General features: G+C 62.3%; 52 protein-coding genes and 1 tRNA gene (1 of these 53 cut by a window edge). 36 read left to right on the top strand and 17 right to left on the bottom strand.

Annotated elements, in window-relative coordinates:
• The 4 genes in view from BLP10_RS20515 to BLP10_RS20500 are tightly spaced (at most 44 nt apart) and all read left to right on the top strand, a layout consistent with a single transcriptional unit that may run on beyond the window.
• Positions 1-242 carry the 3' portion of an ABC transporter permease gene (locus tag BLP10_RS20515; RefSeq protein ID WP_091138915.1) on the top strand. 691 nt of this gene lie to the left of the window's left edge, so the window shows 242 of its 933 coding nt (coding positions 692-933); its start codon lies off the left edge, out of view; its stop codon occupies positions 240-242.
• Entirely contained in the window at positions 239-1075 is an 837-nt protein-coding gene (locus BLP10_RS20510; RefSeq protein ID WP_091138913.1) for an ABC transporter ATP-binding protein, read from the top strand. Before BLP10_RS20515 ends, BLP10_RS20510 begins: the two co-directional genes overlap by 4 nt.
• Before the next feature lie 2 nt (positions 1076-1077).
• Positions 1078-1845, top strand: a complete 768-nt coding sequence (locus tag BLP10_RS20505) for an ABC transporter ATP-binding protein (protein WP_091138910.1) — start codon at positions 1078-1080, stop codon at positions 1843-1845.
• Positions 1846-1889: 44 nt separating this feature from the next.
• Positions 1890-2957 (top strand): dipeptidase, encoded by a 1068-nt coding sequence (locus BLP10_RS20500; protein WP_091138908.1) that lies wholly within the window; start codon positions 1890-1892, stop codon positions 2955-2957.
• 362 nt (positions 2958-3319) lie between these two features.
• On the opposite strand, the gene BLP10_RS20490 is transcribed toward BLP10_RS20500, so the two are convergent.
• From BLP10_RS20490 to BLP10_RS20475, 4 genes are all read right to left on the bottom strand, one after another.
• Positions 3320-4159: an ABC transporter permease gene (locus tag BLP10_RS20490; protein ID WP_091138904.1), complete on the bottom strand. Its 840-nt coding sequence runs from the start codon at positions 4157-4159 to the stop codon at positions 3320-3322.
• Positions 4160-4163: 4 nt separating this feature from the next.
• Complete coding sequence (locus BLP10_RS20485) at positions 4164-5033, bottom strand: ABC transporter permease (protein WP_091138901.1); 870 nt, start codon at positions 5031-5033, stop codon at positions 4164-4166.
• Positions 5030-6115: an ABC transporter ATP-binding protein gene (locus tag BLP10_RS20480; protein WP_091138898.1), complete on the bottom strand. Its 1086-nt coding sequence runs from the start codon at positions 6113-6115 to the stop codon at positions 5030-5032. Before BLP10_RS20480 ends, BLP10_RS20485 begins: the two co-directional genes overlap by 4 nt.
• Before the next feature lie 66 nt (positions 6116-6181).
• Positions 6182-7255 (bottom strand): extracellular solute-binding protein, encoded by a 1074-nt coding sequence (locus BLP10_RS20475; RefSeq protein WP_091138896.1) that lies wholly within the window; start codon positions 7253-7255, stop codon positions 6182-6184.
• A gap of 167 nt (positions 7256-7422) precedes the next feature.
• On the opposite strand from BLP10_RS20475, the gene pip reads away from it, so the two are divergent.
• Complete coding sequence (gene pip, locus BLP10_RS20470) at positions 7423-8367, top strand: prolyl aminopeptidase (RefSeq protein ID WP_091138893.1); 945 nt, start codon at positions 7423-7425, stop codon at positions 8365-8367.
• A 51-nt stretch (positions 8368-8418) separates the two neighbouring features.
• Here the strand turns inward: pip and BLP10_RS20465 are convergent, their stop codons facing one another.
• Positions 8419-9204, bottom strand: a complete 786-nt coding sequence (locus BLP10_RS20465) for a 3-hydroxybutyrate dehydrogenase (protein WP_175493988.1) — start codon at positions 9202-9204, stop codon at positions 8419-8421.
• A 220-nt stretch (positions 9205-9424) separates the two neighbouring features.
• On the opposite strand from BLP10_RS20465, the gene pxpB reads away from it, so the two are divergent.
• Both pxpB and BLP10_RS20455 read left to right on the top strand, forming a co-directional pair.
• Complete coding sequence (gene pxpB, locus BLP10_RS20460; RefSeq protein ID WP_091138888.1) at positions 9425-10147, top strand: 5-oxoprolinase subunit PxpB; 723 nt, start codon at positions 9425-9427, stop codon at positions 10145-10147.
• On the top strand, positions 10144-11178 hold the full coding sequence (locus BLP10_RS20455; protein ID WP_091138885.1) for a 5-oxoprolinase subunit C family protein: 1035 nt from the start codon (positions 10144-10146) through the stop codon (positions 11176-11178). Before pxpB ends, BLP10_RS20455 begins: the two co-directional genes overlap by 4 nt.
• A 38-nt stretch (positions 11179-11216) precedes the next feature.
• On the opposite strand, the gene BLP10_RS20450 is transcribed toward BLP10_RS20455, so the two are convergent.
• The 3 genes from BLP10_RS20450 to BLP10_RS20440 form a co-directional block, all read right to left on the bottom strand.
• On the bottom strand, positions 11217-13418 hold the full coding sequence (locus tag BLP10_RS20450) for a malate synthase G (protein ID WP_091138883.1): 2202 nt from the start codon (positions 13416-13418) through the stop codon (positions 11217-11219).
• 160 nt (positions 13419-13578) lie between these two features.
• Positions 13579-13654: transfer RNA gene (locus tag BLP10_RS20445), tRNA-Ala, on the bottom strand.
• Between the two features lie 60 nt (positions 13655-13714).
• Complete coding sequence (locus BLP10_RS20440) at positions 13715-14095, bottom strand: TIGR02300 family protein (protein ID WP_091138881.1); 381 nt, start codon at positions 14093-14095, stop codon at positions 13715-13717.
• Positions 14096-14269: 174 nt separating this feature from the next.
• Here BLP10_RS20440 and aroA point away from each other — a divergent pair, with 174 nt between their 5' ends.
• The 4 genes from aroA (at position 14270) to BLP10_RS20420 (ending at position 17523) form a co-directional block, all read left to right on the top strand.
• Complete coding sequence (aroA, locus tag BLP10_RS20435; protein ID WP_091138879.1) at positions 14270-15616, top strand: 3-phosphoshikimate 1-carboxyvinyltransferase; 1347 nt, start codon at positions 14270-14272, stop codon at positions 15614-15616.
• An 8-nt stretch (positions 15617-15624) separates the two neighbouring features.
• Positions 15625-16254 carry a (d)CMP kinase gene (cmk, locus tag BLP10_RS20430; RefSeq protein ID WP_091138877.1) on the top strand — a complete coding sequence of 210 codons (630 nt, stop codon included), beginning with the start codon at positions 15625-15627 and terminating at the stop codon, positions 16252-16254.
• A 73-nt stretch (positions 16255-16327) separates the two neighbouring features.
• Complete coding sequence (locus tag BLP10_RS20425) at positions 16328-17134, top strand: DUF1194 domain-containing protein (protein WP_091138874.1); 807 nt, start codon at positions 16328-16330, stop codon at positions 17132-17134.
• Between the two features lie 11 nt (positions 17135-17145).
• A complete protein-coding gene (locus BLP10_RS20420; protein ID WP_091138872.1) occupies positions 17146-17523 on the top strand; it encodes a methylglyoxal synthase in 378 nt (125 codons plus the stop codon).
• 77 nt (positions 17524-17600) lie between these two features.
• Here BLP10_RS20420 and BLP10_RS20415 read toward each other — a convergent pair whose 3' ends face one another.
• Entirely contained in the window at positions 17601-19025 is a 1425-nt protein-coding gene (locus BLP10_RS20415) for an FAD-dependent oxidoreductase (protein WP_091138869.1), read from the bottom strand.
• 147 nt (positions 19026-19172) lie between these two features.
• On the opposite strand from BLP10_RS20415, the gene leuC reads away from it, so the two are divergent.
• From leuC to BLP10_RS20320, 19 genes are all read left to right on the top strand, one after another.
• On the top strand, positions 19173-20594 hold the full coding sequence (gene leuC / locus BLP10_RS20410; RefSeq protein WP_091138868.1) for a 3-isopropylmalate dehydratase large subunit: 1422 nt from the start codon (positions 19173-19175) through the stop codon (positions 20592-20594).
• Complete coding sequence (gene leuD, locus BLP10_RS20405) at positions 20594-21208, top strand: 3-isopropylmalate dehydratase small subunit (RefSeq protein WP_091138865.1); 615 nt, start codon at positions 20594-20596, stop codon at positions 21206-21208. The genes leuC and leuD overlap by 1 nt, the downstream gene beginning before the upstream one ends.
• Positions 21209-21217: 9 nt before the next feature.
• The gene (locus BLP10_RS20400) at positions 21218-22189 is read left to right on the top strand and encodes an oxidoreductase (RefSeq protein ID WP_091138863.1); all 972 of its coding nucleotides are present in this window, start codon (positions 21218-21220) and stop codon (positions 22187-22189) included.
• A 95-nt stretch (positions 22190-22284) separates the two neighbouring features.
• The gene (locus tag BLP10_RS20395) at positions 22285-23160 is read left to right on the top strand and encodes a GntR family transcriptional regulator (protein WP_091138861.1); all 876 of its coding nucleotides are present in this window, start codon (positions 22285-22287) and stop codon (positions 23158-23160) included.
• Entirely contained in the window at positions 23157-24380 is a 1224-nt protein-coding gene (locus tag BLP10_RS20390) for an ABC transporter substrate-binding protein (protein ID WP_091138859.1), read from the top strand. Before BLP10_RS20395 ends, BLP10_RS20390 begins: the two co-directional genes overlap by 4 nt.
• Positions 24381-24452: 72 nt before the next feature.
• Positions 24453-25325: a branched-chain amino acid ABC transporter permease gene (locus BLP10_RS20385; protein WP_091138856.1), complete on the top strand. Its 873-nt coding sequence runs from the start codon at positions 24453-24455 to the stop codon at positions 25323-25325.
• Positions 25322-26317: a branched-chain amino acid ABC transporter permease gene (locus BLP10_RS20380; protein ID WP_091138854.1), complete on the top strand. Its 996-nt coding sequence runs from the start codon at positions 25322-25324 to the stop codon at positions 26315-26317. The genes BLP10_RS20385 and BLP10_RS20380 overlap by 4 nt, the downstream gene beginning before the upstream one ends.
• Positions 26317-27063: an ABC transporter ATP-binding protein gene (locus tag BLP10_RS20375; protein ID WP_091138851.1), complete on the top strand. Its 747-nt coding sequence runs from the start codon at positions 26317-26319 to the stop codon at positions 27061-27063. The genes BLP10_RS20380 and BLP10_RS20375 overlap by 1 nt, the downstream gene beginning before the upstream one ends.
• Positions 27056-27757 carry an ABC transporter ATP-binding protein gene (locus BLP10_RS20370; protein ID WP_091138848.1) on the top strand — a complete coding sequence of 234 codons (702 nt, stop codon included), beginning with the start codon at positions 27056-27058 and terminating at the stop codon, positions 27755-27757. Before BLP10_RS20375 ends, BLP10_RS20370 begins: the two co-directional genes overlap by 8 nt.
• A gap of 10 nt (positions 27758-27767) precedes the next feature.
• Positions 27768-29183, top strand: a complete 1416-nt coding sequence (locus tag BLP10_RS20365) for an MmgE/PrpD family protein (RefSeq protein WP_091138845.1) — start codon at positions 27768-27770, stop codon at positions 29181-29183.
• A gap of 1 nt (position 29184) precedes the next feature.
• Positions 29185-30093: an isocitrate lyase/PEP mutase family protein gene (locus BLP10_RS20360; protein ID WP_091138843.1), complete on the top strand. Its 909-nt coding sequence runs from the start codon at positions 29185-29187 to the stop codon at positions 30091-30093.
• Complete coding sequence (locus BLP10_RS20355; protein ID WP_091138841.1) at positions 30090-31823, top strand: hydantoinase B/oxoprolinase family protein; 1734 nt, start codon at positions 30090-30092, stop codon at positions 31821-31823. The genes BLP10_RS20360 and BLP10_RS20355 overlap by 4 nt, the downstream gene beginning before the upstream one ends.
• Positions 31820-33880, top strand: a complete 2061-nt coding sequence (locus tag BLP10_RS20350; RefSeq protein WP_091138839.1) for a hydantoinase/oxoprolinase family protein — start codon at positions 31820-31822, stop codon at positions 33878-33880. Before BLP10_RS20355 ends, BLP10_RS20350 begins: the two co-directional genes overlap by 4 nt.
• The gene (locus tag BLP10_RS20345; RefSeq protein WP_091138837.1) at positions 33877-34497 is read left to right on the top strand and encodes a cysteine hydrolase family protein; all 621 of its coding nucleotides are present in this window, start codon (positions 33877-33879) and stop codon (positions 34495-34497) included. Before BLP10_RS20350 ends, BLP10_RS20345 begins: the two co-directional genes overlap by 4 nt.
• A gap of 34 nt (positions 34498-34531) precedes the next feature.
• Positions 34532-35062: a nuclear transport factor 2 family protein gene (locus BLP10_RS20340; protein ID WP_091138835.1), complete on the top strand. Its 531-nt coding sequence runs from the start codon at positions 34532-34534 to the stop codon at positions 35060-35062.
• A gap of 13 nt (positions 35063-35075) precedes the next feature.
• The gene (locus tag BLP10_RS20335) at positions 35076-36470 is read left to right on the top strand and encodes an FAD-dependent oxidoreductase (protein ID WP_091138832.1); all 1395 of its coding nucleotides are present in this window, start codon (positions 35076-35078) and stop codon (positions 36468-36470) included.
• Positions 36471-36499: 29 nt separating this feature from the next.
• Positions 36500-37258 carry an aspartate/glutamate racemase family protein gene (locus BLP10_RS20330; protein ID WP_091138830.1) on the top strand — a complete coding sequence of 253 codons (759 nt, stop codon included), beginning with the start codon at positions 36500-36502 and terminating at the stop codon, positions 37256-37258.
• Positions 37259-37270: 12 nt separating this feature from the next.
• Positions 37271-37978 (top strand): aspartate/glutamate racemase family protein, encoded by a 708-nt coding sequence (locus BLP10_RS20325; RefSeq protein WP_091138827.1) that lies wholly within the window; start codon positions 37271-37273, stop codon positions 37976-37978.
• Between the two features lie 27 nt (positions 37979-38005).
• Complete coding sequence (locus tag BLP10_RS20320; RefSeq protein WP_091138825.1) at positions 38006-39379, top strand: MmgE/PrpD family protein; 1374 nt, start codon at positions 38006-38008, stop codon at positions 39377-39379.
• Here the strand turns inward: BLP10_RS20320 and hrpB are convergent.
• The 3 genes from hrpB to BLP10_RS20305 all read right to left on the bottom strand — a co-directional run bounded on the left by hrpB (position 39376) and on the right by BLP10_RS20305 (position 45060).
• Positions 39376-41841, bottom strand: a complete 2466-nt coding sequence (hrpB, locus tag BLP10_RS20315) for an ATP-dependent helicase HrpB (protein ID WP_091138823.1) — start codon at positions 41839-41841, stop codon at positions 39376-39378. The two genes, BLP10_RS20320 and hrpB, sit on opposite strands and share 4 nt — an antisense overlap.
• Positions 41842-41883: 42 nt before the next feature.
• Entirely contained in the window at positions 41884-42504 is a 621-nt protein-coding gene (locus tag BLP10_RS20310) for an HAD family hydrolase (protein ID WP_210183647.1), read from the bottom strand.
• Between the two features lie 264 nt (positions 42505-42768).
• Positions 42769-45060, bottom strand: coding sequence for an NADP-dependent malic enzyme (locus BLP10_RS20305; protein WP_091139025.1), 2292 nt, complete (start codon positions 45058-45060; stop codon positions 42769-42771).
• A 149-nt stretch (positions 45061-45209) separates the two neighbouring features.
• Here BLP10_RS20305 and mutS point away from each other — a divergent pair, with 149 nt between their 5' ends.
• Positions 45210-47939 (top strand): DNA mismatch repair protein MutS, encoded by a 2730-nt coding sequence (gene mutS, locus BLP10_RS20300; RefSeq protein WP_091138821.1) that lies wholly within the window; start codon positions 45210-45212, stop codon positions 47937-47939.
• A gap of 48 nt (positions 47940-47987) precedes the next feature.
• Here mutS and BLP10_RS20295 read toward each other — a convergent pair whose 3' ends face one another.
• On the bottom strand, positions 47988-48467 hold the full coding sequence (locus BLP10_RS20295) for a response regulator (RefSeq protein WP_091138819.1): 480 nt from the start codon (positions 48465-48467) through the stop codon (positions 47988-47990).
• A gap of 473 nt (positions 48468-48940) precedes the next feature.
• On the opposite strand from BLP10_RS20295, the gene BLP10_RS20290 reads away from it, so the two are divergent.
• Together BLP10_RS20290 and olsB are read left to right on the top strand one after the other, a co-directional pair.
• Entirely contained in the window at positions 48941-50476 is a 1536-nt protein-coding gene (locus BLP10_RS20290; protein ID WP_091138817.1) for a YifB family Mg chelatase-like AAA ATPase, read from the top strand.
• A gap of 145 nt (positions 50477-50621) precedes the next feature.
• Positions 50622-51545 carry a l-ornithine N(alpha)-acyltransferase gene (olsB, locus tag BLP10_RS20285; RefSeq protein WP_175493987.1) on the top strand — a complete coding sequence of 308 codons (924 nt, stop codon included), beginning with the start codon at positions 50622-50624 and terminating at the stop codon, positions 51543-51545.
• On the opposite strand, the gene BLP10_RS20280 is transcribed toward olsB, so the two are convergent.
• From BLP10_RS20280 to BLP10_RS20270, 3 genes are read right to left on the bottom strand one after another with little or no spacing between them, the layout of a single operon-like run.
• A complete protein-coding gene (locus BLP10_RS20280; protein WP_091138812.1) occupies positions 51533-52399 on the bottom strand; it encodes an SDR family oxidoreductase in 867 nt (288 codons plus the stop codon). The genes olsB and BLP10_RS20280 overlap by 13 nt on opposite strands.
• Positions 52396-53640 carry a tRNA epoxyqueuosine(34) reductase QueG gene (gene queG, locus BLP10_RS20275; protein ID WP_244510731.1) on the bottom strand — a complete coding sequence of 415 codons (1245 nt, stop codon included), beginning with the start codon at positions 53638-53640 and terminating at the stop codon, positions 52396-52398. The genes BLP10_RS20280 and queG overlap by 4 nt, the downstream gene beginning before the upstream one ends.
• Positions 53538-54230, bottom strand: coding sequence for a glutathione S-transferase family protein (locus BLP10_RS20270; RefSeq protein ID WP_091138810.1), 693 nt, complete (start codon positions 54228-54230; stop codon positions 53538-53540). Before BLP10_RS20270 ends, queG begins: the two co-directional genes overlap by 103 nt.
• 178 nt (positions 54231-54408) lie before the next feature.
• Here BLP10_RS20270 and BLP10_RS20265 point away from each other — a divergent pair, with 178 nt between their 5' ends.
• Both BLP10_RS20265 and BLP10_RS20260 read left to right on the top strand, forming a co-directional pair.
• Positions 54409-55206: an undecaprenyl-diphosphate phosphatase gene (locus BLP10_RS20265; protein ID WP_091138807.1), complete on the top strand. Its 798-nt coding sequence runs from the start codon at positions 54409-54411 to the stop codon at positions 55204-55206.
• 4 nt (positions 55207-55210) lie between these two features.
• On the top strand, positions 55211-55453 hold the full coding sequence (locus tag BLP10_RS20260) for a hypothetical protein (protein ID WP_091138804.1): 243 nt from the start codon (positions 55211-55213) through the stop codon (positions 55451-55453).
• Here BLP10_RS20260 and nth read toward each other — a convergent pair.
• Entirely contained in the window at positions 55450-56193 is a 744-nt protein-coding gene (gene nth / locus BLP10_RS20255) for an endonuclease III (RefSeq protein ID WP_091138801.1), read from the bottom strand. The two genes, BLP10_RS20260 and nth, sit on opposite strands and share 4 nt — an antisense overlap.
• Positions 56194-56213: 20 nt before the next feature.
• Between nth and BLP10_RS20250 the strand changes: the two genes are divergently transcribed.
• The gene (locus BLP10_RS20250; protein WP_091138798.1) at positions 56214-56726 is read left to right on the top strand and encodes a DUF2244 domain-containing protein; all 513 of its coding nucleotides are present in this window, start codon (positions 56214-56216) and stop codon (positions 56724-56726) included.
• The last annotated feature ends 101 nt before the right edge of the window (positions 56727-56827 follow it).

The raw sequence follows: 56827 nt of genomic DNA, 5'->3' as shown, positions 1-56827 counted from the left end.
TTCGCGTGACGCTCGACATGGCAGGCATCATCCTCACCGCCGCAGGCCTCGGCTTCCTCGGCCTCGGTGCGCAGCCGCCCTCCCCCGAATGGGGCGCCATGGTGGCGACGGGCCGCAACTACCTCATCGATCAGTGGTGGGTCGCCGCCATGCCCGGCATCGCCATCTTCGTGGTGAGCCTCGGCTTCAATCTTCTGGGCGACGGCCTGCGCGACGTTCTCGATCCGAAGGCAGCAAAATGACAAAGCCGCTTCTCGAAGTCGAAGACCTTCGCGTCCGCTTTCACCTGCGCACGGGCACCGTCGAGGCGGTGCGCGGCGTGTCGTTCCATCTCGGCCGCGAGCGGCTCGGCATCGTCGGCGAATCCGGTTCTGGCAAGTCGCAAACGGGCCGCGCCATTCTTGGCCTGACGCCGCCTCCCGGCGACGTCACCGCCAAGCGACTGAGCTTCGATGGCATAGACCTGCAAACCGCCTCGAAGCGTACGCTGCGCCAGTTGCGCGGGGGGCGCATCAGCATGGTGATGCAGGACCCAAAATACTCGCTGAACCCGGTCATGACCATCGGCGAGCAGATCATCGAGGCGTATCAGGCGCATAAGAAAGCGAGCAACGCGGAAGCCCGCGACAAGGCGCTCGCCATGCTCGAAGCCGTGAAGATGCGCGATCCGCAACGCGTATTCTCGCTCTATCCGCACGAGGTTTCGGGCGGCATGGGCCAGCGCGCGATGATCGCCATGATGCTCGTGACCGATCCCGATCTCCTCATCGCCGACGAGCCGACCTCGGCTCTCGACGTAACGGTGTCGATGGAGGTGCTGCGCATTCTCGATGAGCTCGTCTCCGAGCGCGGCATGGGCCTCATCTTCATCTCGCACGATCTGAAACTCGTCTCCTCCTTCTGCGACCGTGTGCTCGTCATGTATGCGGGCCGCGTGGTGGAGGAGCTGGAGGCGAAGAATCTGCGCGAGGCCAAGCACCCCTACACGCAAGGTCTGATGCGGTGCCTGCCGACGCTGAAAGACGACGTCCGCCCGCTTCCCACCCTGAACCGCGATCCTTCCTGGGCGCTCTGACCATGCTCGATATTCAGAACCTCAACGTCGTTTTCGGCACGGGCCGCCTCAGGGTCGAGGCCGTCAAGAACGTGAGCTTCACCGTGAAGCAGGGCGAGGCTTACGGCCTCGTCGGTGAATCCGGTTCCGGCAAGTCGACAGTGCTGCGCGCCATCTGCGGTCTTGCGCCGATCACCAGCGGACGCGTGATCGTGGACGGCAAGGAAGTGACCACGCCGCGGACCAAGGACTTCTACCGCACGGCGCAGATGGTCTTCCAGGATCCTTACGCCTCCCTGCATCCGCGCCACACGGTGGACCGTACGCTCTCGGAGCCGCTCGCGATCCATGGCGTAAAGGATGCGGAAGCGCGCATCCTGCAGGCGCTGAAGGAAGTCGGCCTCGGCCCCTCCTTCCGTTTCCGCTATCCGCACCAGCTCTCGGGCGGCCAGCGTCAGCGCATCGCCATCGCCCGCGCACTGATTCTGCGCCCGAAGGTTTTGCTGCTCGATGAGCCGACCTCGGCGCTCGATGCTTCCGTGCAGGCGGAAATCCTCAACCTCCTCGACGATCTGCGCCGCCAGCTGGGACTGACCTACATTCTGGTGAGCCACGATCTTGCCGTGGTGGCGCATCTCTGCGAGCGCCTGCTCGTCATGCGCCACGGCGAGGCGGTGGAGGAAACCCCATCCGACGCGCTGCGATCCGGCCTGGCGACGAACGAATATACTCAATCCCTGATTCAGGCGAGCCAGGGCTTCACCCGCAACTCCTCGTCCGCTGCAGCGTAAGGCTGCGGCTGACATTCCTGCTCTATTGAACTGGCTGAAAAACCATGTCGCGCTCTTCTCCGATGCCTGTTTTCGACGGACACAATGACGTTCTGCTGCGCCTCATGCGCGGAAAGATCCAGCCGGAGAAAGCCTTTCTCGAAGGCGACAATATCGGCCATCTCGATTGGCCCCGCATGAAGCAAGGCGGCATGTTCGGTGGATTCTTCGCCGTCTACGTGTCCTCGGAGGAAATGGGCATCGATATCGATGCGCTCATGGCCCGCCCGGAATACGACGTGCCGCTTCCGCCTATGCTGGATCTTGCACCAAGCCAGAAGGTGACGGTGCATATGGCTTCGATCCTCATCCGCATCGAGCGCGCCTCGAACGGCGAGGTGAAGATCTGCCGTTCGGCATCCGACATCCGTCACTGCCTGGACCACGGCAAGCTCGCAGCCATCCTTCACATCGAAGGGGCGGAAGGCATCGATCCCGATCTTCACATGCTGGACGTGCTCTACGAGAGCGGCCTGCGTTCCATCGGTCCCGTCTGGAGCCGTCCCAACATCTTCGGCCACGGCGTGCCCTTCCGCTATCCCTCGACACCGGATACGGGCCCCGGCCTCACCGACCGTGGGCGCGAGTTGGTGAAGACCTGCAACCGCCTGAAGATCATGGTCGACCTTTCGCACCTGAACGAGAAGGGCTTCTGGGACGTCGCCAAGCTGACGGATGCGCCTCTCGTCGCAACCCACTCCAACGCCCATGTGGTGTGCCCGCATTCGCGCAACCTGACCGACAAGCAGCTTGCCGCCATCCGCGAAAGCCGTGGCATGGTGGGCGTGAACTTCGCCACCTCGTTCATCCGCCCCGATGGGATGCGAAGCGACGACACGCCCCTGGAAGAGATGATCCGCCACATGGACCACCTGATCGAGCATGTGGGTGTGGACGGTGTGGGCTTCGGCTCAGACTTCGACGGCGCCACCATTCCCGCCGAGATCGGCGACGCGCGCGGCCTGCCGCGCCTCGTGGATGCCATGCGCAGACATGGCTACGATGAGGCGACCCTGCGCAAGCTCTGCTACGAGAACTGGATCAACGTTCTCGAGAGGACGTGGGGACGCTGAGGACATACGAGGCTCATGGGCAACGTAACTCCCCTCCTAAGCCGGCATCCTTTGGTTGGCCGATGGCGCACGGAAGAAGATGATGGGCGCTCAGAATACACAGTCTCTGTGGTCCCTAGCGGGTTGAGTGTAAAAGGCTGCGATTTCCTTGACGGCGAAGAGTTTCTGATCTGGGACGTCAAATGGACCGAGAACAGCGTCGAGTTCAAAACGAATATGCCATCGACAGGACGCAGAGGGCATATCGTTTTGACGTTTGTACAGTCGCTTCAAACCGTCACGATGACTTACACGTTTACGGATACGTGCGTGGCCTATAAGGCCGACGAGCGCTAAAATCTCACTGAGAGTTTCCGCGCTCGTTAACGCTCCGCCTTAGACGTCAGCGCGAAGACGCTCGCGATCCCGCCCACACCCAGCATCAGCAGCAGGCTCACCGCATTAATCGCCGGTGATGCGCCCTCGCGCATCTGGCCATACATGGTGATCGGCAGCGGCGCCTCGGAGCCCACGAGCATCAGGGTCGTGTTGAAATTCTCGAACGACATCAGCAACGCCACGAGGCCAGCGCCAATGAGCGCGGGCCTCAAAAAGGGCAGCGTGATCGTGCGCAGCACCCGCACGCGGCTGGCGCCGAGATCGAAGGCAGCCTCTTCCAGCGACCGGTCGAATTTGCGCAGGCGCGCGGCGATGATGAGCGTGGAGATCGTCAGGATGAACGAGAGCTGGCCGAGCACCACGAGGGACAATCCGGGACGCAGGAAATCGAGATCGGTCTGAAGCCACTCCTCCAGTCCGTTCGCCACGCGCGAGAAAAAGGCGAGGATCGAGATGCCGAGCACCACGCCCGGAATGACGAGCGGCCAGAGCATCATCATGGACAGGAATGTCTTGCCGGGAAATTCGGCGCGCTCCAGCACCCAGGCATTCACCGTGCCGATGAGCACCGCAAGCAGCGCCACTGGGATCGCCACCTTGAAGCTGTTGGCGATGGTGTCGAGCCAGATCGGATCCACCAATACGCCGGGCTTACCCACCGCCGTGCCAGTGCCAGTGAACCATTCGAGCGTAAACCCGCGCCACGGGGGCGATGGGAACGGGCTCGCGTTGAAAGCGAAGATCGCAACGACCAGGAGCGGCGCGAACAGGAAGATATAGAACGCCGCGATATAGAGCTTCCAGGAGAGAGACGGGCGGTTCATGGCGTCAGGCCTGCTTCAAGGTGGTGCCGAGGCTCTGTCCGGTGAGGCGCAGGCCCGCCCAGACGATAGCGGAGGACAGCATGAGAAGGAGCATGCCGAAGGCTGCTCCCTGGGGCCAGTTGAAGCGCGTGATGAACTGCGCGTAGATCTGCTCCGTGAACCACAATCCATTCTTGCCGCCGAGCAGTACCGGCGTCGCGAAGTTGCCGACGGTGAGCATGAACACGATGATCGATCCGGCAACGATGCCGGGCATCGCATGAGGAATGACGATGCGGCGCAGAACCGTCCAGCGGCTGCCGCCGAGATCGAACCCTGCCTCCACCACCGAGGGCTCAAGGCTCTCCAACGCATTGGCGAGCGGCACGATCATGAAGAGCAGGCCGCCATAGACGAGGCCCAGGATCACTGCGCCATCGTTGTAGAGCAGTTCCACCGGCTGATCGGCGAGGCCGATGGCGCGCAACGTGTAAGAGATGATGCCGGTTTCGCGCAGCAGGATCATCCAGCCCAGCGTGCGGACGAGCTCCGACACCCAGAACGGGAGCAGGCAAAGCAGCAGCAGCATCGCTTTCAGGCGACCTTGCGCCACACGAGCGATGTAGAGCGCGATGGGAAAGGCAAGAACGAGGGTAAGCGCGGTTACGATGATCGACATGATCGCCGTGCGCGCGAAAGTGCGCCAATAGAGCGGCTCAGTGAAGAACTCGAGATAATTGCCGAACCCGAACGCATAGACGCGCGGGGCCACGCGCTCGCTGAAGGAGAGGACGAGAATCTCCACATGAGGCAGCACGATGAGAAGGCCCAGCCACAGGACGGCCGGCGCCAGGAGAAGGAAGAGCGTGAGGCTCCGGGCCGGTTTCTGGCTCATGCGGCGAACACCTTCATGGCATCCGCCGTCCAGCCCACATGGATCGGCGCGCCAACCTGGATGCCGGCGAGCGGCCCCGCTTGCGGCAGCACCGCGCGGACGGGCTGATCGAAACCCGCAGTGTCGATCAGCAGGCTCGAATTCGCACCATCGAACAGAACCGCCGAGACGCGGCCCTCGAAACGGTTCGGCAGGCTGCTCAGCACCGAGGCGTCCTGCGCCAAAGCAACGGCCTCCGGACGCACGAAAGCGAGTGAGGCTTTGTCCGCGACCTTGCCCTGCCCTTGCACCACCGTGCCAGAGGGCAAACGCACGGAAATGGCGCCGTTGGCCGCTGCAGCCGCTTCGCCCTGCCACTTGTTCGTCTCTCCGACGAAGCTCGCGACAAAAGGCGTTGCAGGGTTGTGATAAAGCTCGCGGGGGCTGCCCACCTGCTCGAATTTGCCCTGGTTCATCACCGCGATGCGGTCGGACATGACGAGCGCTTCCGACTGGTCGTGCGTGATGTAGGCGAATGTCGTGTTGAAGGTGGATTGCAGCTGCTTCAGCTCGATCTTCATATGCTCGCGCAATTTGAGGTCGAGCGCGCCGAGCGGCTCATCCAGGAGCACGAGCGTCGGCTCGAGAACAAGGCATCGTGCAATCGCCACGCGCTGGCGCTGGCCGCCGGAGAGGGCCGTCACGCGCCGCTCGCCGAAACCTTTGAGACCCACGCGCTCCAGCATGCGGCTGGCACGTTCTTCTGCTTCCGCGCGAGACACGTCGCGGCAGGTGAGACCGTAAGCGACATTCTCGCCCACGCTCATCATGGGAAAGAGCGCAAGGCTCTGGAACACCATGTTCACCGGACGCTTGTTGGCCGGAACGCCGATCATCGACTTCCCGCGGATGCGGATGTCGCCGGAGGTTGGGTTCTCGAAACCCGCGATCATGCGCATCAATGTGGTCTTGCCGCAGCCGGATGGTCCGAGAATGGAGAAGAACTCGCCGGGAGCGACGCTGAAGCTCACATCGTTGACGGCTGCATGGGAGCCGAAACGCTTGATGACGTTGACGAGATCGAGATCGGTGGAATGTGCCATGGACGTGCGCCAGAAATAGCCATCCCCCGGACAAGCCGGGGGATGGTCGTCAAACAGAGTGGATGATTACGAACCGGCCTTCAGGCGGTCGAGAACCTTGCCCTCGATTTCTTCGAGGCCAGCGGGCACGGCCGGATACCACTTGATGTTGTCGATGGCGGCTTTCGGGAAGCTCTCGGCGAACTGGTCCTTCAGCTTGCCCTGCATGAGCTTGTCGGCGCCGTTGGAAGCCGTGAAGTTGCCGGCAGCGGCGGCGACCTTCGCAGCGATCTCGGGACGCATGTTGAAGTTGATCCACTTGTAGGCGGCGTCGTCGTTGCGGCCCTTGGCGGGGATCGCGAAGGTGTCGACCCAGCCTAGAGCGCCCGACTTCGGCGCGATGAACTTCATGTCGGCATTCTCGGCATTGAGCTTCCAGCCGCCCGTATCCCATGCCATGGCGGCGACGATCTCACCCGAGCGCACGGCGTTGAGAAGCTGGTCAGACCCTTCCCAGAAGAACTTCACGTTCTTCTTGCACTCCGCGAGCTTGGCGCCGACCTTCTCCATCAGGGCGGCATAAGCCTTCGCATCACCATAGGCGGCGAAGGGGTCCATGCCGTTGGCGAAGGCGAACGCGATCAACGCGGGACGCTTGGCGCGGAAGCTGGTCTTGCCCGCGAGCGACGGATCGCAGAGATCGTTGTAATCAGCGACCTTGGGAGCAGCCTTCGTGTTCACCACAAGACCGTCTGTGCCCCAGATGTGGGGAACGCCGTAGACCTTGCCGTCGACACTGGTGTTCTTCTTGGTCGCTTCCAGCATGGAGGCGATGAACTGGTCGGATTTGATCTTGGAGAGATCGAGCGGCTTGTAGATGCCGAACTCCGTCTGCGGGCCTGCGATGCGGTCCTGGCTCGGCTGCACGATATCGAAGCCTGCGCCCTGCGTCGCGCGCAGCTTGGAGATGATCTCCTCATTGTTGGAGGTCGTGACCTCCACCTCGATGCCGGTTTCCTTCTTGAACTGCTCGATCACGTCTGCCGGTGCATAACCCGACCAGGTCAGGAGCCGGAGCTTCTCGGCGGCATGAGCCGATCCAGCGATCATCAGAGCGGCGAAAGCCGTAGCCAGCTTCAGGCTGGCGCGCTTGGTCAACATTTCTTCCTCCATGTGGACGGGCTATTACCCTGTTCCCCAGTTGCAAAGTTATATGACAGTGCAACGACACGCTAGGGGGTCTTAAAACTGGCCCATGAACCCTTCGGAGGTGACAGGGTTCGACCCTGCCGGTAAGGATAAGCTCCGTTATTCCGGAGCTTCCCGCCATGCGCACCTTCTATCCCGAAATCGAACCCTACGATCATGGCATGCTCGATGTGGGGGATGGACACCGGGTCTATTGGGAATTGTGCGGCAATCCCGATGGCAAGCCCGTAGTGTTTCTCCATGGGGGCCCCGGCGGCGGCTGCTCACCGACGCAGCGGAGGCTGTTCGACCCGAAGAAGTACAGGATCCTGCTCTTCGATCAGCGCGGCTGCGGGCGCTCGACGCCCTATGCAAGCCTCGATAACAACACGACCTGGCATCTCGTGGCCGATATCGAGCGCCTGCGCGAGATGCTCGGTGTCGACAAGTGGATGGTGTTCGGCGGCTCCTGGGGCTCGACGCTCGCTCTCGCCTATGCGGAGACCCACCCGGAACGCGTGACCGAGTTGGTGCTGCGCGGAATATTCACCCTGCGCCGGGCAGAACTGCTCTGGTATTATCAGGAAGGCGCGTCCTGGATCTTTCCCGACAAATGGGAGCGCTATCTCGCCCCCATCCCGGAGAATGAGCGCGGCGATCTGATGGCCGCCTACCGCAAGCGCCTGACCCACCCGGACCCTGCCGTCCAACGAGAGGCCGCAAAGGCCTGGAGCCTGTGGGAGGGCGAGACCATCACTCTGCTGCACAACCAGGATTTCAGCGACCAATTCGGCGACGAGCACTACGCCATCGCATTCGCGCGGATCGAGAACCATTACTTCGTCAACGAGGGATGGTTCGAGGAAGGTCAGTTGATCCGGGATGCCCATAAGCTGAAAGGCATTCCGGGCGTGATCATCCAGGGCCGTTACGACGTCGCCACTCCGGCGAAGACGGCATGGGACCTGCACAGAGCCTGGCCCGAGGCGCAGTTCATCATGGTGCCGGATGCGGGCCACGCGGTGACGGAACCCGGCATCCTGCATCACCTCATCGAAGCAACGGATTCGTTCGCGGATCGCTAGTCTTCATCCCGGATCTGCGCTTCGCTTCGTCCGGGATGACGCTCACCCACGTTACTTCGCGACCCAGCCTCCATCCATGGAGAGGTTCGTGCCGGTCATCTGGCTTGCCGCATCGGAGCAGAGGAACACCGCCAGCGCCGCCACCTGATCCACGGTCACGAATTGCTTGGTGGGCTGCGCCTCCAGCAGAACGTCGTTGATCACCTGCTCCTTGGAGAGGCCGCGGGCCTTCATGGTGTCGGGGATCTGGTTCTCGACCAGCGGCGTCCAGACATAGCCGGGGCTGATGCAGTTCACCGTGACGCCATGTGTCGCCACTTCCAGCGCCACGGTCTTGGTGAGGCCTGCGATACCGTGCTTGGCGGCCACGTAGGCCGATTTGAACGGCGAGGCCACAAGGGAGTGCGCGGAGGCCGTGTTGATGATGCGGCCCCATTTGCGGGCCTTCATGCCAGGAACCGCAGTGCGAATGGCGTGGAAGGCCGAGGAGAGATTGATCGCGATGATCTGATCCCACTTCTCGACCGGAAACTCTTCCACCGGAGAGACGAACTGAATGCCGGCGTTGTTGACGAGAATATCGACGCTGCCGAGCGACTTCTCGGCCTCATGGATCATGTCGGCAATCTCATCGCCCTTCAGCATGTTGGCCGGCGAATAAATTGCTTTTACGCCGAATTCGCTTTCGATGGCGGCGCGGGTCTTCTCGATCTCGGCCGCATCGCCGAGGCCGTTGATGACCACGTTCGCGCCTTCCTTGGCAAGCGCCCGGGCGATGGCGAGGCCGATTCCGCTGGTGGAGCCGGTGATGACGGCGTTCTTGGATTTCAAGGTCATGATCTACTCCGCACGGGCCGCTCGGACCCCAGGGCTCTCAAGGAAAGTCTGACATAGCACAAAGGGGAAAGCCGGGTTGAGCCTAGCAAAAAGGAGAATGCCGGAACTCCCGGCGGGAGCTACCCTCACCTGCTCCCTGCGCATGACTTTAGGGCAGTTCTTGCCATTGTCGCCCCCTTGCCAATGTGAGACAGATCGGCAGCAACGATTGAATGGGTGAATGGTGCAGACACCACGCTTCCTTCCCTGCGGAGACAGCGCCTTGACCGTCGAGTTCGGGAGCACGATCGCGCCCGAGCTGAACGGCAAGGTGCTGGCGCTCGATGCCCTGCTGCGGGACAACCCGCCTGCAGGCCTCATCGAAACGGTTCCCACCTACCGCTCGCTGACCCTGCAATTCGATCCCACCGTGCTGGATTACGAGGCTCTCATCCGCCGGCTCGAAGAAGCGACGCGTGATCTTCAGCCGCAAAGCGCAACCGGCACACGCTGGCGCGTGCCTGTGGTCTATGGCGGTGAATATGGAATCGACCTGGAAGATGTGGCGCAGCTCCATGGCTTGACGCCCTCTCAGCTCATCGAGATCCATACGAGTGCCGTCTACAGGATCTATATGATCGGCTTCCTGCCGGGCTTCGCTTATCTCGGCGGCCTCGATCCACGCATTGCCACATCGCGGCGCACGCAGCCGCGCCTGAAGGTTCCAAGCGGATCGATCATGATCGGCGGTGAGCAGGCAGGCATCGTGCCCATGGAGATGCCGAGCGGCTGGCATCTTCTGGGGCGTACGCCGGTCCTGAGCTATGCGCCGGAGCGTGAGCCCGCCTTCCTGTTCGCCGCCGGAGACGAGATCGTGTTCGAGCCCATGGACGCCTCCCGATGGGATGATCTCGAGATGGCCGCCCTTGCCGGTGCGCCCGTTGCGGAGCGGGTGAGCGCATGACCAACCTTGTGGTGCAAAGCTGCGGCCCGATGACGAGCCTGCAGGATTGGGGCCGCATCGGCTATCAGGGCTTCGGCGTATCGCCATCGGGCGCCATGGATCGTCGATGCCTCGCCATGGCCAATGCACTCGTCGGCAATGCGCCGGAAACGGCTGCCATCGAGTTCATGAATCTCGGGGGCAGCTTCACCTGCAATGACGGCGAAATCAGTGTGGCTCTCGCCGGGGCAGGCTGCACGGCCAGCATCAACGATGCGCCCGTCGAGCCGAATACGACCATGGTGCTGCGGGAAGGCGATGTGCTGAAGGTCGGGCACGCGCGCGCCGGCACCTTCGCCTATCTCGCGGTCGCGGGCGGTTTCCTGATCGAGCCGCAACTGGGCAGCCTCTCATATCATCCGCGCTCGCGTCTCGGTGGACTGAAAGGCGCTCCGGTGAAGGCCGGCGATCGTCTCCCCTGCGGGCCGGGTGCACAGCAGGTTGCGCCGATGCATCTGCCGCTCGACCCTCTCGAAGAAAACGGCCCCATCCGTGTGATCATGGGGCCGCAGGACGATTACTTCACGCAAGACGCAATCTGCACGTTCCTGAACGCTGAATTCACTATCAGCCCCCAGGCCGACCGCATGGGCTTTCAGCTCAACGGCCCTCAGCTCGAACATGCGAAAGGCTTCAACATCGTGTCCGACGGCATCGTTGACGGCCACATCCAGGTTCCGGGCAGCGGCCTCCCCATCGTGCTCATGCGTGACCGGCAGACGGCGGGCGGCTACCCGAAGATCGCGACGATCATCAGCGCCGATCTCGCGCGCTTCGCGCAGATGCGTCCCGGCACGGCTTTGCGCTTCAGAGCCGTGTCTCGCGATGAAGCGGTGGCGGCCGCGCGTCAGATGAAGGATTGGATCGACGCGCTTCCGTCAGCCCTCGTGCCGCTGCGCTTCGATCTTACGACCGAACATCTGTTAAGCACCAACCTGATCGGCGGCATGGTGGATGCGCTGTCACCCAAAGCCTCCGACCACACACCTTGAGATAATTCGGGGCGCTGAAACCAGCGCCCCGTTCCTTTTTATTTGGTTTTGACGCCGCTTTCATCCGAGCGATCCGCTGCGCCTGCGGCCTTCGCCTCGCGACGGCGCTCGTGCAGCACGTATTCAGTGTAGCCATTGGGCTGCGCCGCCCCTTTGAAAATGAGGTCGCAGGCTGCCTGGAAGGCGGGGCCGTTGAAGCCCGGTGCCATCGGCCTGTAGAGCGGGTCACCGGCATTCTGCCGATCCACGACCTCCGCCATGCGGCGCAGGGTCTGCATCACCTGATCCTCGCTGACGATGCCATGGCGCAGCCAGTTCGCGAGATGCTGGCTGGAGATGCGCAAGGTCGCGCGGTCTTCCATCAATCCGACATCGTGAATGTCGGGCACCTTCGAGCAGCCGACGCCCTGATCGATCCAGCGCACCACGTAACCCAGAATGCCCTGGCAATTGTTGTCGAGCTCCTGCTGCACCGCATCGGGCGCCCAGTTCGATTGCGACACGGGAATGGTCAGAATATCCGAGAGCTTGGCGCGCGAACGTGACTTCAGCTCGGCCTGGTGGCCATGCACGCTCATCTGATGATAATGCAGCGCATGCAACGTCGCGGCCGTCGGGGACGGCACCCAGGCGGTGTTCGCGCCTGCCTGCGGATGACCGATCTTCTGCGCCATCATGTCGGCCATCTTGTCGGGCGCAGCCCACATGCCCTTGCCGATCTGCGCATGCCCCGGCAATCCGCAGAGCAGGCCGACATCCACGTTGTTGTCCTCGTAGGCTTTGATCCACGCGGTCGACTTCATGTCGTTCTTGCGGATCATCGGGCCTGCTTCCATCGAGGTGTGGATCTCGTCGCCTGTGCGGTCGAGGAACCCCGTGTTGATGAAGAAGATGCGGTCGGCTGCCGCACGGATGCAGGCCTTGAGGTTGACCGTGGTGCGGCGCTCCTCGTCCATGATGCCCATCTTCAGCGTGTTGCGGTCCAACCCTAGCATGTCCTCCACCGCGGAGAAAAGATCGCTGGCGAAAGCCACCTCGTCCGGCCCATGCATCTTGGGCTTCACGATGTAGATCGAACCCGTACGGCTGTTGCGGAATGCGCTGCCGCCCTTCAGGTCGTGTATCGCGATCAACGCGGTCACCGCCGCGTCGAGGATGGTTTCCGGGATTTCCTTGCCTGCATCATCCAGCACCGCATCGGTGAACATGTGGTGGCCCACATTGCGCACCAGCATGAGGCTGCGGCCGTGGAGGCGGACCTCGCCGCCATTGGGCGCGGTGTAGATGCGATCAGGATTCAGCTTGCGCTCGACAATGCGGCCGCCCTTCTCGAAGCTCTCGACGAGATCGCCCTTCATGAGGCCGAGCCAGGTGCGGTAGACGTCGACCTTGTCGTCTGCATCCACCGCCGCCACCGAATCTTCCAAGTCCATGATGGTGGAAATGGCCGATTCGACGATGAGATCGGCCACACCTGCCGGATCGTCGGCCCCGATGGGGTTCGAGGGGTCGATCTTGATCTCGATATGCAGGTTGTTGTGGCGCAGCAGAATGGCCGAAGGATTCGCCGCATCGCCCTGGAAGCCAGCCAGCTGCCCGGCATCCCGCAGCCCGGTTTCGGTGCCGTCGCGCAATTTCACCGCAAGGGCTCCGCCATGGAGGGCATAAGCCGACGCATCCTTGTGGCTGCCCTTGGCGAGCGGCGCGGCCTGGTCGAGCAATTCGCGGGCGCGGTCCACCACCTTGGCGCCGCGCACCTTGTTGTAGCCGCCGGAGCGGTTCGCGCCATTCTCCTCGGAGATCGCATCCGTGCCGTACAGGGCATCGTAGAGGCTGCCCCAGCGGGCATTGGCGGCGTTCAGCGCATAGCGGGCATTGGAAACCGGCACCACGAGCTGAGGCCCGGCGATGTGGGCGATTTCGTCGTCCACATTCTGAGTTCCAACCGAGAAATCCTCCGGCTCGGGCAGCACATAGCCGATGTCACGCAGGAAGCGCTCGTATTCGGCCTGATCGATGGGACGTCCGGCCCGGGCGCGATGATAATCGTCGATCTGGGCCTGGAGCTTGTCGCGAACGGCGAGAAGCTCGCGGTCGCGGGGAGCGAAATCCCGTACGAGGCCGGCCAGCCCCGTCCAGAAGGCTTCCGCCGATACGCCCGTGCCGCTGAGGGCCTCCTTTTCGATGAAGTCGTGGAGGACCGGTGCAATCTGGAGGCCGTTCGTCTGGACGCGCGTCATTGTTCCCGCTTTCGTGGAGTGAACATTCCAAGCCTTAGCTTAAGGCGCAGCGACTAAAAATGAAGATGGCCGCCCTTTCCATGAGACAAAGGGCTGATGCACCGCACAAAACGAAGCGGACAACAAAAAAGCCGCCCGGAGGCGGCTGTTTTTGGGGATTTGGTGGAGCCAGGCGGGATCGAACCGCCGACCTCTTGCATGCCATGCAAGCGCTCTCCCAGCTGAGCTATGGCCCCTTTGAAATCCGCGGCGTTTGGGGCGCCGCGGCGTCTCTATAATCGGCTCTCGCCTGAGGTTCAAGCCTCTTCGTCGTCTTCGAGATCGCTGTCGATCAGATCGGACACGTCATCGTCGCCCTCTTCCTCGTCCTCGAGGAAAGTGTCGTCGGTGTCGTCGTCGCCCACGTCGATGTCGTCATCGACCGAGACGTCCTTCTCGTTCTCGCCAGCCTCGACCTCATCGAGGGAGACCATCTCCGGACCGGCAGCTTCCAGCTCGGTATCCTCGTCGTCATCTTTGGCGGCGCGGGCGACTGCGGGCGCAGCGGCGCGGCTCAGGGCCACAGCCTGGAAGACGGTGCCGCATTTCGGGCAGACCGCCGGGTCCCTGTTGAGATCGTAGAATTTCGCGCCGCAGCTCATGCACTGGCGCTTCAAGCCGAGTTCCGGTTTGGCCACGGGTGATTGCCTTCATGGAAGTGAATGGTTGGGAAGGCACCCGTTAGTCATGAGGGCAGGCCTTGTCAAATGGGAAATTGCGTTGAAGCGCCCTTCCCCTCCACCTTGCGCGTGACGGCGCGTGACGCGCGTGTTAGAGGCCGCCCGAAGAGAAGGCTCCAAGGAACGAAGAGAATGTCCCACGCCCATGGCCCTGCCACCCCCGTCTCCAGCAGGTCTGGTAATGCCCTGAAGGGGCGCATCCGCGTTCCTGGCGACAAGTCGATCTCCCACCGCTCCATGATCTTCGGCCTTCTGTCCATTGGCGAAACCCGGGTGGAGGGCCTGCTCGAAGGCGACGACGTGCTGCGCACGGCCGAAGCCTGCCGGGCTCTCGGCGCCACCATTAACCGGGAGGCCCCCGGCCGCTGGCGGATCAAGGGCATGGGCATCGGCGGTCTTGTCGAGCCCAAGGATATCCTCGATTTCGGCAATGCGGGCACTGGCTCGCGCCTCATGATGGGCGTGGCCGGCAGCCACCCGATCACGGCCACTTTCGACGGCGATGCTTCCCTCCGCAAACGTCCCATGCGCCGCATCCTCGATCCGCTGGTCCAGATGGGCGTCACCGTGGTGAGCGAGGCCGAGGGCGGGCGCGTGCCCCTGACCCTGCGCGGCCCGAAGGAAACCCTGCCGATCACCTACGAGACCCCTGCGGCCTCGGCCCAGATCAAGTCGGCGATCCTGCTTGCCGGTCTCAACTCCCCCGGCAAGACAACCGTGATCGAGCGCGAAGCGACCCGCGACCACACGGAGCGGATGCTGCGCCATTTCGGCGCAACGGTCGAGGTTGCCCCCCACGGAGCGGATGGCCGCGCCGTGACCCTTCACGGCCAGCCCGAGCTTCGCGGCACGGAGATCGTGGTGCCGACCGACCCCTCCTCCGCGGCCTTCCCGCTCGTGGCGGCTTTGATCACTCCCGGATCGGACATCGTGATCGAGGGCGTGATGATGAACCCGCTGCGCACCGGGCTCATCACCACCCTCCTGGAGATGGGAGCCTCCATCGAGCGCCTGAACGAGCGCGACGAAGGCGGAGAGACCGTGGCGGACCTGCGAGTGCGCCACAGCAAGCTCACCGGCGTCACGGTCCCTCATGCGCGGGCACCCGCCATGATCGACGAATACCCGATCCTCGCAGTCGCGGCCGCCTTCGCCGAGGGCACCACCCGGATGCAGGGCCTTCATGAGCTGCGCGTGAAGGAGTCCGATCGCCTCGCCGCCGTGGCGGCGGGCCTCGCCGAAGCCGGCGTCGAGCATGAGATCGACGGCGACGACCTCATCGTCCATGGCTCCAGGACGGTGCGTGGCGGAGGCAACCCGGTGAAGACGCATCTCGATCACCGCATCGCCATGGCCTTCCTCGTGATGGGCCTTGCCTCCCAGGAAGCGATGAGCGTGGATGACGGCGCCATGATCGCGACGAGCTTCCCTTCATTCATCCCGCTCATGCGCGAACTCGGCGCCGTCATTCAGGATTGAAGCCGGTCATGATCATCGCCATCGACGGCCCTGCCGCATCGGGCAAGGGAACCCTGGGCAAGCGCCTCTCGGAGCATTTCAGTTTCGCGCATCTCGACACAGGCCTGCTCTACAGGGCCGTCGCCCGCGTGATGCTCGACCGGGACCTCGACCTGAACGATCGGGATGCGGCCCACGAGGTTGCACTCAATCTGGACGTAACCCATCTCGACGATCCGCGCCTGCGGGGAGCCCAGATGGGAGAGGCGGCCTCCGTGATCTCCGGCTATCAGCCTGTTCGCGATGCCCTCCTCGCCTTCCAGCGCGGATTCGCCGAGCAGCCCCCTGGAGCGGTGCTGGACGGGCGCGATATCGGCACCGTGGTCTGCCCTCACGCAGATGTGAAACTTTTCATCACGGCCGCTCCCGAAGAACGTGCGCGCCGCCGCCATCTGGAACTCCAGAACCGGGGCGAGCAGACGGAATACTCCACAATTCTTGAGGATATTCGTCGCCGCGACGAGCGCGACATGAACCGGGTATCGGCTCCCCTGAAGCCTGCCGCCGATGCGATCACGCTCGATACGACGCATCTCGATGCAAATGCGGCGTTCCAGGCGGCGCTCGCTTTCGTCAAAGCCAAGGTTGGCCGAGCATAACCTAACCTTGCGCTGGCGTCAGAAGCTGGCACACTGAACAAACCAGTCCGCCTCCCCTTCCAAGGAGAATACGATGGTTTGCTCAAGGCTTACCCATCTGGCCGCAGGACTAGCTTTGCTTTGGACGTGCCTTGCTCAACCCGCATGGGCGCAGAGCGACACGGAAGTCGACCTCGCCCTCGTGGTTGCCGTCGACATCTCCTTCTCCATGGATACGGACGAGCAGGCCCTGCAGCGGGAGGGTTTCGCGCAAGCCTTCCGCTCAAGCCAGGTGCATGATGCGATCCGCAGCGGCATGATCGGCAAGATCGCAGTCACCTACATGGAATGGGCCGGATCGCCGGACCAGAAGGTGATCGTGCCTTGGACGGTTCTCGACAACCCCGAAAGCCTGATGGCCTTCGCAGACAGAATCTCCTCGACCCCGCTGCGTCGCGCGCAGCGGACCTCGATCTCGAGCGCCATCGATTACAGCGTGGGTCTGCTCGAAAGCAGCGGGATGCAGGCCACGCGACAGGTGATCGACGTATCGGGCGACGGTCCCAACAACCAGGGACGAGGCGTGTCGCAGGCCCGCGACGAGGCACTTGCCAAGGGCATCACCATCAACGGATTGCCGATCATGCTGCGCAAGCCTGGCTACCTCGACATCCCCGAACTCGACGTTTATTACAAAGACTGCGTGATCGGCGGCCAGGGAGCTTTCACGGTTCCCGTCCGTGAGCGCGACCAGTTCATCGAGGCCATCAAGACCAAGATCCTGCTTGAGATCGCCAACCTCATGCCCGAACAGCCTCCCCTCATCAAACGCATTCAGAGTGCGCCCCCCACGAATTGCCTGGCCGGCGAGATGCAGTGGCGCGACCGCTGGAGCAACTGAGCCGCAATCTCATGAAGCAGCTGACTTTGGCGCTCGTCGCCCACGACGCCAAGAAGAACGACATGGCCGATTTCGTGGCCATGTTCGAGAACGACATTCGCCCCTGCACGCTTTTTGCCACCGGCACGACCGGGGGCCGCATCATGGAGCGCTGTCCAGCCCTTTCCGTCACGCGCTTGAAAAGCGGCCCGCTCGGCGGCGACCAGCAGATCGGCGCCTTGATCGCGGAAGGCAGGATCGATGCGCTGTTCTTTTTCGTGGATCCTCTCTCGCCGCATCCCCATGATGTGGACGTGAAGGCCCTGATGCGCCTCGCCCTTGTCTACAACATCCCGATGGCGCTCAACCGCGCCACGGCGGAGCGGCTGATCGAGTCGTTTAGAGATTGACGAGCCTCGAAGCGGCAAGCAGTTGATCGCCCGCCAAGGACAATGGCGATCAACCCATCTCACATGGAGAGGATGCTTTATCGCGCTGCGTCCGGGGACGACTTTTCAACCTCGGCACGGCCGGCGGCCCGGCCGGCAATCCGGCCTAGCGCTACAGCCGTCAGGAGACCATTGCCCGAGAGATAGCCTGCGGCCTTGGACCCCGATACCCCGCAGGCCGCCCCGCCTGCTGCGAAGAGGTTGTCAAGCGGTGCGGAGCTCGTGTCCATAACCCGGGCGTCGCGGTCGATCACAAGCCCGCCTTGGGTATGGAAAAGCGCCCCCGTCACCCGCACCGCCATGAAGCGGGGGGACAGAGGGGCTAATCCTTCGAAATGGCGCCCGAAGGAATCCTTGCCTTCGCCGGCTTTCAACCGCGTGACTTCGGCCATCGTCGCCGAGAAATTCTCCACTGGCACGCCCATTCGGACAGCCAGATCATCCCACGTCTCGGCGGATAGAACGGCCCCCATGGCCTCCGCGCGCTTGAAGTCCTCGAATTGGCGCGCAATGCCGGCAATCCTCTCGTCGAAGATTGCCCAAGCCACGCCCTCGGGCTGTTTGAGGACCTCCGCCGCCTGCTCGGAATAGCCTTGAGACTCGTTTGAGAAGCGCTCGCCTCGGATGTTCACCTGGACACCGCCCTCGGTCATCGTCGCCCACGTGATGAGAATGCCGGCAGGGTGCGCAACGGAGCCATGCCCCTGGTGTCCCGACAGGTGTCGCGTGGCTGCGCCAAGCGCCTCTCCCCACAGGAGGGCATCGCCCTGATTGCCCGGGTGGCCGAAATACAAAGCCTGAGCCAAGGAGGGGATGTGACGGTTCACCAGTTCCTTGTTTCCACCGTACCCGTTGCAGGCAAGGATCAGCTGCCCGCAGCCGATCTCCTCTGTGGTGCCGTCAGGCCGCGCGAAGCGAAGGCCAAGGACGCGACCGCTGTCATTAACGAACAGCGTGGTGACATGAGCCTCGCAGAGGATCTCGATTCCGGCGGCCTCCGCCGCTCCGCGAAGCGCATCGATCAGTTCTTCGCCGGAGCGGCTTGGAAGTCCGTGCATCCGTCTCGCAGAGTGACCCGGATAGCTGAAGTCGTCGACCACCGAGAAGGCAAGCCCGTAAGCATCGCTCAACCATTCGATCGCAGGGCCGACCTCCCGCACGACAAGGTCGACCAGAGCCGGATCCGGCTCTCCCTTCGCCTTGGACATGATGTCCGATGCAAATCGCTCCGGATCGTCGGCGATACCGGCCTCCCGTTGCCAGCGGGTCGCGGCAGCCGGAATCAATCCTGCCGATAGGGCGGTCGATCCGCGCGGGAGCGCATCGCGTTCAAGCACCAGGACATCGGCACCAGCCTCCTGAGCGGCCAAGCCTGCGACCAATCCCGCGGCCCCTGCTCCGACGATCACTACAGGGACAGTAAAATCGAAGGCCTTATCCTCCACCCGAACGACTTCGCTCATCGCCACCCCTGCCGTAGTTTTGTAAGACAGTTATCTGTCGCAAGGCTCTTACACTAAGCTGTCTTAAATATAAAACAAGCATTGCCATCGACAGGCAAATAAGGATAGCCTCCTTCCTCTACGGAACTCGAGAGAGGACGAGCCGGCATGAGCGCCAGCGTTGGAAGGCCGAGGACTTTGTTCGACAAGGTCTGGGATGCCCATGTGATCGTAGAACGTGAGGATGGTCACAACCTCCTCTGGATCGACCGTCACTTCCTGCATGAAGGGTCGTTCCATGCCTTCGACAAGCTCAAGGCTCGCGAGGCGGAAGTCGCCCGCCCCGACCTGACCTTCGGAATCGAAGACCATTACGTACCGACGCGCGTTCGAAACATCGCGCAGATCGATCCAGCGATCCGCCGCATGATCGAGCAGCTGCGCGCCAACACGACGCAGCACAATCTGAAGTCGTTCGATCTCAACGACCCCGGCCAGGGCATCGTGCATGTGGTCGGCCCGGAGCAGGGCCTCACTCTCCCCGGCCTTACCATCGTGTGCGGGGACAGCCACACCGCCACGCATGGGGCATTCGGAGCACTCGCTTTCGGGATCGGCGCATCGGAAGTGGCGCATGTGCTGATGACGCAGACATTGTGGCAGAAGAAGCCGAAGCGCATGCGCATTTCCATCGAAGGCGCACTGTCCGCAGGTATCGTCGCCAAGGACATCGCGCTCTCCATGATCGCAAAGATCGGAGCGGATGGAGCGGCGGGCTATGCCATCGAGTATGCAGGTTCCACCATTCGCAATCTCTCGATGGAAGGGCGCCTGACCTTGTGCAATCTCTCCATCGAGGCTGGCGGCCGATCCGGCATGGTTGCTCCGGACGAGACGACGATCGCATATCTGCGCGGTCGTCCCTATGCGCCGAAAGGCGACGCTTTCGAGCGAGGGGCCGCCGACTGGCTGGCGCTCGCAAGCGATGCGGATGCCGTCTTCGACAAGGAGGTTTCTCTCGACGCTACGCAGATCGCTCCGATCGTGACTTGGGGCACCAGTCCCGATGATGCCCTGCCGATCACCCAAGACGTCCCCGATCCCGACAGGATCTCCGATCCCGGCCGCGCGGAGCATGTCCGCGATGCCTTGTCCTATATGGGGCTGCAACCGGGGCAGAAGCTGACGGATATTCGCATCGACCGGGTTTTCATCGGCTCCTGCACCAACAGCCGCATCGAAGACATCCGCGCCGCAGCGGCTATTCTGGCAGGCAGGAAAGCCAGCGTTCCCGGCCTCGTATCGCCAGGCTCCATGCTGGTGAAACAGCAGGCCGAGCAGGAAGGCCTCGACCGCATCTTCAAGGAAGCGGGCCTGGAATGGGTCGAGCCGGGCTGCTCCATGTGCGTGGGCATGAACGGCGATCTCGTTCCGCCCGGCGAGCGCTGCGCCTCCACCACGAATCGCAACTTCCGCGGACGGCAAGGTCCCGGCTCGCGTACCCACCTCATGTCTCCCGCCATGGCTGCGGCTGCCGCCGTGACAGGCCAACTCACCGACATGCGCGCCTTGCTCAAGGAACGAGCCTGATGCAACCTTTCACGCAACATACCGGCATTGCCTGTCCGCTGCCGCTCTCCGGAATTGACACCGATCAGCTTATTCCGGCCCGCTTCATGAAGCGCTCTCGCGCCGAGGGTTACGGCGACTACCTCCTGCATGATTTACGTTTCGACGGGAACGGCGATCCGCGCGAAGACTTCCCGCTGAATCATTCGGACCGCCGAGGCGCGAGCATCCTCGTGACTCGACGCAATTTCGGCGGCGGGTCCTCCCGCGAAGCGGCGGCCTATGCGCTGATTGACTATGGCATCCGCTGCGTCGTCGCGCCGAGCTTCGGCGACATCTTTGCATCGAATTCCGTCAACAACGGCCTGCTTCCAGCCCGTGTCTCGGAGGAGGATGGCGAACGCCTGCTCGCCGCTCTCCAAGGCGGCGAACGGGATGCTACAGTCGATCTCAATGCCAAGATCATTCGCTGCGGGTCTCTCGACGTACCGTTCGACATCGAGCCGGTTTGGCGCACCAAACTTCTCAATGGATGGGACGATATCGATCTGACCAAGAGCTACACGGCGGCCATCCAGGCATTCGCTGCTTCCGACCAGGAGCGGCGCCCCTGGATGAAACCCAATCGGGCGTGAAGCCAGCTCATGTCACTCGCGTTCGAGCCTCTTCCTCTCGGCCCTATTACGCTCAAGAACCGCATTGTGCTGCCTCCCATGCAGCAATATCAGGGGAGCAGCGAAGGCTACGCCACGCAATATCACGTTCAGCATTATGCGCGCAGGGCACGCGGCGGCGTCGGGCTGATCATCATTGAGTCGACGGCCGTCTCGCCCGAGGGACGCCTCATGGCCGATGACATCGGCCTGTTCAGCGACGACCATATCGCTCCGCTTGCCGATATCGCGCGGGCGGTTTCGGCGGAAGGCGTTCCTGCGCTGCTCCAGCTGTCCCATGGCGGGCGCAAGTCCCGCCCTCATGGCGAAGGCCGTCTCCTGGCCCCGAGCGCGATCGCTTACAACGAATCCTACGGCACGCCGGAGATGATGGCGAAGCAGGATATCGCTTCGTTGATCTCGGCCTTCGTACAGGCGGCACACCGCTCTGTGATGGCGGGGTTTGCAGGCGTCGAACTCCACGCAGCCCATGGTTATCTGCTGCATCAATTCCTGTCGCCGCTGTCCAACCACCGCAAGGATGCCTATGGAGGCAGCGCAGAGAACCGACGCCGTCTGCTTGCAGAGATCATCACCGAAGTTCGCGCTGCCCTCGGCCCTTCAAAACTCCTCACGATGAGAGTTTCGGCAAGCGATTATGATCCTCGAGGGCTGACGCCTGAGCATGTCGCGAACGACCTTCGCGTGCTCGCTCCTCTCGGACTTGATGCCGTCCATATTTCCTCCGGCGGCCTTCTCCCCATTCGCCCGTCGGATGTGAGTCCGGGTTATCAGGTCGGTTTCGCCGAGATTGTGCGGCGAGCCGTGGCGGTGCCCGTCATTGCTGTCGGAATGATCCGTACGCGGGAGCAGATCGAGGCCATTCTCGCGCAGGGACAGGCAGACCTCGTCGCCATCGGCAGACCGTTGCTGATCTACCCGGATCTGCAAAGAGTACTGTAATGAGGTTTCAATCCCTACTTTCAATTCTCGAATTACTCTACGTAAAGCAACTTGACTCATAGGAAAGCTGTGCCATCAATAGGACAGCTTGATGTATGTCCAAGCATACAATTTGGGATGGACCGCTCGTGTCGAGTGTCGAACCGCTGAAAGCCCGCAGACTCTTCCTCCTGCTGCGCGACCGCATCTTGAGCGGCGACATCGGGCCCAACACACGGCTGCCCAGCGAACCGCTTCTGGCGCAGGAGCACGGTGTTTCTCGCGTCACCGTCCGACGCGCCCTCGACAAGCTGGCCGATGAAGGCCTGATCGAGCGCAGGCCCGGCTCCGGCACATTCGTCAACACGCGACCGACCAGCGCTCAGGTGACGGCGGACTTCTCCAATGTCCTCACTCATCTCGTGGAGATGGGGCGCCGCACCGACGTCAAGCTTATCTCCTTTGCCTACATGGCGCCGACACCCGCACTGACGAGCGACCTGAAGCTCCAGCCCGGCGAGCGCGTCCAGCGCTCGGTCCGCGTGCGTCTGATCGACGGCCAGCCGTTTTCCTATCTGATCACGCATGTGCCTGAGCGGATCGGCATATCCTATTCCGAGGCAGATCTGGCATCGACGCCTCTGCTCGAGCTTCTCGAGCGGTCTGGAATCGTCGCGGAGCGGGCGCAGCAGATCATTGGCGCAACGCTCGCAGGACCGGAGGTCGCGGCGGCTCTGGATCTCGAAATCGGCGCAGCCCTGCTTTCGATGACACGCATCGTCTACGATCCATCGGGCCGTGGCATCGAACACCTGCAGGCCCTGTACCGCCCCGATCGTTACTCGCTGAACATGGATCTCATTCGCACCGGAGCCAACGGAGCCCGGCGCTGGTCGCCGGTCGAGCGTCCGCGCGTCAGCACACCCAAAACAAAAAGCATCCCGAAAACCCGGGTCAACCGGGTCTCAATCCAGAGGAGAACTACTCGATGAGCCTATTCGACAAGACACTCAACCGACGCACGCTTCTGAAATCCGGCACCGTAGCCGTCGCCACCATCGCCGCACCCTCCATCGTGCGCGGCGCGGAGCCGCCCCCTGTCAAGGTCGGCATCCTGCAGCCTGTCACCGGCGCCGTCGCCATGGACGGCGAATTCGGCCGCACGGGCGCTGAACTCGCCATCGCCGACATCAACGCCGCAGGCGGCATCAAGTCGCTCGGCGGAGCCAAGATCCAGATGATCTTCGGTGACGCGCGCTCCAACCCGGAAGCCGGCGTGCAGGAAGTCGAACGCATGCAGAGCGAAGGCGTTGCTGCCATCGTCGGCGGCTTTGCAAGCCCCATCTGCCTTGCGACGACCCAGGCTGCCGCCCGCTATGACCTGCCTTACATCGTCGATGTCGGCGTCTCAGATCAGATCATCGAACGCGGTCTTAAGAACACCTTCCGCTTTGCGCCAGGATTCGGCATCTGCACCAAGACCGCCATCGAGAATCTCGTCAGGATCAACGAAGCCGCCGGCAAGCCTGCCAAGACGATCGCGCTCGTTCACGAGGATGGTCTCTTCGGCTCTGGCCTTGCAAAGCTGATGCAGCAGGAACTGCCGAAGCACGGCTTCGAGATTCTCGAAACCATGTCCACGCCCACTCCGTCGCGCGATCTTTCGAACATCACCCTGCGCCTTCGCTCGCTCAATCCCGATCTGGTGATCCCCAGCACCTATTATGCCGAGACGGTTCTCCTGGCCCGCACGATGCAGCAGCAGCGTGTCCGTCCGAAGGCAATCTATGCGGTGGTCAATGGCGCCGCTTCGAACATGCGCTTCGTGAAGGAGTTCCCCGAGGCCGCGGAAAAGATCATGGACTGCAACCATTGGCATGATCCGCGCAATCCGAAGAACGAAGATCTGCGCAAGCGCGTCGAGGCCGCAGGCAAGCAGTGGAACTACAACGTTCCGCTGAACTATTCCTGCGTTGGTCTGCTGGCAGACGCAATCGAGCGCGCAGCCTCCGCTGATCGCGGGAAGATCATCGAAGCGCTGGCCTCCTCCACCTATGACAAGCACCTGATGCCCTACGGGCCGACAAAGTTCGTCGGCGGCCAGAACCAGGGGGCCGCTCCGGTCGCGACGCAGGTTCAGGATGGCGTTATCCGGGTGGTTTATCCGGAAACATACTCCGACGCGAAGCCGGTCTTCCCTGTACGGGCCTGATTTTGGTGCGGAGGCGGATTCCGCAGAAGAGTCCGCCTCAGTTCACTGATCGGCTAAAGCAAGGGAAACGCGATGTACTCTCTCGATATCACATTAGAGGCTGTCCTCAACGGCCTTCTGACAGGTGCGGTCTACGCGTTGATCGCGCTTGGCCTTACGCTCGTCTACGGCGTCCTGCACATCATCAACTTCGCTCATGGCGCCTTGCTGACCACGGCAATGTTCGCCGTATGGGTGGCTTATACGTTTCTCGGCATCGATAACTACGTGCTGATCCCATTCCTGGCGGTGATCTTTTATGCGCTCGGCTATGCCTTGCAGCGCTTCGTGATCGGCCCTGCCAGCCATGGCGACGACGGAAATATTCTCCTCGTTACGCTTGGCATCTCAATCGTTCTCGAAAACGCTCTGCTGGCGATTTTCCGCTCTGACACCCGTTCTCTGACCTCGGACTTCTCTTTCGAGGTTTTGGAGGTGGGCCCGCTCCTGATCTCCAAGCCGCGCCTCATCGGCTTTGCAGCCGCTCTGGTGGTGACGCTGCTGCTGTGGCTTGTGCTTGCCCGCACCGATACCGGCAAGGCGATCCGCGCCGTCGCCAAGGAGAAGCTCGGCGCCAGCCTCGTCGGAATCGACGTCAGGCACATCTATGCCGTCACGTTCGGAATTGGCTGCGCCACGCTTGCGGTGGCAGCGTGCCTCCTCATGCCCACCTTCTACGTCAATCCGCGCGTAGGCGGCGCATTCGTCCTTGTCGCCTTCACGGTGGTTGTTCTCGGAGGCATGGGCTCCATCCCCGGAGCGCTCGCGGGAGGCCTGTTCATCGGAGTCGTGGAGAGCCTGAGCGGCCTCTATCTCGGTGAGAGCCTTGGCCAGATCGGCATCTTCCTGATCTTCATTCTCGTTCTGTTGTTCCGCCCGACGGGACTGTTTGGAGCCCGGGCATGACCCTACGAGCGACACTTCCCATCCTCATCATCCTCGCCGTTCTCGCCGCAATCCCGCTGCTGGCCACGTCGAACTCGGTCCTCAACTTCATCGTCTTCGTGCTCATCATCACCCTCGCTGCGCAGGGCTGGAATGTTCTGGGCGGCGTCGGCGGGCAATCGTCCTTCGGACACGCAGCTTTCTTCGGCACCGGAGCGTATGTTTCCGCGATCCTGCAATCCCGCTTTGGGATCAACGCGTGGGCTGCCATGGCCATCGCGATGGGGGTCGGAGCCATTGTCGGCTGGGTCATCGGTTTCTTGAGCTTTCGCGCCGGACTGCGCGGCTCGTACTTCGCGCTCGTGACTCTCGCCTTCGCGGAGGTGCTACGCATCCTAGCCAACGCTGCCGGCTTTACAGGGGGTGCCGCGGGGCTGCTCCTGAAGCTGAATGTCGGCTTCGCCAACATGCAGTTCTCCAGCCGCGGCGCCTTCCTCTGGCTGGCTCTTTCGCTCGTCGCCCTCACCCTGTTCCTGTCCCAGTGGATCGCCAGCTCCCGCTTCGGCGCGCAGCTCGTCGCCGTGCGCGAGAACGAAGAGGCAGCGCGAGCGCTCGGCGTCGATGTCCTGGCAGTGAAGCTGCGCGCCATCACCGTCTCGGCGGCCATCACGGCTGCGGCCGGCTGCCTCTATCTTCAGTACTTCCTCTATATCGACGCCAACATCGCATACGGGCTCTGGATCTCGGTTGAAGCCCTGCTCGCCCCCATGGTCGGCGGCAAGGGCCTCGTGCTGGGGCCGATCATCGGCGCCTTCACGCTTCATGGCCTTGGCGAAGCAGCCAAGACCTTCGCCGCCAGCGTTCCCGGCATCGATCTTGCCATTTACGGCATCATTCTTGTCGTCGTGGTCGCATTTGCGCCGGAAGGTGTCCTCGGCGTCCTGAAGAAGACTCAGCTCTGGCGCAAGCGCAAAGCGCATGCGGCGACGAAACTCTCCGAGGAGGCTGCATAATGCTGTCGGTTGAAGACATCACAATGCGCTTCGGCGGGCTCGTGGCAGTCGGCGGCGCCTCGCTTACGGTGCCGAAGGGAGCGATCGTCGGACTCATCGGCCCCAATGGCGCCGGCAAGACGACCCTCTTCGGTGTCATCGCCGGCTTCCTGAAGCCGACTTCCGGCCGTGTCTCCTTTGAAGGATGTGACATCACCGCCCTTCCCGCTCACGTTCGGGCACAAGAGGGGATCGCGCGGACATTTCAGATCGTTCAGCCCTTCGCCGGTCTGAACGTCCGCGAGAACATTGCAGTCGGAGCATTCCTGAGACACCGGAATTCCGCCGATGCTCATGCCCTCGCCGACGCCGTTGGTCATCGGGTTGGATTAGGGGCTGATCTCGATAAGCCTGCGTCCAGTCTTACCGTCGCCGGCCGCAAGCGCCTTGAACTCGCTCGCGCCCTGGCGACAGAGCCCAAGATTCTCCTGCTCGACGAAGTGCTCGCCGGTCTCAACCCTTCCGAGATCCGCGACATAGTTCCCGTCATCCGGTCCATACGGGATGAGGGGGTTACGATCCTCATGATCGAGCACGTCATGCAGGCCGTGATGAATCTCTGCGAGCAGGTCTACGTATTGGCCCAAGGCCGCATGATCGCGCAAGGCACGCCGCAGGATGTCTGCGAAGACCCTCATGTGGTCGAGGCATATCTCGGGCGCGGCGCAGCTGAGCGTCTGCGCACGGTGGGAGCAAACCATGCTTGAGATCAAAGGTCTGCGTGCCGGCTATGGCGGAGTTGAAGTGCTCCGTGGAATCGACCTCTCCATCAAGTCCGGAGAGATCGTTGCGGTTCTCGGCAGCAACGGTGTGGGCAAGACAACACTCAACAAGGTTTTGTCCGGCGTATTGCCTGCGAGCGCGGGCGAGATCGTCTTCGAAGGCCGCTCCTTGACCCGGGCTTCGGCGGTCGATGCGGTGGAGGCCGGTCTCATTCACGTGCCGGAAGGCCGCAAGATCTTCCCGAACATGTCCGTGCGCGAAAACCTGGAGCTCGGCAGCTACCGCCGGGCGAGCAAAAACCGCGCAAGCAACCTCGAGCGCGTCTTTAACATCTTCCCCCGCCTGCGCGAGCGTACGGATCAGGCTGCTGGAACCCTTTCCGGTGGCGAGCAGCAGATGCTGGCGATTGGGCGCGGCATGATGGCTGAGCCGCGACTGCTTATTCTCGACGAGCCCTCGCTTGGCCTCTCGCCCCTGCTGGTGGAGGAGATGTTTACGCTCATTCAATCGCTCAATGCCGAAGGCCTGCCGATCATGCTCGTGGAACAGAACGTCGTGCAGTCCCTAGAGACAGCTTCGCGAGCCTACATTGTCGAGAATGGCGCCGTCACGCTCTCGGGACCGGCTGAGACCATCCGGAACGATCCTGAGTTGAAGCGGGCCTATCTCGGGCTCTGAGGAGAAAGCGATGTCGATTGCCACACCGCAACTTGTCCCCGCATCCGTGCTTCTGGCTGAGCCACGCCCGACCTGGCTGACGGAATGGGGGGCGTTTGCCTCCGCATTCCGTTTTTCCGATATGCCGAGCGATCTCATCGTGCAGGCCAAGGTCGTTCTGCTTGACTGCATCGGCGCTGTTGCAGCAGGCATGCAGGAACCGGAGATGAGGAGACTGGTCGAGCGACTCGGCCGTCGCGATAGCGGCTCTGCGACCGCTATCGGCGCGGGACGCCGCCTGAGCCCGCTCGATGCTGCTTTCGCTAATGGCGTTGCCGGCACGATGCTCGAACTCGACGAGGGCAATCAGTTCGCCCGCGGCCATCCCGGCATCCATGTTCTGCCGGCAGCACTGGCGGCTCAACCATGCGAGCAAATGTCAGGGGCGGATTTTCTGCGGGCCTTCGTTCTCGGTTATGAGATCTGTGCTCGCGTGGGAGCCGCCTCGCGCCTGCGCAGCACTGTTCATCCGCATGGAACTTGGGGAACCATCGGTGCTGCCTTTGTAGCGGCTCTCCTCGAGAAGGCGAATGAGTCTGATCTTGTGCAGATCATTAGCATGGCGGCACCGCTGAGCATCAGCGCAAGCCTTCGCAGCATGTTGGAAGGCGCGACCGTGCGGAACAGCTATGCCGGCATTTCGGCCCGCAACGGCCTTGCTGCCTGGGATCTCGTCGCCTCCGGCTTTTCCAGCGAGACGGACGGCGTCCGCAGCGTTTACGGAAACGTGCTCTCGGAAACCTTCCGTCCGGAGATCATGACGGAAGAGCTTGGTCGCCGGTGGGAGATCCAGCGCAACTACTTCAAACGCCATGCGGCATGCCGTTTCACGCACGGCGCTCTCGATGCCGTCGCCGAGATCATAGCGAAAGACGGCACCTTGGATCCCGATTCCATTGAACGGATCGAGGTCGATACTTACGCCTTTGCCGCGCAGCTCGACGCTCCTGCTCCGACTAATATGCTGGCTGCTAAGTTCTCCGTGCCGTTTTCCGTCGCGACAACCCTCGTGCATGGAGAAGCATCCGTGGAGGCATTCCGCTCACCGGCATTGGCTGACGAACGGGTGCGGCGTCTCGCGCAGCGGGTCTCCGTGCGTGAAAATTCGCAGATGACTGCAATGCTGCCGGACCGCCGGCCTGCCCAGGTTACGATCCATCTTTCGGACGGACGGGTGGTGGAAGGAAAAACTCTCACCAACCGCGGCGACGCGCAGGATCCATACAGTCCCGATGAGGTACGCGCGAAGTTCTTCGCGCTGGCCGTTCCAGTATGGGGCCAAGATCATGCCGAGCGGATCGACGCTCTGATCGGAAGTCTTGAGGGCGCGGCCGATTTGTCGCTGCTCGATACTCTGCTCGCAGAACCTCCAGTCAAGAAAGACTGACATGACTTTAAAACAAAGACTTTCTCTCGATAGGCCGGTCGTTGCGCCTGGAATTTACGATGCACTGACCGGCTCCCTCGCCGCCGCTGCGGGTTTCGAAGCGCTTTATCTGTCCGGGGCGGCTATCGCATATACGCGCCTGGGCCGTCCCGACATCGGTCTGGTTTCCATGAACGAGGTCGCAGAGGTGATCTCGCTCGTGCGGGAGCGTATCGCAACGCCGTTGATCGTGGATGCCGACAATGGCTATGGCAACGCCCTCAATGTGCAGCGAACGGTCCAGCTCTTCGAAATGGTCGGCGCAACCGCCATCCAGATCGAAGACCAGACCCTGCCGAAACGCTGCGGGCATCTGCAGGACAAGAGCCTGATCAAAGCCGAGGAGATGGCTGGCAAGATCAAGGCGGCCGTCGACGCCCGCCGGAGCGAGAACACGCTCATCATCGCGCGCACCGACGCAGTTGCCGTCGAAGGGTTCGAGCGTGCGATCGAACGGGCTTCGCTCTATGCCGATGCCGGCGCGGATGTGCTTTTCGTGGAAGCTCCACGCTCGCATGAGCAGCTCGCCGCAGTCACCGCCGCTCTTGGAAACCGGCTTCCGTTGCTCGCCAACATGGTCGAAGGCGGCGATACTCCTCTCGCATCTGCGACGGAACTTGGAGCGCTTGGTTTCAAGATCGTCATCTTCCCAGGTGGGATCGTACGCGCCATCGCTCGCACGGCGCAGGATTACTATCGCTCACTGAAGGCCCATGGGACGAACGAGCCGTTCCGCGAGCGCATGTTCGATTTCCAAGCCCTCAATGCTCTCATCGGCACCCCCGAAATGCTGGAACGGGGCCGTACATACGAAGAATACGGCCTCTCGGCGGCAAAAGTCTCATCCAGCCAGAGGAATGACGCACAATGACGTCGGTAGATCCAGTAACCCTGGCCGTCCTGAAGGGCAGGCTCGAGCAGATCGCGGACGAGATGGACGCGACCCTCTACCGCTCGGCCTTCAACCCGATCATCGCCGAAGCGCGCGATGCCTGCCATGGTCTCTATCACGCGGAAACAGGCGCAACCCTCGTCCAGGGCACCAATGGACTGCCGATCTTCGTCGGAGCCATGGCCTTCGCCGTGAAGGCCGTGATCGACAAAGTGGCCAAGGAAGGGGGCCTGGAAGAAGGCGACACGTTCCTCTTCAATGACCCCTATGTAGGCGGCACGCACTTGAACGACTTCCGTCTGGTGCGCCCGATCTTCCGGGACGGGAAGCTGTTCTGCTGGCTCGCATCGGCGGGACACTGGCTCGATATCGGCGGCAACGTTCCAGGCGGATACAACCCGAAGGCTACCGAAAGCTTCCAAGAAGGCGTGCGGTTCCCGCCCGTGAAGCTCGTCTCGGCAGGACGCATCAACCAGGACATCGTGGATCTTCTCGCTGCGAATTCGCGCGTGCCGATTTCGAACTGGGGCGACCTCAACGGCCAGCTCAACGCCCTCGATCTCGGTCAACGCCGTTTCAACGCACTGCTCGACGAATACGGCACCGATACGGTTTCCGCCGCCTTCGAAGCCCTTTCGGACCGGGCCGAAGCGCTGATGCGCGCAGCGATCCGCGCGCTTCCCGACGGAACATATGCCTTCGAAGACGTGCTCGACAATGATGGTATCGTCGACGAGGTGATCACCATCGCTCTCGACCTCACCATCGAAGGCGACACGATGACGCTCGACTTCTCGCGCTCTTCGCCGCCTGCGCTCGGGCCTGTGAACATCTCCAACGCCACGACCGTCGCTGCCTGTTATGTCGCGCTCAAGCACGTATTCACGGATGTGCCTGCGAATGCCGGATGCCTCGCACCGATCAAGTTCGTGGTGCCTTCCACGACCCTGCTCGGCGCGACAGCGCCACGCCCGATGGCGGGCTACACGGAAACGATCCTGCGGCTCATCGGCGTACTCCTCGGCGCGCTCGCCAAAGTCTCCCCCGAGAAGGCGACGGCTGCCCCCTTCGGCACGATCAATGCTCTCTCGATCGCTGGTCATCGCGACGATGGACAGCGTTGGGTCATGTTCTCGTTCTTCGGCGGCGGCCTTGGCGGCAACCCTGAGACCGACGGCCTGAGCCATGCCAACAACCCCATTTCGACGGCGACGATTCCGCCTGCCGAGATTCTGGAAGCCAGTTATCCGGTACTCTTCCGGCAATGGGCTCTGCGTCCGGATTCGGCAGGACCGGGAGCCCATCGCGGTGGGTTGGGCGCGATCTACGAGATAGAACCACTCCGCGATGCTGAGGTTTTCCTTCTCGGTGAGCGTGGCAAAGTTGCTCCCTTCGGCGTCTCCGGGGGTGGCCCTGCCGCTCTCAACCGCTTCGTGTGGGAAGCCGAGGACGGACAGCATTCTCCGCCTCTCGTCTCCAAGGTCACCGGCGTCTCCGTGTCGGCAGGCCGCTCTGTGCGGCTTGAAACTCCCGGCGGAGGCGGCTGGGGTGATCCAAGAACGCGGGATTCGGACCTCGTCTGCCGCGATGTGCGTCTCGGCTATGTAAGCATGGAAGCGGCGAAGCGGGATTATGGGGTTGTCATCACCGCCAATGGGGAGGTGGATCAAACCGCCACCGCAACCCTGCGCAATGGAATAGCAGCATGAGCACACAGGGACAGATCGTCGGCGTCGATGTCGGAGGAACCTTTACGGACCTCTTTTTCTACGACGAGCATAAGAGACAATTCCGCACTGCCAAAGTTTCCTCGAACCGTGGCGACGAGGCCGTCGGCTTCCTCGAAGGTCTGAAGAGCTTCGGACCGGTGGCGAACCTCTCGTCGGTCGTGCATGGCACCACCGTCGGCACGAATGCGCTTCTAGAGCGCAAGGGTGCCCGCGTAGGACTCATCACCACCCAAGGCTTCCGCGACGTCATCGAGATGCGCCGCCGCGACCGGCGTCACACCTGGGGCTTGTGGGGTGACTTCGTGCCTGTCATCGACCGCGATCTTCGCCTTGAAGTCGGCGAGCGTACGCTTGCCGATGGAACGATCAGAGAGACGGTGGATGCAGGAGAAGTGCGGGCCGCAGCCCAAGCCCTCATCGAAGCCGGAGCCGAGGCTCTCGCCATCGTTTTCGTGAATGCTTATGCCAATGCGGAAAACGAGATGCGAGCGCTCGCAGCCGCGAGTGAAATCTGGCCGAACGGCAACATCGCCTGCTCCAGCCAGATCCTGCCTGAGATCCGCGAGTTCGAGCGCACCTCCACCACCGCGCTCAACGCCTATCTCCAGCCCGTGGTCGGCAGCTATCTCGGCAAGCTCGACCAGGCGCTGGCTTCGGAAGGCTTCTCGGGCCGCTTCCATATCGTGCAGTCCAATGGCGGCGTGATGTCGACTGCAACGGCCCGCCGCTTGCCGGTTCGCACGGCCCTCTCCGGTCCCGCCGCCGGCGTGATCGCGGCCGCCGCCATTTCGGAGGCCGCGGGGTTTCCCGATGTGATCACGGGTGATCTTGGCGGTACGTCGTACGACGTGTCTCTCGTGGTCGGCGGAAAGACAGCCCTCGCCGCTCAAACGACAATCGATTTCGGCCTCGTGATCCGCACGCCGATGATCGAGATTACGACCATCGGCGCAGGCGGTGGATCCATCGCTCACGTCGATGCCGGCGGCCTCCTCCAGGTCGGCCCCGAGAGCGCCGGCTCGCGACCTGGTCCTGTCTGCTACGCCCAGGGCAACACGCGCCCGACGCTCACCGATGCCAATGTCGTGCTCGGCCGCATCAATGCGGAGCGTCCCATCGGCGGCAAGCTCGCCCGTCTGGACGTGGAAGCCGCGCGCGCAGCCATCGACGCTCACGTTGCGCGTCCGCTCGACATCGACGTTATGGCCGCGGCGGAAGCGATCGTTCGGATCGCCGATGCCAAGATGGCTGGTGCGATCCGGCTGGTTTCCATCGAACGCGGGCACGATCCCGGCAAGTTCGCAGCCGTGCCGTTCGGCGGCGGCGGAGCGTTGCATGCGGGCGCCCTCATCAAGGATGTGGGCCTCAAGGCGGCATTGGTGCCTCGCTATCCAGGCGTGACCTCGGCCCTCGGCTGCGTCATCGCCGATATCCGTCACGATCAGGTTCAGACAGTCAACCTGAACGTGGAAGGTCTCGACGCCGCAGTGCTCGACCAGCGCATGGTGGCAGAGGCCGAGGAGGCGAAGGCCGTCGTGGAGGCTGCGGGTCTGGCTGTCGAGCGGATCGATATTCTGTTTGAACTCGACATGCATTATGTGGGCCAGACCCACACGGTCGCCGTCCCGCTGCCCGTCACCGTTAAAGGTGGAACGACAGGAGTGACAGAAGCCGTTATCCGCCAGGCTTTCGAAAAAGCCTACCAGGTGGCGTTCAGCCGGCTTCTCCCGGGCGTTCCGTCGCGGATCGTCAATCTCCGCACAGCTGCGGTCGGACGGCGGCCCCATTTCGACCTTGCAGCGCTCGCGCCTGCTGCAGATGCTTCTCTGGACAAGGCAAAGCTCGGAACGCGACAGGTGTGGTTCGATGGGGGCTGGCACGAGACTGCAATCTACGCTCGCTTGGACCTTCCGGTGGGAACCGTTGTTCATGGTCCTGCGATCCTCGAGCAACCGGACGCGACGACCGTGGTCGACCCTGACCTCGTGGCCCGCATCGACAATTTCGGCAACGTGATCGTGGAGCGTTCATCGTGAGCGCTTCCTCCATTCCTTTATCCCGGACCGCGCTCCTCACTGTCGACTTGCAGAACGACTTTCTGCATCCGCAGGGCGCTTATGGCCGCGCGGGTCAGACGGCTCCCGAGATCGCCGCATTGCCGGCGCGCATTCTTCCACTTGCCAACCTCTTGCGAGAGAAAGGCGGCTTCTTTGTCTCGACGCAGTTCACGCTCGTTCCAGCCAAGGGAGGCCAGCCCTTAATTTCTCCGCATCTGAAGTCCCTCCGTCCGTTCCTGACGAAGGGAGATTTCGCTCCGGGCTCCTGGGGACATTCGCTTGTCGATGAACTCCAGCCGGCGGATGTGATCGTTGAGAAGATCGCCTACTCGGCCTTCTACATGACACGAATGGAATGGGTTCTGCGCAAACTGGGCATCGAGCGGCTTCTGATCGGGGGAATCGTCACCAATGGCGGCGTCGCATCGACAGTGCGGGACGCCCATGTCCGGGATTTCGAAACCGTTGTGCTGGAGGATGCCTGCGCAGCCTTCTCACCCGCAGTCCACGCCACGGCCATCGACGCTCTCCGCCCTGTCTGCCGGGTCGCGAAGATCGCCGACATCATGTCCGAAATCGAAGCCGCTCATTCCTAGCGACCTGCTTGATCGATCAGCGAGAGGAAATCCCATGCCCGTCGTCGAAACCACCATTCTCGAAGGCTACGATGCCGCCACCAAGGCGCGCCTGCTGAAGGGCATGATGCGCGCCGTCCGTTCCGTCATGGCAGCGCCGCCGGATGGAATCGTTACCATCCTGCGTGAGGTGCATCCAAGTTCCTATGCCCGCGGCGGCGTGTCCCGTATTCCCGGCCCGCCGCTGCCACCCGCAGCCGATGTAGCGGCGGCCTTTGCCGCCGCCCTGGAAAAAGGAGATGCGGAGGCAGCCGGTGCGTTGGCAACACCTGACTTTTTCGGAACCGACCTTCACGGCGAGCGCCGAGACCTCTCCGGATCTCTCGCTGCTTCGACAAAATTCCGGAAGGCTTATCAGCGTTTCGAAGATGCCATGACCGATGAGGATCGCATCGTCTTCGCGCAGGGAACGCTCGAAGGAACGGCTCCGGACGGCACTGTCCTGTCCGACGTGCGTTTCGTCGATCGTTTCCGTCTCACGGGCGCTCTCATTGCCGAAATGGAGACCTGGGTGAGTCGGACGTGAAGGGCGCGCAACGATGACGGTCCGCACCGCCCTCCAGAGTGAACCCGAGGCACGAGCCGATGTCGTCATCGTCGGCGCCGGCGCAGCAGGCTTGTGTGCGGCGCTTTCCGCCCGCGAGGCCGGTGCAAGCGTTGTTGTGATCGAGCGAGATGCCGAGCCGCGAGGCAACACCGCTCTGACGCTTGGAATGCTGCCGGGGGCGGGAACGCGCTTCCAGCGCGAGAAGGGCATCGAAGATAGTCCCGACATGTATGTCGCCGACATTCTCGCGAAAGCCAAGGGCAAGACCGACGAGTCGTTGGCGCGCAAGATCGCCGAAGAGTCTGGCCCTGCCGTCGAATGGCTCGTGGATTCCCATGGTCTGCATTTCGAGTTGCTCGACGACATTCTCTACCCGGGCCACTCCCGTCATCGCTACCATGTGCCGAAAAGCCGAACCGGCCTCGAGATGGAACAGGGCCTCCTGCGTGCGGCACTTTCCGCCGGCGCAACACTGATCACCTCGGCCACGGTCGACACTCATTTCGCCGAGCCAGAGGGTCGCATTACGGCCATCGGATATACGACGGCTGACGGCCAGCAAAATATCGTCGGTTGCGGCGCACTCGTTCTCGCCAGTGGTGGATACGGAGCTGATCCTTCTGTCATCGCCGCCCTTATTCCATCCATGTCCGATGCGGTTTATTGCGGTCATGGCGGCAGCAAAGGCGATGCCATCCGCTGGGGCGACGCCTTGGGTGCGGCCACCGCCGATCTCGGAAGCTATCAGGGCCATTGCGTCGCCAATGGACCCGCCCTGCCTGTCACATGGGCCATCGTGATCCGCGGCGGATTTCAAGTGAACAAGGAGGGACGCCGCTTTTCGAACGAGATGAGCGGATATTCCGAGCAGGCCTCGACGGTGCTGGGCCAGCCGGGCGGCACAGCTTGGACGATCTACGACAAGCACTGCGAAGAAGCGGCTCTCACTTTTCAGGATTATCATCGCGTTCTCGACAGCGGCGCGGTTGTCACAGCCGACGGCATTGCCTCTCTCTCGCAGGCAACAGGACTGCCTTTCGACAATCTCGAAGCCAGCTTCTCGGAAGTGGCCTCTTACGTCACAGGAAAGACCGACGATCCCTTCGGCCGAGATTTCACTGGCGTTGCGCAACTGACGCCACCCTTCAGGGCGGTAGAAGTGAAAGGTGCACTTTTTCATACGCAAGGTGGCCTGAAAGTCGACGAGACAGGACGCGTTGTGCGCGCCGACGGATCTCCACTTCCCAATCTCTATGCCGCAGGAGGTGCCGCCCGCGGCATCTCCGGGCCCTCTTCATGGGGATACCTTGGAGGGAACGGCCTGGTAACGGCAGTCGTGCTGGGGCGCCTTGCGGGAAACAGCGCAGCAAAGATCGCGCTCACATGAATCGACTGATCGTTTGAGGAGTATGCAGAATGTCCAGAGTGCTGGTGATCGTTCCGTTCCCAATGGATGCGAGTAATCTGGAGCTGCGCAAGGCACAGCTCCGTTCGGTCAAGCTGGGTGACGGGATCGATTTCGAGTATCGCCCCGTTCGCATCGCTCCAGCGAATTACGTCAGCCAGCAGGACTCCGTTCTCGCCGATATCGGTATTCTCGAAGCGGGCATCCAGGCCGAGTCAGAGGGCTTCGACGCGGTCTGCATCGATACGGTCAGCGATTCCGGCATGGCGGCGCTGCGCTCCGTCCTCAACATTCCCGTCATCGGAGCAGGCCGTCATGCCATGCTGGCCGCTCTCATGCTGGGCGAGAAGTTTTCGATCCTGGCCATGTGGGACCGCTGGCGGCATCTCTACACGAAGACGCTTGCGGAACTCGGCCTTGCTCACAAATGCGCGTCCTTGCGCTCGGCGGGCCTGCAGCCGAACAATCAGAGCCTGCTATCCGGCAAGGAGGACGAGTTCTTCCCTCACCTCCATGCTGCCGCGATTCGCTGCATCGAGGAAGACGGCGCAGACGTCATTATCCTCGGCTCTACGACCATGCACGAAGCTCACTCCTACCTTGCTGAGCGCCTCCCCGTTCCTGTCATCAACCCCGGTCCCTTGACCTATCGGCTCGCAGATGCCGCCATCAAGCTCCGGCTTCGCCATAGCCGTATCGCCTATCCTTCGCCTCATGCGCCCGCAGCCGAAAGGCTGCGCACCATGGGGCAGGCTGCCGGCGCGATTTGAGGGAGGACGATCATGGCACGCATTCTGATGTTGACACTTCGCGCACCCGCTGTAGGCGCGAGCGATTTCTCGGCCAACCTCGATGCCGATACGCAGGTCGTTCATCGAGCAGTTGCGGTGGCGCCGGACACCACCGTAAGCGCCCATGATTGGGCTCTCGCAGATTTGGCGGTCCTGGCCGCCGGACAGGGGGCTGAAAGTGAGGGATACGACGCAGTCTGTGTCGCTGAAACCGGCGATTACGGATTAGGCGCTCTCCGCTCGGTGCTGTCGATCCCTGTCATTGGAGCAGGCCGCAGCGCCATGCTCCATGCGCTGACCCTTGGCAATCGCTTCTCTATCCTGGTTCCAAACTCTCGTTACTACAGAATCAAGAAACTCGTAGGCGATTACGGGCTTGACCGGCAATGCGCTTCGGTTTGTGCGATTGGCGCAGAGACTTCGGACAGCGACGAAACCACGTTCCCGCAGATCCTTGCGCAAGCTCAAGCCTGTCTCGATGAAGACGGCTCGGACGTGCTGTGTCTGGATACGCACTCTCCTGCTTTGGCATCGAGGCTGGCGGATAAACTCGGCACTCCAGTGATTGAACCGATATCCCTCTCGCTCAAGCTGGCCGAGAGCTTTCTGGGACTTCACCTGAGCCACAGCCGTGGCGCTTATCCGGCACCCCAGGTGCGGAAGCAGCCACTCATCACAGCCATTGCAGAAACCCGCTAAGAGGGGTCCCTGCCCCGGAGAAATTCGATGCCGCAAGCCAGCCGCCCGATTGAAACACAGCCCTCCGATCTCGCTTTTCGCCTGGCGGAACTTGCTCTGTCCATCGAAGCAGACCGGATCTCCTCAGAGGTTCTGCAGCACGCCAAGACGATCGTTCGTGATACTATCGGCGTCATGCTGGCAGGATCGCGGCTTCCCGAGGTCGCAGCACTCGCGGCCGAAGCTCCCAACTTGGGAGCTGGCACCGCCACACTCTTCGGCACGAACCTGACCGCCGCGAGCCATGTTGCCGCGCTCGTGAATGGTACAGGCGGCGTCTCGTTGGAACTCGATGAAGGCAATCAGTTTGCCGTAAACCACCCCGGTATCCACATCCTGCCCGCGCTCATCGCGCTTGCGGAAGAACGTAGGAACTCAGGCCGCGAATTGCTGGAGGCTTTCATTGCGGGCTACGAGATCGCGGTCAGAGTCGGCCGCGCTACCCGGATGCGCCGTCCCGTTCACCCGTTCGGCACGCACACCATCGTCGGAACGGCGGTAGGCGCAGCAAGGCTCCTGAAGCTAGATGCCACAACGACCGCCCGCGCCATCGAGCTTGCAGCCGGATTAAGCATCGCTTCTTCCCAATCAGCTGCCACCAAAGGCGCGTCGGTCAGAAATCTTTATACCGGCTTTACCAATCATAACGGGCTTCTCGCCCCACGCCTCGCCCTTGCAGGCTTCAGCGGTGAACCTGGGGCCCTTGAGGTCGTTTTCGGTTCGATCCTGGGAGAGGACTTCGCGCTGACGCCGGAAGACCGCATCGTGTCCTTCTACCTGACGCGGAACTATTTCAAGGTCTATGCTTGCAGCCGCTGGAACCATGCTCCGATTGAAGCGGCAGCCGCGATTCAAAGCGAACATCGCATCAATCCCGACACCATCGAGCAGATCGAAGTCTATACCTATGATCTTGCGACACGGCTCGGCGGAACGGCGGTTGCTAACGCCTACGCTGCCAAGCACTCCATCGCTTTCAACGTGGCGGCTCGTCTTCTGCATGGCAGCAATGATATGGATGTCTACACGGACGAGATCGTCCACGATCCACGCATGGTTCGTCTGATCGGAAAAGTATCCGTGCTCAATGATCCTGAACTGACCGCCCTCCTCCCGGATATACGCGCGGCACGAGTCGAGATTCGGCTTGCTGATGGAAACACATATTCCGCGCGTTCCACGGTTCCTATCGGCGGGTTCGACAATCCCTTGAGCGAAGCGCAGCTTCTGGATAAATTCTCACGGCTGTCCGGTCAGGCTCTGCAGCCAGAGACTGTCCGGCAACTTGCCGATCTGATTGGCATGCTTGAAAAGATCGATCGCTTTGCGGATGTCGTGACTCTTACGAAGAGTGCAGCTTAAGTTCCGCGCGGCTTCGCGCGCCGGGTGGGTGGTGCGGTCAGCGGATCGTCGGGCCAGGGATGCTTTGGGTATTGCCCGCGCATGTCGGCCCGCACCGCGGCCCATGACCCGCGCCAGAAGCCCGGCAGGTCGCGCGTGATCTGAATGGGACGCTGCGCCGGGGAGAGAAGATGCAGTATGAGCGGCACGCGACCTGCCGCGATGGCAGGATGCTTGTCGAGCCCGAACAGTTCCTGAACGCGTACGGCTAAGACAGGGCCTTCTTCTGCGCCGTAATCGATGGGAATCTGCGAGCCCGTCGGCACCTCGATATGCGTCGGCGCCTCCATGTCGAGACGGCGCTGCAGGTTCCATGGCAGAAGGCTGCGAACGGCCTCGCTCAGGAGATCCGGGCCGATGTCATTGAGGCTCGTTTTGCCGATGAGGTGCGGTGCAAACCATTCCGCCGCTGTCGCTATCAGCGCCTCATCGGAAAGGTCAGGCCATTCATCGCCTTCTGCCTTGCGCAGGAACATCACGCGTTCGCGCCATTGCGCCAAGGCCTTCGACCACGGAAATGCATCGAGCCCCAATGAAGCAAGTCCCTCGGCCAGTGCGCGGGCCGCCTCCTCCGTGGCGGTGACCTTCAACGGACGCTCGTTGAAGACAAGTGCGCCGAGACGTCGGACGCCGCGGGCACGCAGCGCTTTGGCCTGGCGGTCGAACGAAACCTCATCCTTCTGATCGATATGATCCGCAAAAGCAGTCTCGATCTCTTCAAGTACGATGGGCGCCGCCGCGAGAATGCGTGCGGAGGCTGCGCCGCCCGCGATTTCCGCGATGGCGAGATATGGCTCCTTCGCCAGGCGTTCATGGGCCTCCAGCGAGGCACCGCGGCCATTGGCCATGAGGTATTCCCCCGGCTTGCCTCGCGCTTTGGCCAAGCGATCGGGATAAGCGAGCGTGAGCAGAGCGCCCATGGTACTCTTCTCTCCTTTGGCAGAACCGCCCTGGGCCTTCGCCCAACCCTCAGCCATGCGCCGCATGTCTTCGGCACGGCGCGAACGATCCCGGCGGAAGCGCTCGACACGCTCCGTCAGATCCACCATGTCGCCGCCAAGCCCACGCTCAACGAGCACGGCAGCAAGGTCCGCTGCGTCGCGTGCCTGCCCGCTTCCGCCCGCGGCCAGAATCATGCGTGCGAGACGGGGCGGCAGAGGCAGTTCGCGCAAACGGCGCCCCGTTTCAGTGATACGGCCTTCGGCATCGAGCGCTTCGAGTTGCTGGAGAAGCGTGCGTGCTTCCTTCAGTGCGGGTGCTGGCGGCGGATCGAGAAACGCAAGCGTCGACGGATCAGTGACGCCCCACGCGGCACAATCGAGAAGCAGCGACGCGAGATCGGCAGCAAGGATTTCCGGGCGTACGAAAGGCTCGAGCGCTCCCGTCGCGGCTTCCTCCCACAAGCGGTAGCAGACCCCGGGCTCCGTTCGTCCGGCGCGCCCTCGCCGCTGATCGGCAGCGGCACGGGAAACACGCACGGTTTCGAGCCGCGTGATCCCGATATTCGGCTCATAGACAGGTACGCGAGCAAGCCCTGAATCGATGACCACTCGCACGCCTTCGATGGTAAGCGATGTCTCGGCAATCGAGGTTGCCAACACCAACTTGCGACGTCCCGGCTTCGCAGGACTCACCGCCAGATCCTGCTCTGCGCGATCAAGAGCGCCGTAGAGCGGCGCGATAGCGACGACTGGATCGGAGATGCGATCCCGTAGGATGGTTTCGACGCGGCGGATTTCGCCTTGTCCCGGTAGGAATACGAGAACAGAGCCGCTCTCCGCCCGTAAGGCGCGCGTGACGGCATCCGCCACCAGCTCCTCGATGCGGCGATTAGGATCGCGCCCGAGATAGCGGGTCTCCACCGGATAGGCGCGACCCTCGGACTCGATGACCGGCGCATCGCCCAACAGCTTCGCCACACGCGCGCCGTCGAGCGTTGCCGACATGACGAGCAGTCGCAGATCCTCACGCAGTCCGCCCTGCGCGTCGAGCGCCAGCGCAAGGCCTAGATCGGCATCCAGGGAGCGCTCATGGAACTCATCGAAGAGCACTGCAGCCACGCCGTCGAGCGAAGGATCATCGAGGATCATGCGAGCGAACACGCCCTCCGTCACTACCTCGATCCGCGTCTTGCGGCTGATCTTCGAGCCGAGGCGAACACGAAGACCTACCGTCTCGCCCACCTGCTCACCGAGGGTTTGCGCCATGCGCGCGGCGGCAGCACGCGCCGCCAGACGGCGCGGCTCCAGCACAATGATCTTGCCTGTCCGCACCCAGGGCTCATCGAGCAGCACCAGCGGCACGCGCGTAGTCTTACCGGCGCCCGGTGGGGCGACAAGCACCGCATTGGCTCGTGTTTGCAGGCTCGCTGTCAGATCAGCGAGGACTGCATCGATGGGAAGCGAGGTGTCGAAAACGCGCATATCGCCTGATGGCTCAAGCCGGGCCGAAGAGCAAGCTAACCCTCAGATCGGGAAGCCGTAGCTCCGCAGTTCGGCAGCAAGATCGACCTGCTCATCGGGATAGTGGATCGCATGCATGCCTACCTGACGCGCTCCTTCCACATTGGCGCGCGAATCGTCGATGAACACGCAATCCCCTGCTTCGAGCCCATAGCGCTCAAGCAAAAGATGATAGATGGCGGCGTCGGGCTTCAGAAGCCGCTCGTCGCCTGACACGATGACTCCGTCAAAGTCTGCCAGGAACGGATAGATTTCCTTCGCCAGCACGAATTTGGGACCTGAAAAGTTCGTGATGCAGTAATTCGGCACGCCCGCTTCCCGCAGCTTCTCGAGGAGAGCTACGTTCTGCTCGAAGACGCCCGACACGGTTTCGGGCCAGCGCTCATGAAACGCGCGGATCGCGCTTTCATGGGTGGGATGGTCCTTTACCAGAAGGGCCACGGCCTCGTCCCAGTCGCGACCCCGGTCCTGTTCGAGGTTCCAGGCATTGGTGCAGACATTGCCCAGAAACCATTCCATCTCCGCTTCGTCAGAAAAGATACGGCGATAGAGATGACGCGGATCCCATCGCAGCAGGACATTCCCGATATCGAACACGATTGTCGTAGGTTGGCGAACGCTCACGATTGCCCCTCATAATTGGTTTGTTGGTCTTCATCCTTGCAGGTGGCGCAAAGCCATTCCTGAATGATTATGCAACTTGATAGCTTTATTGATGAACGGTTCCTGAAGTCTGCCTGGACCATTCCATTCCTCGGCATTTTGTCATGGACAAAGTCGTGCGCTCAGCTTTCGCCCTGTCTCATCACGATATCGGCTGGAGCGGCGAGCGCCGATCAGCGAGGAGGACATCCTCCCCGCCCCATGTTCCAGGTCTGATAAAGTCCGTCAGCCGCCGATGTTGTAAGCGGCGAGGGCCGCCATGTTGACGATGTCGTTGTCGGTAGCGCCAAGCGAGACGATCTGCACCGGCTTGTCGAGACCTACAACCAGCGGGCCCATGACCATAGCACCGCCGAGCTCCTGCAGCATCTTCGTGGAGATCGATGCGGAGTGGAAAGCGGGCATGACGAGCACGTTGGCCGGGCCTGTAAGGCGACTGAATGGATATTGCGCCATCAGGTCGCGGTTGAGCGCCACGTCCGCGCCCATCTCGCCGTCATACTCGAAATCCACGCGCATCCCGTCGAGGATTTGCACGGCTTCCTGGATCTTCTCGGCTCGCTCCGCACGCGGATGCCCGAAATTAGAGAACGACAGCAGGGCCACACGCGGCTCATAGCCGAGACGGCGGGCGACGCCTGCAGATTCGATGGCGATTTCGGCAAGCTCCTGCGCACTCGGCATTTCGTGGATGGCCGTATCCGCCACGAGAACCGTGTGTCCGCGTGCCAAGCACAGAGAGACGCCGATGACGCGGTGGCCAGGCTTGGCGTCGATCACGTGACGCACATCGGCAAGCGCCGTGGAGTAATTGCGGGTTGCGCCCGTCACCATCGCATCGGCATCGCCGAGCGCCACCATGGAGGCGGCGAAATGGTTACGATCCTGGTTGATCAGGCGTTGGCAATCGCGGAAGAGATAACCCTTTCGCTGCAGGCGCTCGTAGAGAAACTGGGCATAAGTGCTGTTGCGGTGAGACAGGCGCGCATTGTGAATCTCGATGCCCTCGCGGCCTTCGACATCGATGCCTGCCAGAGACGCTGTCTCGTAGATCCGCTCCTCCCGTCCCACGAGAATGGCGCGGCCAAGCCCCTGGTTCACGAAGGATAAGGCGGCGCGGATCACCTTTTCCTCCTCACCCTCGGCAAACACCACACGCTTGGGCATCTTGCGCACGCGCTCGAAGATGCGGTTGAGCGTGCCCGCGACGGGATCACGGCGGGCGGAGAGCTGCGCCTTGTAGGATTTCATATCGACGATGGGACGGCGCGCGACGTCCGTATCCATCGCAGCCCTCGCCACTGCCATCGGGATCGTGTGAATGAGGCGTGGATCAAACGGCACCGGGATGATGTAGTCGCGCCCGAAGCGTGGACGCGCGCCCTGATAGGCGGCCGCCACTTCATCGGGCACGTCCTCGCGGGCAAGCTCGGCGAGCGCTTGGGCAGCGGCGATCTTCATTTCCATGTTGATCGTGGTGGCCTGCACGTCGAGCGCGCCGCGGAAGATGTAGGGGAAGCCGAGAACGTTGTTGACCTGGTTCGGGTAATCCGAGCGGCCGGTGGCGATGATCACGTCATCACGGATGCGCGACACTTCCTCCGGCGTGATCTCCGGATCGGGATTGGCCATGGCGAAAATGATCGGGTTTTCCGCCATGGAGCGGATCATGTCGTCCGAAAACGCGCCCTTGGCGGAAAGGCCGAACACCGCATCCGCGCCCTTCATGGCATCGGCCAGCGTGCGTGCGTTCGTTTCGGCGGCATGCGCCGACTTCCACTGGTTCATGCCTTCCGTGCGGCCCTTGTAGATCACGCCCTTCGTATCGCAGAGAATGACGTTGTTGGGCGCAAAGCCCATGGCTTTCAGAAGCTCCGTGCAGGCGATGCCGGCAGCACCTGCGCCGTTCACCACGAGCTTGGTCTTGGCCATGTCGCGGCCGGTCAGGTGAAGGGCGTTGATGAGGCCCGCCGCCGCGATGATCGCTGTACCATGCTGGTCGTCATGGAAGACGGGAATGTCCATGAGTTCCCGCAGGCGCTCCTCGATGATGAAGCACTCAGGCGCCTTGATGTCCTCCAGATTGATGCCGCCGAAGGAAGGACCGAGATAGCGCACGCAATTGATGAAGGCGTCCGCATCCTCCGTGTCGACCTCGAGGTCGATCGAATCAACGTCCGCGAAACGCTTGAAGAGAACCGACTTTCCTTCCATCACGGGCTTCGAGGCCAGCGCGCCGAGATTGCCGAGCCCCAGGATCGCCGTACCGTTCGAGATCACTGCAACCATGTTGGAGCGGGTGGTGTAGTCGAAGGCGAGCGCCGGGTTTTCTGCAATTGCCAGAACCGGCACCGCGACGCCCGGCGAGTAGGCGAGGGACAGGTCCCTCTGGGTGGCCATGGGCTTGGTGGGCACCACTTCGAGCTTGCCTGGCCTGCCCTGAGCGTGAAACTGCAACGCTTCTTGGTCAGTGAAGGTGGGGCGTTTACGGCGGGGCAAAGACTTGTCGTCGGTCATGAATTTGTCGCGGTTTGGCCAGAGGGCGCGTTTTCGAAGGGGCTGCGACCATAAGGCCTGGGGCATTCCGCCTCAAGACTTGTGCACACCCCTCATTCCAGAGCCATGATACGGGTGAAAGGGGAAGCAGGCTTTGCTACATAAGGCGGATGTCGTCCCAAGCCCTGTACCAAGCCTCCGAGAGCCCCGAACAGACCTCCCCCGCCGGCCAAAAGCCTGCGCCGGACAACCGCGTCACGCCCATGATGGCGCAGTATATCGAGATCAAGGCGGCCAATCCGGACAGCCTGCTGTTCTACCGGATGGGCGATTTCTATGAGCTGTTCTTCGAGGACGCGGAGATCGCAAGCCGGTCGCTTGGGATCGTACTCACCAAGCGCGGCAAGCATCAGGGACAGGACATCCCCATGTGCGGGGTGCCCGTCGACCGGGCGGACGACTACCTTCAGCGGCTCATCGGCCTAGGGCATCGGGTTGCGGTCTGCGAGCAGACCGAAGACCCGGCAGAGGCCAAGAAGCGCGGTTCCAAATCCGTGGTGCGGCGCGATGTGGTGCGCCTCGTCACCCCCGGCACGATTACGGAAGAGCGCCTGCTCGAGCCGGGCCGTGCCAATTTCCTCCTCGCCATCGCCCGCCGCCGCGTGTCGGACACCCAATGGTGCTACGGGCTCGCCGCCGTCGATATTTCCACAGGTCATTTCGTCGTGAGCGAAACGGATGCCATGGGTCTGCCTGCGGAAATCGCCCGCTTTGAGCCCCGGGAGATCCTGGTGCCGGACGTGATCCATGACGATCCGGAACTCGTGGGCTTCTGGCGCGAAACCAGGGCATCGATTACTCCCCTCTCCCGGGAGGGGCTCGATCCGGCCTCCGCCGAGCGGCGTCTAAGAGAGTATTTCGGCGTCGCGACCCTCGACTCGTTCGGCTCTTTCGGCCCCGCCGAGATCACCGCGGCGGGCAGCGTGCTCTTCTATATCGAGAAGACACAGATCGACAGCCGCCCGGTTCTCAACCCGCCTTCCCGTGAAAATGCAGGTGCGGCGCTTGCCATCGATGCGGCGACCCGCGCCAATCTCGAACTCACGCGTACGCTATCCGGTGAGCGCGCCGGCAGCCTGCTCGCCACCATCGACTGCACAGTGACGCCCGGTGGTGCCCGTTGCCTCGCCGAGCGCCTTGCAGGCCCCCTCACCGATCCCGGCATGATCCGCGAGCGGCAGGATGCGGTGGAATTCCTTGTCGACAATGCGGATCTGCGTGAGCGTCTCCGGCGCATCCTCAAACGTTCGCCCGATCTGGCGCGGGCGCTCTCGCGCCTGAGCCTCGGACGAGGTGGACCGCGAGATCTTGCTTGCGTGCGCGACGGCCTGTTCGCGGCGCGGGAGCTGGGGTTGGAGCTTGCCATCGCCCCCAATCTCCCGAAGGAATTGCTCAGCAATGCACAGCAGCTTCAAGCCCTGCGCACGGATGTGGCCGATAAGCTCGCTGCGGCGCTTGCTGATGAATTACCCCTCCTGAAGCGGGACGGCGGCTTCATCCGTGCCGGTTACGACGCCAACCTCGATGAACTGCGTGAGTTGCAGCAGGATTCACGTCGCTTCATCGCGGCCCTGCAGACACGCTACGCCAACGAAACCGGCTGCCGTACGCTTCGTGTGAAGCACAACCACATGATCGGCTATTTCGTTGAAGTGCCGCAGAATGTGGGCGAAGACCTGCTCAAGGAGCCGTTCAAGGATACGTTCATTCACCGCCAGACCATGGCGGGAGCCATGCGCTTTTCCACGAAGGAACTGGGTGAACTGGAAGCGAAGATCGCTTCCGCCGCCGATCGCGCCCTGAAGATCGAACTCGGCCTGTTCGAGACGATGACGCAGGAACTGCTCAACCTGTCGGGTGAGGTTGCCCTCGCAGCGGAAGCCATCGCCGTGATCGACGTGACGGCAGCCCTCGCCGATCTCGCTGTGCGCCTCGACTGGACACGCCCTCTCGTCGATACGGGTCTTTCTTTCGCGATCAAGGGCGGACGCCATCCGGTCGTCGAAGCCGCACTCAAGCGCGAAGGCGCCGCCTTCATTGCCAACGACGCTGATCTGTCTGGTAAGGATGCAGGCTGCATCCTGTTGATCACCGGCCCTAACATGGGCGGTAAATCGACTTATCTGCGCCAGAATGCCCTCATCGTCGTGCTTGCGCAGATGGGCTCCTTCGTTCCGGCGAAAGAAGCGCAGATCGGCGTCGTGGATCGCCTGTTTTCCCGTGTGGGCGCTGCCGACGATCTGGCGCGCGGCCGCTCGACCTTCATGGTCGAGATGGTGGAAACCGCCGCCATCCTCAATCAGGCCACTTCACGCTCCCTCGTCATCCTCGACGAGATAGGGCGCGGCACATCCACTTTTGACGGTCTCTCCATCGCCTGGGCTGCCATCGAGCATCTGCACGAAGCCAATCGCTGCCGTGCACTCTTCGCCACCCATTTCCACGAATTGACGGCGCTCGCCGAACGCCTGCCGCGCATCGCCAATGCGACGCTGAAGGTGACGGAGTGGCATGGCGATGTGGTGTTCCTGCACGAGGTGGTTTCAGGCACGGCCGACCGTTCCTACGGCCTTCAGGTAGCCCGCCTCGCGGGTTTGCCCTCCGCCGTTGTCGAGAGGGCGAAAACCATCCTGAGCGAGCTGGAAAAGTCGGACCGGGAGCATCCCAAGCGGGCGCTTGTCGACGATCTTCCCCTCTTCGCCGCCCCCATGCGCGCGGCGAAGCCCGAACCGGCTGCAGCAAAAGACGGCCTGCGTGAGGCGCTCGATGCGCTCGATCCCGATCAGATGACGCCTCGAGAGGCGCTGGATGCGCTCTATCGCCTCAAGTCGCAGCGATAAAGGAAGCCATCAGAGCGTGGCTCTGTTGATGAGCTCTTGAGCGCACCTTCAGGACAGCTGAGAGCTGCTGTCCTCTCGGCCTTTCTCATCGAAAGGGATGAACGTCATTCGCTCCTTGCCGCTGGCGTCCTTTTTCTGCTCCTGCTCAGAGGTGATGTAAGCCAGGGCCTCTTTCACGCCTCGCTCCGTATAGGGCTTGGCAATCACGCCGCGGGCACCTGCGAAATCCTCAGGAATGCGCTTGGCATTGGCGGTCATGAACAAAACCGTCACGTGATGCTGATCAGAGAGATGACGCGCCACGTCGATCCCGGTCAGGCCATCGGCTAGGTGAATATCCACGAAGGCAAGGTCGGGGGAAAGTTCTCGGCTGAGAGCGATAGCCTCCTGCGAGGAGGCGGCGATCCCCAGCACATCATGGCCGATGTCCTGAAGCAGGCTTTCGAGCTCCAGCGCGATCAGAAATTCGTCTTCTACAATGAGGATGCGCAAAGGCTTCACTTTACTCAACCCGTGTCTCCTCGGCATCCTGCGGCACGAAGGACCCGGCTGAGTTACCTGGTTTTCTTACGTGCCAAGTCAACCGGCTTTTCAGCTGTTGGTTGTGCATATCGTCAAAGTTCGTTTGCATTAATCGGGACTGAGCAAAGTGACGCTGCGGAAGTTTTCTTGGCGTCAGAGTGGGAAATTAAAACAGAGGATTCTTGCAAGGCCAGCACTCGTTTCACGATTAACTACCCTTGAAGCCAACGACAGACACAGTGCAAAGCACCCTCGCCCTGGCGTCGCTTCCTGCCATGATCGCGTGTTTCGTCACGAGAGGATTATCCCCTTAGAACGGGCTTCACGCCCATTTTGCCGGCACAGTGGGACTCAACGTCATGAGCCCAAGAGTGTTCCGTTCATTTTTTCGAAGTCGCAATGAACCGCCCTCTAACGAAACACTATCGCGTTTCATACGACCGCGCTAAGGTCCCGCCTCTTACGGGAGGTCAAAACTCATGGTCATGCGCGTTTCAACTGTTGCCTTCGAGGGGATCGAAGCGCGCGCGGTCGACGTGCAGGTGCAGATTTCCTCCGGCACCGTAGCGTTTACCATCGTTGGATTGCCCGACAAGGCCGTGGCGGAGTCCCGCGAGCGGGTGCGCTCAGCCCTGATTGCGTCAGGGCTCGCTCTCCCGGCCAAACGGATCACCGTCAATCTGGCCCCTGCCGATCTGCCGAAGGAAGGCAGCCATTACGATCTTCCCATTGCGCTCGGCGTCATGGCCGCCATCGATGCCATTCCCGGCGACGCCCTCAACGGCTTCACGGTATTGGGCGAGCTGGCGCTCGATGGCTCCATCACCTCCGTTGCCGGTGTGCTGCCCGCCGCCATGGCCGCGGTTGAGCGACAGCATGGGCTTATCTGTCCCGAGTCCTGCGGGTCTGAGGCTGCCTGGGCCAGCAGCGAGCTCGACATCCTTGCGCCCCGTTCGCTGATCCAGCTTGCCAACCACTTCAAGGGTACACAGGTCATGAGCAGGCCAGAACCCGCGATCATGCCGGCCTCCAATGCCCTGCCCGACCTCCGCGACATCAAAGGGCAGGAAAGCGCCAAGCGCACCCTTGAGATCGCAGCAGCAGGCGGCCACAACCTGATCATGAGCGGCCCTCCCGGAGCGGGCAAATCCATGCTGGCCCAGCGCCTGCCCTCGATCCTGCCGCCGCTCTCACCCCGGGAGCTCCTGGAAGTCTCCATGATCCAGTCGGTGGCGGGTCTCCTGGCGAATGGCGCGCTCTCGAACCGGAGGCCCTTCAGGGCTCCGCATCACTCGGCATCCATGGCGGCCCTCGTAGGCGGCGGGCTCAATGCCCGTCCTGGCGAGGCCTCGCTTGCTCATCACGGCGTACTCTTCCTCGACGAGCTCCCGGAGTTCCAGCCCCAGGTTCTCGATTCGCTTCGCCAACCCCTGGAAACGGGCGAAATCCTGATCGCGCGGGCCAACCATCGGGTGACCTATCCGTCGCGTTTCCAGCTCGTTGCCGCCATGAATCCATGCCGCTGCGGCCAGGGTACGGAGCCCGGCTATGTCTGCCGCCGCCAGCCGAACGAGCGCTGCATCGCGCAATATCAGGCGCGCCTCTCCGGACCGCTTCTCGACCGTATCGATCTGGCCATCGAGGTACCCGCCGTGACTGCGTCCGACCTCATCCTACCGCCTCCGGAGGAAGGATCAGCCCAGGTTGCCGCCCGTGTGGCGGCGGCGCGCAGGCTGCAGGAGAAACGCTATGCTTCCCTTGTGGACAGAGGGATCGCGACGAACGCCGCATGCCCGCCTGCCCTTCTGGAAGAGGTTGCCCAGCCTGATCCGGACGGACTGTCCCTCATCCGCGATGCCGCTAATGCCATGCGCCTTTCGGCGCGTGGCTTCCATCGCGTCCTGAAAGTCGGCCGGACATTGGCCGATCTCGACGGGGAAGAGCGCGTCCGGCGCATCCATGTGGCGGAGGCCCTGTCCTATCGCGCCCACACGGATCGCCGTTCAGCGGCTTGACGGGCGGCCCCAAAACGTGAGCCGGCTCTTCTTGTCGAATCCTCTGTCACTTGCGATATATTTTGTCACAAAACGGTTTGAAATGACGGCTATGTCACGGCGAAAGACCGGCACATCCAACAATAGTCCGGCCTGCGAGACTTCAATGACCTCTTCGCTGATCGGAACGACCTCTTCCGCGAAAACCGCGCTGCTCTCCGGCTTTAAGGGTTTCGGCAAAATTGCCGGACGGACGGTGCGCGATTACGGCACCCTCGATCCTGTGCTTGGCCGCATCGGTTCTCTCGAAGTGCGCCTTGCGACCACAAGCCGGGAGATCCGGCAGGCGCAGAAGCTGCGCTTCAAGGTCTTTTATGAGGAAATGTCCGCGGTGCCTCAAGGTGCCTCCGTGTTCTCTCGGCGCGATGTGGATGATTACGACTGGATCTGCGATCACCTGCTCGTTCTTGATCACGAGCCCAAGGGCCGACGTCTTCGAAGCAGCAAGCCCAAGGTGGTGGGCACCTATCGCCTGCTGCGTCAGGAGGTGGCGGAACGCCATCAAGGTTTTTACACCAAGGGCGAATACGACATCGCTCCCCTCTTGAGCGCTCATTCAGATCTGAATTTCCTGGAACTCGGCCGCTCCTGCGTGCTGGAGGCTTACCGCAACAAGCGCACGGTCGAACTGCTGTGGCACGGCATCTGGACCTATGTGCTTCATTTCAAGATCGATGTGATGCTCGGCTGCGCGAGCCTGGAGGGAACGAACCCGCAGGATCTCGCCCTGCCCCTCAGCTTCCTCCATCATCATGCCTCCGCGCCCGCCGAGTGGCAGGCGCGCGCCCTGCCCGAGCGTTTCACGCGCATGGACCTTCTGCCGAAGGAGGCCGTCAATCCCAAGGCTGCGCTGCATGCGCTTCCGCCGCTGATCAAAGGCTATCTCCGCCTCGGCGCGACCTTTGGCACAGGCGCGGTGATCGACAGGCAGTTCGGCACGACGGATGTGCTCGTGATCCTGCCGGTCTCAGCCATCAACCCGCGCTACATCGATCATTTCGGCCCGGCCGCGAACCGTCACGCAGCCTGAGTGAACTCGCCTGCTGCGTAGAGTGCCTGCAAGCCCTCGCGATAGGTCGGATAAAGGAGACGAACACCGAGCTCGTCTTTGATCAGTCCGTTCGAAACACGCTTGTTTTCCGCGTAGAAGCTGCGGGCTGCAGCGCTCATCTCGGCAGCTTCGAAGGCGGTCTCCGGCGGCGGCTCAACACCAGCCAGCTGCGCTGCATAAGCCACGACGTCCTGAGGAGGCGCAGGTTCGTCATCGCTCACGTTGTAGATCGCACCCACGCGCGGCTTCCGTAGGGACGCCGAAAGGGTTGTCGCGATATCGTCCACATGAATGCGGTTGAACACCTGTCCCAGCTTTACGATGCGCCGCGCGGTTCCTTGCGCAAGGTTGACGAAGGCATTTCGGCCTGGGCCATAAATGCCTGTCAGGCGAAAAATCTGCACGGCTTTTCCCGTCTGCTGTCCAAGGGCAAGCCATGCGTCTTCGGCGGCATGTCGGCACACCGATGAGCGGCTCTGAGGCCTCGCCGGCGTTGTCTCGTCGATCCAGGCTCCACCGTGATCGCCATAAACTCCGGTGGTGGAGAGATAGCCAATCCACGCCGCGTTGGAAGATGCGATCTCATCAGAAAACCGGCTCAACACGGGATCACCCTCTCCACTCGGCGGAACCGACACGAGGATGGCGTCCGCGCGGCGAAGATCGCTGCCGAGATCCGCATCATCCTGCGATAAGGCGTAAGCGGAGATGCCTTGTTGCCTGAGACGCTGCGCCTTGTCATGCTCGCGCACCGTGCCTGCCACATGCGTCCAGGAGTTCGAGCGAATGAAGGCGTGGGCGGAATAGCCGAGGCCGAAAACGAAAAGCCTCATGCGGCAGCTCCCTCGCGGACGGACAGCACACGGTTCCACTCATTCCTCACATCCTCCTCGCTCTCGCGCTCGAAGCGCCCGGTGCTCAGGGATGCGACGGTTTCACGCGGCATCAGGCGGCCGATGGCCCAAATCGCCATGGCGCGCACGAGCGGTGAAGGATCGTCGAGAAGACGCACGGCCTCATCCGCCAAGGCAGCATCGCCCGAATTGCCGATGGCGACGAGAACATTGCGGATGAATCGGTCGCGCCCCGTGCGCTTGATCGGCGTGCCGGAAAAGCGCGTGCGGAAATTCGGATCGTCAAGCCGTGCCAATTCCGCAAGCGGCAAAGCCGCGAGATCCTCGCGCTGCATGAGCTTCGCCTCGCGGCTGGCTTTCGCGAACTTGTTCCATGGACAAACCGCGAGACAATCGTCGCAGCCGAAGATGCGGTTGCCGATGCCGGGGCGGAGTTCCTCCGGGATGTGGCCCTTATGCTCAATGGTGAGATATGAAATGCAGCGGCGCGCATCGAGCTGGAACGGCGCGGGAAACGCATTGGTCGGGCAGACATCGAGGCATCGGCGGCACGACCCGCAATGGTTCTGTTCCGGCTCGTCGACCGGCAGCTCCGCCGTGGTGAAGATCGCGCCCAGAAACAGCCAGTTGCCGAAATCGCGCGAGACGATGACCGTGTGCTTGCCCTGGAACCCGAGGCCCGCCGCCTCGGCCAACGGCTTTTCCATGACGGGAGCCGTATCCACGAAGACCTTCACGTCGGACGAAGCTTTCGCGGCAAGGAATCCTGCGATCTCCTTCAGCTTGCCCTTGATGACGTCATGATAGTCGCGGTTGCGGGCATAGATGGAGATCGAGCCGCGATCCTTCTGCGAGAGCGTTGCGAGAGGATCGGTCGTGGGGCCGTAATTCACGCCGAGCAGGATGATGCTCCGCACCTCCGGCCAGAGGGTGCGCGGGTCGGCGCGGCGATCTGCCGTCTCCACCATCCAGTCCATGGACGCGTGGTGCCCCGCCTCGAGCCAAGCCTTCAATCGTTCGGGTGCAAGCGGAATGGAATCGGGCGCTGCAATGCGGATCGTATCGAAGCCGATCTCCTTGGCGCGCTCAACGAAGGCGCTTTTGAGAGCGTCCCCGCTCAGAAATCCAAATTGTCGTAATGGTCCGCCGGGGCCATGCCCGGAACCCGGTCTGCCAGGAGTGCGCGAAACGACGGCCGGGATTTCACCCGGGCGTACCAATGCTTCGCTGTTTCGTCCTCGTCCCATGGCACGTCGCCGAGATAATCCACTACCGAGAGATGGGCAGCCGCCGCCAGATCCGCATAGGTCATCTGGTCGCCGGCCAGCCAATTCCGCTTGGAAATCAGAAAACCGATATATTTCAAGTGGTATCGCACATTGGTCCGCGCAGCGCGAATCGCGCTCATGTCCGGCGGACCGCCGCCGAGATCGGCGGGCATGAAACGCTTGTAGATCTTTTCTGTGGCGAGGTAATCCGTGACCTCCTCGTGAAACTTCACGAGAAACCAGTCAAGCAGGCGGCGAACCTCGACCCTTTGGGTCATTTCCTGCGGAAGGAGCCTGCGGCTCCCCAGGTCTGCCCCTCTCATATCGTCGAGATAATCCGCAATTCCCCGCGCCCCCGGAACGGCCAAGCCGTTATCGTCGACCAGGAGCGGGAGGTTGCCGGCCGGGTTCAGCTCCAGGAATGGAACGCGCCGATCCCATGGCTTCTCCTCGGCGAAGTCCGGCTCGAGGCCCGTCTCAGCCAGGATGAGGCGCGCAAACCGCGAATGCGGGCAGAATGGATAAGAATGCAGGATGGCCATGAATGATGTGAGACGCGAAACAGGCGGCGAGAATAAGGCCGCGCTTTGTTAACGGGCGGTAAGGAATTTTGGTGAATCTCATGCTCTGGACGCATGGAAACAGCTTTGCTGGCGCAATGCTTTCTTGACACGTCCGGGAGCGCCCCTGCATCTGGCGCCGGTTCAAGGATTTTCAACGATGGCAAACATCATCGAGGCGCTCTTTCTTGGCCTCATCGAGGGGCTGACTGAGTTCCTGCCGGTCTCCTCCACCGGCCACCTGCTCCTCGTAGGGCATTTCCTGGGCTTCGAATCCACGGGCAAGACCTTTGAGGTTCTGATCCAGCTCGGAGCGATCCTTGCGATCCTCTCGGTCTACTTCAACAAGCTCTGGACCATTGCGAAGGCCCTGCCCTACGATCCGGACGCCCGGCGCTTCGTGATCGGCGTGGTCATCGCTTTCCTTCCCGCAGCCCTCATCGGCGCGGTGCTCCACGGCTTCATCAAGGACGTGCTGTTCAACCCCTGGATCGTCTGCATGACGCTCATCGCGGGCGGTTTCGTGCTCCTCCTGGTCGATCGCATGCCCCTGGCGGCGACGCATGACGATGCAACGCGCTTTTCTCTAGGGATGTATCTGAAGATCGGCCTGCTCCAGTGCCTCGCGATGGTTCCGGGCGTGTCCCGCTCGGGCGCGACCATCGTCGGCGCCATGCTGCTGGGCGCGTCGAAACGCGCGGCGGCGGAATTCTCCTTCTTCCTGGCCATGCCGACCATGGCGGGCGCCTTCACCTACGATCTTCTGAAAAATTACAAGATCCTGTCGGCGAACGATGCCGTCATCATCGTGGCGGGCTTCATCGCGGCCTTCGTCGCCGCCGTCGTGGTGGTGAGGACCCTGCTCGAATACGTCTCCCGCCACGGCTTCACGCCGTTCGCCTATTGGCGGATCATCGTCGGCGCCCTGGGCCTCGCCGGCCTCATCGCATTCGGGTGAAGCCATGCCGGAGCGCACCGAGTTCTTCGCCGTTGCGCTGGCCGCGATCATCGCCCTCTTGATCGTAGCCTTCGCCGTGATCGCGGGAGCCTCCGCACCCCGGCGGGACGAGCAGGCTGTGCAAGAGCCAACCTGCTCCGAATGGACGGACGGCTGCATCGTCTGCTCCCGCAACCCGCAAGGATTGGCCTGCTCGACACCGGGCATCGCTTGCGTGCGCCAGGCGCCGCGCTGCCTGAAACCCTAAGGAATCGTCTTGTCCGGATAGCGGCAGAGGTCGTTGACCGGGCAGCGCCAGCATTCGGGCCTGCGCGCCTTGCAGATGTAGCGCCCGTGCAGGATCAGCCAGTGGTGGGCGTGGAGCCGGTACTCGGCCGGGATCAGTTTTTCCAGCGCCACCTGCGTGTCCAGCGGCGTCTTGGTGTTGGCGAGCGGCAGGCGATTGGTGACGCGGAAAATATGCGTATCGACCGCGACGCGCGGATCGCCGAAGGCGATGTTCACCACGACGCTCGCGGTCTTGCGTCCCACGCCCGGCAGGGTTTCCAGAATCTCGACGGAATTGGGCACCTCCCCGCCGAACTCGTCCACGAGGCGCCTGGCCGCGGCGATCACGTTCTTCGCCTTCGTGTTGTAGAAATTCAGCGTCTTGATGTGCTCCTTCAGCCCCTCCTCGCCGAGCGCCAGCATCTTGCGGGGCGTATCGGCGATGGGAAACAGCGCCTTCGTCGCCTTGTTGACGCCCACATCCGTCGACTGTGCCGACAACGCCACCGCCACGAGCAGCGTGTAGGGATTGGTGTAATCCAGCTCCCCCTTCGGCTCTGGGTTCGCCTCTTGGAGGCGGCGAAAGATCTCGACCATCGTCGCCCGGTCGACGGGCTTGGGCGTGCGCAGGCGAACGGCTTTTCCGACGGCCTTCGCCGGTACGGCGGATTTGGCTTTCGGCTTGGTCGTGCGGCGGGGTGACGGCTTCAGATCGGACATGAGCGCGTTATATCTGGACCATGACAGGCAGCAAGGCGACATTTGGGGATGGAGCCGACCGGTACCAGGAGCCGGTGTTCTCGGCCGTCATCCGCCCGCACCGTTCCCTGAGCCCCCAGGGCTTCAGGATCGTGATGATGTTGGTGTGCCTCGTCTCCATCGTCGCGAGCCTTCCCTTCGTGATCATGGGCTTCTGGCCCGTCGCAGGTTTCTTCGGCCTAGACTTCATCGGCCTCTACATCGCCTTCCGCGTCAGCTACCGGCAGGCCCGGGCCTTCGAACTCCTCGAGCTGACCCCGCTCCGCCTTCTCTTCCGGAAAGTGAGCGAACGGGGCGAGGCGCGCGAATGGCTCTTCAACCCGCTCTGGACGCGCCTCGACCGGGAGATGGACGAGGAATTCGGATTGCAGAAGCTGGCGCTCGCGTCCCGCAACGAGCGCGTGGTGATTGCCCGCGATCTCTCGCCGGAGGAGCGGGAGACCTTCGCGGATGCGTTCAGCCGCGCGCTGTCCGACGTGAAGCGTGGCTATTGAGCGGAGCATGACGTTTCTCCTCGCGCCCGTTTGGAGCGAGTGACTTCCGGCTGGTGCTGGCTATCCGTCGTGACCGAGGGATGGCGCGGAAGGCATTGGCT

The organism is Microvirga guangxiensis, assembly GCF_900102135.1.
Classification (GTDB): domain Bacteria; phylum Pseudomonadota; class Alphaproteobacteria; order Rhizobiales; family Beijerinckiaceae; genus Microvirga; species Microvirga guangxiensis.
Note: the sequence above shows the minus strand (reverse complement) of the source record. Positions and strands in the feature narration are given on the sequence as shown.

Excerpts from the sequence above, each read along its gene's own strand:
- BLP10_RS20305 (WP_091139025.1), bottom strand. The coding sequence starts at position 45,060 with ATGACCGACGACAAGTCTTTGCCCCGCCGTAAACGCCCCACCTTCACT.
- BLP10_RS20370 (WP_091138848.1), top strand. The coding sequence starts at position 27,056 with ATGCTTGAGATCAAAGGTCTGCGTGCCGGCTATGGCGGAGTTGAAGTG.
- olsB (WP_175493987.1), top strand. The coding sequence starts at position 50,622 with ATGACCTCTTCGCTGATCGGAACGACCTCTTCCGCGAAAACCGCGCTG.
- BLP10_RS20270 (WP_091138810.1), bottom strand. The coding sequence starts at position 54,230 with ATGGCCATCCTGCATTCTTATCCATTCTGCCCGCATTCGCGGTTTGCG.
- BLP10_RS20510 (WP_091138913.1), top strand. The coding sequence starts at position 239 with ATGACAAAGCCGCTTCTCGAAGTCGAAGACCTTCGCGTCCGCTTTCAC.
- BLP10_RS20355 (WP_091138841.1), top strand. The coding sequence starts at position 30,090 with ATGACGTCGGTAGATCCAGTAACCCTGGCCGTCCTGAAGGGCAGGCTC.
- BLP10_RS20365 (WP_091138845.1), top strand. The coding sequence starts at position 27,768 with ATGTCGATTGCCACACCGCAACTTGTCCCCGCATCCGTGCTTCTGGCT.
- BLP10_RS20325 (WP_091138827.1), top strand. The coding sequence starts at position 37,271 with ATGGCACGCATTCTGATGTTGACACTTCGCGCACCCGCTGTAGGCGCG.
- BLP10_RS20465 (WP_175493988.1), bottom strand. The coding sequence starts at position 9,204 with ATGACCTTGAAATCCAAGAACGCCGTCATCACCGGCTCCACCAGCGGA.
- BLP10_RS20480 (WP_091138898.1), bottom strand. The coding sequence starts at position 6,115 with ATGGCACATTCCACCGATCTCGATCTCGTCAACGTCATCAAGCGTTTC.
- BLP10_RS20385 (WP_091138856.1), top strand. The coding sequence starts at position 24,453 with ATGTACTCTCTCGATATCACATTAGAGGCTGTCCTCAACGGCCTTCTG.
- BLP10_RS20260 (WP_091138804.1), top strand. The coding sequence starts at position 55,211 with ATGCCGGAGCGCACCGAGTTCTTCGCCGTTGCGCTGGCCGCGATCATC.
- leuC (WP_091138868.1), top strand. The coding sequence starts at position 19,173 with ATGAGCGCCAGCGTTGGAAGGCCGAGGACTTTGTTCGACAAGGTCTGG.
- BLP10_RS20490 (WP_091138904.1), bottom strand. The coding sequence starts at position 4,159 with ATGAACCGCCCGTCTCTCTCCTGGAAGCTCTATATCGCGGCGTTCTAT.
- BLP10_RS20295 (WP_091138819.1), bottom strand. The coding sequence starts at position 48,467 with ATGCCGAGGAGACACGGGTTGAGTAAAGTGAAGCCTTTGCGCATCCTC.
- BLP10_RS20290 (WP_091138817.1), top strand. The coding sequence starts at position 48,941 with ATGGTCATGCGCGTTTCAACTGTTGCCTTCGAGGGGATCGAAGCGCGC.
- BLP10_RS20455 (WP_091138885.1), top strand. The coding sequence starts at position 10,144 with ATGACCAACCTTGTGGTGCAAAGCTGCGGCCCGATGACGAGCCTGCAG.
- BLP10_RS20400 (WP_091138863.1), top strand. The coding sequence starts at position 21,218 with ATGTCACTCGCGTTCGAGCCTCTTCCTCTCGGCCCTATTACGCTCAAG.
- cmk (WP_091138877.1), top strand. The coding sequence starts at position 15,625 with ATGATCATCGCCATCGACGGCCCTGCCGCATCGGGCAAGGGAACCCTG.
- BLP10_RS20500 (WP_091138908.1), top strand. The coding sequence starts at position 1,890 with ATGTCGCGCTCTTCTCCGATGCCTGTTTTCGACGGACACAATGACGTT.
- BLP10_RS20505 (WP_091138910.1), top strand. The coding sequence starts at position 1,078 with ATGCTCGATATTCAGAACCTCAACGTCGTTTTCGGCACGGGCCGCCTC.
- BLP10_RS20340 (WP_091138835.1), top strand. The coding sequence starts at position 34,532 with ATGCCCGTCGTCGAAACCACCATTCTCGAAGGCTACGATGCCGCCACC.
- mutS (WP_091138821.1), top strand. The coding sequence starts at position 45,210 with ATGTCGTCCCAAGCCCTGTACCAAGCCTCCGAGAGCCCCGAACAGACC.
- BLP10_RS20280 (WP_091138812.1), bottom strand. The coding sequence starts at position 52,399 with ATGAGGCTTTTCGTTTTCGGCCTCGGCTATTCCGCCCACGCCTTCATT.
- BLP10_RS20395 (WP_091138861.1), top strand. The coding sequence starts at position 22,285 with ATGTCCAAGCATACAATTTGGGATGGACCGCTCGTGTCGAGTGTCGAA.
- BLP10_RS20425 (WP_091138874.1), top strand. The coding sequence starts at position 16,328 with ATGGTTTGCTCAAGGCTTACCCATCTGGCCGCAGGACTAGCTTTGCTT.
- BLP10_RS20375 (WP_091138851.1), top strand. The coding sequence starts at position 26,317 with ATGCTGTCGGTTGAAGACATCACAATGCGCTTCGGCGGGCTCGTGGCA.
- aroA (WP_091138879.1), top strand. The coding sequence starts at position 14,270 with ATGTCCCACGCCCATGGCCCTGCCACCCCCGTCTCCAGCAGGTCTGGT.
- pip (WP_091138893.1), top strand. The coding sequence starts at position 7,423 with ATGCGCACCTTCTATCCCGAAATCGAACCCTACGATCATGGCATGCTC.
- BLP10_RS20420 (WP_091138872.1), top strand. The coding sequence starts at position 17,146 with ATGAAGCAGCTGACTTTGGCGCTCGTCGCCCACGACGCCAAGAAGAAC.
- BLP10_RS20350 (WP_091138839.1), top strand. The coding sequence starts at position 31,820 with ATGAGCACACAGGGACAGATCGTCGGCGTCGATGTCGGAGGAACCTTT.
- BLP10_RS20335 (WP_091138832.1), top strand. The coding sequence starts at position 35,076 with ATGACGGTCCGCACCGCCCTCCAGAGTGAACCCGAGGCACGAGCCGAT.
- BLP10_RS20485 (WP_091138901.1), bottom strand. The coding sequence starts at position 5,033 with ATGAGCCAGAAACCGGCCCGGAGCCTCACGCTCTTCCTTCTCCTGGCG.
- nth (WP_091138801.1), bottom strand. The coding sequence starts at position 56,193 with ATGTCCGATCTGAAGCCGTCACCCCGCCGCACGACCAAGCCGAAAGCC.
- BLP10_RS20265 (WP_091138807.1), top strand. The coding sequence starts at position 54,409 with ATGGCAAACATCATCGAGGCGCTCTTTCTTGGCCTCATCGAGGGGCTG.
- BLP10_RS20360 (WP_091138843.1), top strand. The coding sequence starts at position 29,185 with ATGACTTTAAAACAAAGACTTTCTCTCGATAGGCCGGTCGTTGCGCCT.
- BLP10_RS20380 (WP_091138854.1), top strand. The coding sequence starts at position 25,322 with ATGACCCTACGAGCGACACTTCCCATCCTCATCATCCTCGCCGTTCTC.
- BLP10_RS20320 (WP_091138825.1), top strand. The coding sequence starts at position 38,006 with ATGCCGCAAGCCAGCCGCCCGATTGAAACACAGCCCTCCGATCTCGCT.
- BLP10_RS20415 (WP_091138869.1), bottom strand. The coding sequence starts at position 19,025 with ATGAGCGAAGTCGTTCGGGTGGAGGATAAGGCCTTCGATTTTACTGTC.
- hrpB (WP_091138823.1), bottom strand. The coding sequence starts at position 41,841 with ATGCGCGTTTTCGACACCTCGCTTCCCATCGATGCAGTCCTCGCTGAT.
- BLP10_RS20475 (WP_091138896.1), bottom strand. The coding sequence starts at position 7,255 with ATGTTGACCAAGCGCGCCAGCCTGAAGCTGGCTACGGCTTTCGCCGCT.
- BLP10_RS20330 (WP_091138830.1), top strand. The coding sequence starts at position 36,500 with ATGTCCAGAGTGCTGGTGATCGTTCCGTTCCCAATGGATGCGAGTAAT.
- BLP10_RS20250 (WP_091138798.1), top strand. The coding sequence starts at position 56,214 with ATGACAGGCAGCAAGGCGACATTTGGGGATGGAGCCGACCGGTACCAG.
- leuD (WP_091138865.1), top strand. The coding sequence starts at position 20,594 with ATGCAACCTTTCACGCAACATACCGGCATTGCCTGTCCGCTGCCGCTC.
- BLP10_RS20390 (WP_091138859.1), top strand. The coding sequence starts at position 23,157 with ATGAGCCTATTCGACAAGACACTCAACCGACGCACGCTTCTGAAATCC.
- BLP10_RS20450 (WP_091138883.1), bottom strand. The coding sequence starts at position 13,418 with ATGACGCGCGTCCAGACGAACGGCCTCCAGATTGCACCGGTCCTCCAC.
- pxpB (WP_091138888.1), top strand. The coding sequence starts at position 9,425 with ATGGTGCAGACACCACGCTTCCTTCCCTGCGGAGACAGCGCCTTGACC.